General features: G+C 37.2%; 32 protein-coding genes (1 of these 32 only partly in view). 26 read left to right on the top strand and 6 right to left on the bottom strand.

Going from position 1 to position 57,671, the window contains the following annotated elements:
- Positions 1-61: 61 nt before the first annotated feature.
- Both EM308_RS15820 and EM308_RS15815 read left to right on the top strand, forming a co-directional pair.
- Positions 62-1,414 (top strand): glycoside hydrolase family 88/105 protein, encoded by a 1,353-nt coding sequence (locus tag EM308_RS15820; protein ID WP_035635853.1) that lies wholly within the window; start codon positions 62-64, stop codon positions 1,412-1,414.
- Positions 1,415-1,417: 3 nt separating this feature from the next.
- Entirely contained in the window at positions 1,418-2,752 is a 1,335-nt protein-coding gene (locus EM308_RS15815) for a hypothetical protein (protein ID WP_035635851.1), read from the top strand.
- A gap of 237 nt (positions 2,753-2,989) precedes the next feature.
- Here EM308_RS15815 and EM308_RS15810 read toward each other — a convergent pair whose 3' ends face one another.
- Positions 2,990-4,621, bottom strand: a complete 1,632-nt coding sequence (locus EM308_RS15810) for a family 43 glycosylhydrolase (protein ID WP_231559998.1) — start codon at positions 4,619-4,621, stop codon at positions 2,990-2,992.
- A 347-nt stretch (positions 4,622-4,968) separates the two neighbouring features.
- Between EM308_RS15810 and EM308_RS15805 the strand changes: the two genes are divergently transcribed.
- From EM308_RS15805 to EM308_RS15785, 5 genes are all read left to right on the top strand, one after another.
- Complete coding sequence (locus EM308_RS15805; RefSeq protein WP_231559997.1) at positions 4,969-6,423, top strand: family 43 glycosylhydrolase; 1,455 nt, start codon at positions 4,969-4,971, stop codon at positions 6,421-6,423.
- An 89-nt stretch (positions 6,424-6,512) separates the two neighbouring features.
- Complete coding sequence (locus tag EM308_RS15800; protein WP_035635848.1) at positions 6,513-7,841, top strand: rhamnogalacturonidase; 1,329 nt, start codon at positions 6,513-6,515, stop codon at positions 7,839-7,841.
- Positions 7,842-8,275: 434 nt separating this feature from the next.
- On the top strand, positions 8,276-10,705 hold the full coding sequence (locus tag EM308_RS15795) for a glycosyl hydrolase 115 family protein (RefSeq protein WP_051877713.1): 2,430 nt from the start codon (positions 8,276-8,278) through the stop codon (positions 10,703-10,705).
- A 189-nt stretch (positions 10,706-10,894) separates the two neighbouring features.
- A complete protein-coding gene (locus EM308_RS15790) occupies positions 10,895-12,268 on the top strand; it encodes a sulfatase-like hydrolase/transferase (protein ID WP_035635846.1) in 1,374 nt (457 codons plus the stop codon).
- 21 nt (positions 12,269-12,289) lie between these two features.
- Positions 12,290-14,626: a glycoside hydrolase family 2 TIM barrel-domain containing protein gene (locus EM308_RS15785; RefSeq protein WP_035635844.1), complete on the top strand. Its 2,337-nt coding sequence runs from the start codon at positions 12,290-12,292 to the stop codon at positions 14,624-14,626.
- Between the two features lie 163 nt (positions 14,627-14,789).
- On the opposite strand, the gene EM308_RS15780 is transcribed toward EM308_RS15785, so the two are convergent.
- The 3 genes from EM308_RS15780 to EM308_RS15770 form a co-directional block, all read right to left on the bottom strand.
- On the bottom strand, positions 14,790-16,298 hold the full coding sequence (locus tag EM308_RS15780) for a rhamnogalacturonan acetylesterase (RefSeq protein ID WP_035635842.1): 1,509 nt from the start codon (positions 16,296-16,298) through the stop codon (positions 14,790-14,792).
- Between the two features lie 124 nt (positions 16,299-16,422).
- Positions 16,423-19,275: a glycoside hydrolase family 2 protein gene (locus EM308_RS15775; protein ID WP_051877712.1), complete on the bottom strand. Its 2,853-nt coding sequence runs from the start codon at positions 19,273-19,275 to the stop codon at positions 16,423-16,425.
- Positions 19,276-19,294: 19 nt separating this feature from the next.
- A complete protein-coding gene (locus EM308_RS15770; protein ID WP_231559996.1) occupies positions 19,295-20,665 on the bottom strand; it encodes a rhamnogalacturonan acetylesterase in 1,371 nt (456 codons plus the stop codon).
- Between the two features lie 329 nt (positions 20,666-20,994).
- Between EM308_RS15770 and EM308_RS15765 the strand changes: the two genes are divergently transcribed.
- The 3 genes from EM308_RS15765 (at position 20,995) to EM308_RS15755 (ending at position 29,089) form a co-directional block, all read left to right on the top strand.
- Positions 20,995-24,627, top strand: a complete 3,633-nt coding sequence (locus tag EM308_RS15765) for a DUF4450 domain-containing protein (RefSeq protein WP_035635840.1) — start codon at positions 20,995-20,997, stop codon at positions 24,625-24,627.
- Between the two features lie 146 nt (positions 24,628-24,773).
- On the top strand, positions 24,774-26,903 hold the full coding sequence (locus EM308_RS15760; protein WP_035635838.1) for a hypothetical protein: 2,130 nt from the start codon (positions 24,774-24,776) through the stop codon (positions 26,901-26,903).
- Positions 26,904-27,220: 317 nt separating this feature from the next.
- Complete coding sequence (locus tag EM308_RS15755) at positions 27,221-29,089, top strand: rhamnogalacturonan lyase (RefSeq protein ID WP_035635837.1); 1,869 nt, start codon at positions 27,221-27,223, stop codon at positions 29,087-29,089.
- Between the two features lie 88 nt (positions 29,090-29,177).
- On the opposite strand, the gene EM308_RS15750 is transcribed toward EM308_RS15755, so the two are convergent.
- Complete coding sequence (locus EM308_RS15750; protein WP_035635870.1) at positions 29,178-30,218, bottom strand: GntR family transcriptional regulator; 1,041 nt, start codon at positions 30,216-30,218, stop codon at positions 29,178-29,180.
- Positions 30,219-30,600: 382 nt separating this feature from the next.
- Between EM308_RS15750 and rhaT the strand changes: the two genes are divergently transcribed.
- From rhaT to EM308_RS15700, 10 genes are all read left to right on the top strand, one after another.
- Complete coding sequence (gene rhaT / locus EM308_RS15745; protein ID WP_035635835.1) at positions 30,601-31,650, top strand: L-rhamnose/proton symporter RhaT; 1,050 nt, start codon at positions 30,601-30,603, stop codon at positions 31,648-31,650.
- A gap of 30 nt (positions 31,651-31,680) precedes the next feature.
- The gene (locus EM308_RS15740; RefSeq protein WP_070261878.1) at positions 31,681-33,807 is read left to right on the top strand and encodes a bifunctional aldolase/short-chain dehydrogenase; all 2,127 of its coding nucleotides are present in this window, start codon (positions 31,681-31,683) and stop codon (positions 33,805-33,807) included.
- Between the two features lie 206 nt (positions 33,808-34,013).
- Positions 34,014-35,288: a TIM barrel protein gene (locus EM308_RS15735; RefSeq protein WP_035635794.1), complete on the top strand. Its 1,275-nt coding sequence runs from the start codon at positions 34,014-34,016 to the stop codon at positions 35,286-35,288.
- Between the two features lie 150 nt (positions 35,289-35,438).
- Positions 35,439-36,800: an FGGY-family carbohydrate kinase gene (locus EM308_RS15730; protein WP_035635791.1), complete on the top strand. Its 1,362-nt coding sequence runs from the start codon at positions 35,439-35,441 to the stop codon at positions 36,798-36,800.
- A gap of 5 nt (positions 36,801-36,805) precedes the next feature.
- Positions 36,806-37,546, top strand: coding sequence for a (Fe-S)-binding protein (locus EM308_RS15725; protein WP_035635789.1), 741 nt, complete (start codon positions 36,806-36,808; stop codon positions 37,544-37,546).
- Between the two features lie 31 nt (positions 37,547-37,577).
- Complete coding sequence (locus EM308_RS15720) at positions 37,578-38,948, top strand: glycoside hydrolase family 28 protein (protein ID WP_231559995.1); 1,371 nt, start codon at positions 37,578-37,580, stop codon at positions 38,946-38,948.
- A gap of 260 nt (positions 38,949-39,208) precedes the next feature.
- Complete coding sequence (locus EM308_RS15715; RefSeq protein WP_035635785.1) at positions 39,209-40,609, top strand: lactate utilization protein B; 1,401 nt, start codon at positions 39,209-39,211, stop codon at positions 40,607-40,609.
- Positions 40,602-41,189, top strand: a complete 588-nt coding sequence (locus EM308_RS15710; protein ID WP_035635783.1) for a LutC/YkgG family protein — start codon at positions 40,602-40,604, stop codon at positions 41,187-41,189. Before EM308_RS15715 ends, EM308_RS15710 begins: the two co-directional genes overlap by 8 nt.
- A gap of 33 nt (positions 41,190-41,222) precedes the next feature.
- Complete coding sequence (locus EM308_RS15705) at positions 41,223-42,041, top strand: SDR family oxidoreductase (protein ID WP_035635781.1); 819 nt, start codon at positions 41,223-41,225, stop codon at positions 42,039-42,041.
- 402 nt (positions 42,042-42,443) lie between these two features.
- A complete protein-coding gene (locus EM308_RS15700) occupies positions 42,444-43,076 on the top strand; it encodes a response regulator (RefSeq protein ID WP_051877709.1) in 633 nt (210 codons plus the stop codon).
- Here the strand turns inward: EM308_RS15700 and EM308_RS15695 are convergent, their stop codons facing one another.
- A complete protein-coding gene (locus EM308_RS15695; protein ID WP_197056117.1) occupies positions 43,077-44,378 on the bottom strand; it encodes a sensor histidine kinase in 1,302 nt (433 codons plus the stop codon).
- A 932-nt stretch (positions 44,379-45,310) separates the two neighbouring features.
- Here EM308_RS15695 and EM308_RS15690 point away from each other — a divergent pair.
- The 6 genes from EM308_RS15690 to EM308_RS15665 form a co-directional block, all read left to right on the top strand.
- A complete protein-coding gene (locus EM308_RS15690) occupies positions 45,311-52,027 on the top strand; it encodes a DUF7507 domain-containing protein (RefSeq protein WP_051877708.1) in 6,717 nt (2,238 codons plus the stop codon).
- Between the two features lie 54 nt (positions 52,028-52,081).
- Positions 52,082-52,990 carry a PorP/SprF family type IX secretion system membrane protein gene (locus EM308_RS15685; RefSeq protein WP_035635772.1) on the top strand — a complete coding sequence of 303 codons (909 nt, stop codon included), beginning with the start codon at positions 52,082-52,084 and terminating at the stop codon, positions 52,988-52,990.
- Between the two features lie 15 nt (positions 52,991-53,005).
- Positions 53,006-54,943 (top strand): OmpA family protein, encoded by a 1,938-nt coding sequence (locus EM308_RS15680; protein ID WP_035635769.1) that lies wholly within the window; start codon positions 53,006-53,008, stop codon positions 54,941-54,943.
- Between the two features lie 269 nt (positions 54,944-55,212).
- Complete coding sequence (locus EM308_RS15675; protein ID WP_231559994.1) at positions 55,213-56,466, top strand: sensor histidine kinase; 1,254 nt, start codon at positions 55,213-55,215, stop codon at positions 56,464-56,466.
- Entirely contained in the window at positions 56,456-56,854 is a 399-nt protein-coding gene (locus tag EM308_RS15670) for a response regulator (protein ID WP_035635764.1), read from the top strand. The genes EM308_RS15675 and EM308_RS15670 overlap by 11 nt, the downstream gene beginning before the upstream one ends.
- A gap of 621 nt (positions 56,855-57,475) precedes the next feature.
- Positions 57,476-57,671, top strand: the beginning of a protein-coding gene (locus tag EM308_RS15665) for an NPCBM/NEW2 domain-containing protein (RefSeq protein WP_035635762.1). It continues 1,649 nt past the right edge of the window; the window shows 196 of its 1,845 coding nt (coding positions 1-196); its start codon is at positions 57,476-57,478; its stop codon lies off the right edge, out of view.

The raw sequence follows: 57,671 nt of genomic DNA, 5'->3' as shown, positions 1-57,671 counted from the left end.
CATTCTGCTCCAAATTAATAATTAGAACCAGTATACAAATAATAATTTTAATTTCTAACCAATGAAAAAAACATATGCCAAAGCTTTAGTCCTGTTCTCGCTTGGAGTATTTAACGTGGCTATTGCCCAAGTTAACGATGCAACAGCACCATTGCATTTGATGAAACCCAATTATCCAACCCCGTATGTGGTTCCGCAGCAAGGAGACATAAAAGCGGTTTTGGACAGGATTTATGGTTTTTTGGACAAAAACACAGCTTCGAAAATCATAAATGCTGATACAAAAGCCGAAATCACCAATTATAAAAAGGGCAATGAAAACATTATGTTTGAACCTGGTGCTTTTAGACTGACGAGTTACGAATGGGGAGTTACCTATGCAGGAATGACTTTGGCTGCAAAAGCTACGGGTGAAAAATATTTTGCCGATTATAATACGAAGCGAATGCAGCTAATTGCAGATGTGGCCGAGAATTATAAGGAAGTGAATATCAAAGATAAAGATATGATTAAAACCCTGCATCCCGAAGCACTGGATTTTGCAGGAGCACTTTGTGCTGCTTTTATAAAAGCAAAAAAAGAAGGGCTGAAAGCAAATATTGACCCTTTGGTTAAAAATTATATTGATTTCATCAGTAATAAACAATTCAGGTTGAAGGATGGAACTTTGGCACGAAACAGACCACAGGACAACTCGCTTTGGTTGGACGATATGTTTATGAGTGTTCCTGCATTGGCACAAATGGGTGCTTATACAGGCGATGTGAAATATTTTGACGATGCTGTAAAGCAGGTAAATCAGTTTTCAGCAAGAATGTTTAATGAGCAAAAAGGGATTTACATGCACGGTTGGGTAGAGTCTATGAAAGACCACCCTGAATTTCATTGGGGCAGAGCCAATGGTTGGGCGGTGATGGCTATGGTAGAATTACTGGAAGTGCTGCCAAAAAATCATCCGGGATATCCGCAGGTATTGGCGCAGTTGCAAAAACATATCAAAGGGTTGGTTCAATATCAGGACGGAACTGGATTTTGGCATCAATTATTGGACAGAAATGATACGTATTTGGAAACATCGGCAACAGCGATTTATACCTATTCGATTGCGAGAGCCATTAATCGTGGCTATGTTGACAAAATGACTTATGGCCCTGCTGTATTATTGGGTTGGAATGCCGTGTCAACCAAAGTAAATGATAAAGGACAAGTAGAAGGAACTTGTGTGGGAACCGGTATGGGATTTGATCCGGCATTTTATTATTACCGACCTGTAAATGTTTTTGCTGCGCACGGTTATGGTCCTGTTTTGCTGGCTGGAGCAGAAGTGATGCTGTTGCTGAAAGGAAATCAATTCCACATAAACGACAGTGCCATGCAGTTGAAAGTTGAAGGGAAAGATAACACATCAAAGTAAGAAATGAAGACAGTTTTTAATACACTTTTTTTATTGGTTACCGTTGCCTCTTTTAGTCAGATTGGAACTCGTTTTCCATCAGAAAAGAAGATCATAAAAGATCCGGTAACGGGACAGGAATTAATTTTTTTGACCACCAAATCGGCAGGGGATTCCAAAACCTATCCAACGCATCCGCAATGGACTGCTGATGGGGAATGGCTTATTTTCAGAACCAAAAGAGCCAATGGCGAAGCCTTGGCGGTCAATGAAAAAACAGGCGTGATGGTTCAGGTTACCGAAGGCGGTTATACCGGAACACTGTGTATGGCGCAAAAGTCGATGAAACTGTATTTTATGCGCAATGCTGGCGAGGACAAAATGAAGGTTATGGAGGTCAATCTGGATGCAGTTTTCAAAGACAGCCAAGCGGGGAAAATGAAACCTGTTTCGGCTTATGAAAGAGTTTGCGGAATCACAAAAGCAGGAATGGGTGCTTCGGGTGATATGGCTTTGGATGCCAATGAAGATTGGGTGTATTTCAGGGAAGGAAAAGAAGAAGCGGCCAAATACCTAAAACCCGATGTTGTAATCGAAAAAAGTTTTGGCCCACGCAACATGGGTGCAGGGCCGGGAGGAATTGGCAGTATGAATATTAAAACAGGAGAGTTGAAACATGTGGTTTCGGTACCTTTTCAGGTGGGACATATTCAGTCGAATATTTGGAATCCGGGCGAGATTGTTTTTTGCTGGGAAACAGGAGGGAAGTCGCCACAACGCACTTGGACGGTGATGGCAGACGGTTCGGGTTTGCGACCGCTGTATCCCGAAGCCGATTATGAGTGGGTGACTCACGAAGCGGTAATTGGCAAAGATGAGGTGGCAATGGCGATTATGGGACACCGAAAAATTGATATAGAGAAAGAAGCTCCGGTGGAAGCTGCCAAAAACGGCGAGATACGCAACCCGGTGAATCCCGGACAGGAAAGCAATTGGGGAGCTACGGGTACTCGCGAAAAACCTACTGGTTTGGCAATTGTGAATTTGAGAACCCGAGAAATGATTATTGCAGGACAAACCAAAAGCGGTAGCGGTTTGTGGCACGTTCATGGTTCTGCAGACGGTAGATGGGCAGTTGGTGATGATTTTTCAAGAAGTCTCTACCTGATTGACCGCAAAACCAATGAAATGATGATGCTTACAACAGGCCACAAAGAAACCGCTGCTGACCACATTCACCCGACTTTTAACAGGGACGGAACCAAAATTGAAATTCAATCGGCGATGCTTTCCGAGGACAATCGCACGATGAATATTTGTATTGTTAATGTGCCGAAGGAGTGGCTGAATAGGAAATAGTTTTTGATTAGTTTAAACAAAAAATGAGGCTTGCGAGCCTCATTTTTGCTTTATATTTTATGACAATTTTTATCCTTAATTAATAACCTTACTTTTTACAAAATCAAACTGAATTCCAAAATTAACCACGGATGTCACGGATGTCACGGATGTCACGGATTTTATTGATTTCTAATAAATAATCTGTGCCAATCCGCTTTATCCGTAAAAATCCGTGGCTCAATTCGCAATCAAATTTTACCTGTTTTTCACAAGCGAAATATCATCGACATAGCAAAAAGCATTCGCAGAACCATTAGCCAAGAATCCAATTATCACTTTCTCGTTTTCCACTTTTATGTTTTCTATTTTGATAGTTTTCCATTCGGTATTTTCTTCAGTGATTTTGTATTTCAGGGTTTTTTCGTTACTGGTGGCGTACATTTCGAGTTGGGTAAATTTTCCGCCGTTTTTGACTCTGGCAGTCAGCGAGTAACTTCCTTTTTCGAGTTTTACAAAAGGAGACGATGTTATGGTTTGTGACACTTCCCGTTTAAAATTCACTTTGTCGCTTATGGACAGGCTTTTTTCGCCAATAACTATTTTTCTGTCGCTTTCACTATTTTCATGGTTGGTGTATGGTGAAGTAATTGTATCAAAACTAATTTGATTGCCTTCAATAACTTTGTTGTTCCAACCCGTCATAAATGATTGTCTTGGTTTTACTGGATTTGGAACGGTTCTGCGGTCAGCCTCAAAGCTTCCGTTTTTGACAAAATTATTGTCGGGAGCCACGTTCCATTCTCCTGTTTTGACATTAAGATTCCAAGAACCAAGCGAATTAAAATAAGGCGTATGCCCTTCAAACGAAAGCGGAAACCATTGGTTATATCCCAATCCGTTTCCGGCAAAATTTGCCCAGCGGTCACCACAATACACCACTGTTTCCTGTTTGCTTCCTTTTAGTGTAACAAAAAATCCGGTTTGGGTCACATGCGCATAATCATCGGCACAACCATTCATGACCATCATTCCCTGTTTAGCTTCATAAGGCCCTCGGATATTGTCGGAAACTAAGTAATAGGCGAGTGAAGAATCCCAACCATAAATATTAGAAGCGGCGAGGTAATATTTGTTTTTGTATTTGAACATACAGTTTCCTTCACGGTTTTCGCCCTTGAAAACTTCGGTGCAATCCAGCAGGTTTACCATACCGTTTTTCATGCCAATCTCCGAAACGTAAATTTTATTTCGGCCTTGCCCATAACTGTAAATAAGATAGGATTTTCCGTTATCGTCGGTAAAAACGGTTTGATCGCCGGTGTTGGTCGTGCCTATCATTTCTTTCATGCTTATTTGCTGATGCCACGTAAACTGCCCGGTTGGAGAGTCCGAAACGGTAATCAATACTTCACCACCGTGTTGCACAAACATCGCGTATTTTTTTATTTCTGGAATATAAGCAACACCCAAACGCCCAACCCAGGTTTTGCGGTAATCAGGTTGTTTTTTGAGTTCGTCATTGGTCAAAACATTTGCCTCAAACGTCCAGTTTACCAAGTCGGTTGAGCTGTAACAAGTAACCGATTCGAATGTGTTATTTTTTAGTGTAACAGAAGGATCGTCACGATAGGTATCGGCTTCTTTGTAATAGACTCCATACCAATAATATTTTTTTTCGCCTGTTTTCGGGTCGGGAAATGTGAAGATTCCGCCACCCTGACTATTTATCGGAAGTTTATTTTTGGTGTACCAAAACACATCATTTTTGATGTTCAATGTTTGTGATTTTGCCGAATAAAATGTGCTTCCACAAATTATTAAAGTCAACATAAATACATTGATAAAAATGGATTTGTTTCTTCTTTGTTTTGGTTTAAATGTCATCATGGTTTAAAGTGAAGTTGGTTAGTAATATTTTTGAAACATATAAGTCATATAAGTTTTTTATTCGATTAAAATAAGTAAGAGCAATAGTTCATTCGAGCAAAGTCATACCGACTTTTAAAACACACATTTTACTTATATTCTCTTTTTAATTACTGAAATGACAAACTACTTAAGTAACTAACTTATATGACTTATATGTTAAAAAACAAATAGTGCTGATTTTATTCCAAGTAAAAATAGATTTTAGCCTACAAATGGTTATCCTGTAGCATCCTGTTTTTTTGAATTGAAAAATAGCGGATAGTACAGGATACAAAAAAAAAATAAACGGAATAAATTTGAGAATTATGAATTTAATTCAAAAAATGTTCCGAAATAATTATTCTATTTTTAAATTTTTTAGCAAAGGAATGATGGGTGTCATTCTTTTGATGAACGTATTTGTTTCATTTGCACAATTCCAAGGAAAAGCTGATGCAATTTATTCTGGGACACCTTGGTTCGACCAAAACGGAAAAGTTGTAAGTGCGCATGGGGCTAATATTATCAAGGATAATGGTAAATTTTACCTTTTTGGCGAAGCCCATAGTGATGCCAGTAATGCGTTTGCGGGATTTAATTGTTATTCGTCAAAAGACCTTTACAATTGGAAATTTGAGAATGTTGCACTTCCTCTTCAAAAATCAGGAAAATTGGGGCCTAACCGCGTTGGCGAAAGAGCCAAAGTAATGAAATGTCCCAAAACCGGAGAATATTTAATGTTTATGCACGCCGACTCGATTACCTATAAAGATCAATTTGTGGGTTATGCGACTTCCAAAACAATTACTGGGCCTTATCAATTTAAGGGAGCATTGCTGTTTGACGGAAAACCCATAAAAAAATGGGATATGGGAACTTTTCAGGATACAAACGGTTCAGGTTATATTCTGATTCATGGAGGCGAAATTTATAGATTGGCAGATGATTATAAATCGGTTGTGGAGCAGGTGAATAAAAATATGACGACGGGATTTGAATCGCCTACGATGTTAAAAAAAGACGGAGTTTATTATCTCATTGGTTCAAACCTTACGAGTTGGGAACGCAACGATAATTATTACTACACTTCAGAATCTATATATGGGCCTTGGGTTTCGAGAGGACTTATTGCTCCAGAGGGTTCATTAACATGGAATTCGCAATCGACTTTTGTGTTGCCAATTCAGGGAACGCAAGGCACGACTTATATGTTTATGGGAGACAGATGGTCTTTCCCAAAGCAGGCTTCATCGGCGACTTATGTTTGGCAACCATTAACTATTTCGGGAACTTCACTTTCTATACCAAAATATCAGGAAGCATGGCAAATTAACCTATCGACGGGATTATCATCGCCAATTAATTCAACCAATAAAATAATTGAAAATACTGATAAGCAAATTAAATTTTCTGGAAATTGGCAAGAAATCGCTAGTGAAGATGGAAGTTCTGAAAGCAAATCCAATGAAAAAGACGCTTCGTTTTCAATCGAATTCAGCGGTCGCCAAATTGCATTATATAGTTTTGTCAGTACCGAAAACGGTTATGCAAAAGTTGTATTATCTAATAAAAAAGGGAAAATTATAGTAAGCTGTTTAGTTGATATGTATAGCAAATCACTAGTATCAACAGCGGTATTCCAATCTCCGATTTTGAAAAAAGGCGATTATAAATTAACGGTTTATGTGACAGGCGAAAAATCCAATTGGTCTGATAAAAGAAAATCAGATTATGGCAGTACGGGATATTTTATTTCGTTGGATAAAATAATGATTAATTAATCCATAGCTTGTAATTTTTATAAACACACACACAATTAATAAATTACAGTAAAAAGAAAAAAATAATAATTTAATAAAAAGTGAACATAATGAAGAATATTTTTAGCCTGTTAATTTGCCTTATCGGATTTTCGCAAATGACATTTTCGCAAAAAAGCAAAGCCGAAACTTTCCCCGATGGAACGGCAATTTCAAAGTGGTTTAAGGATTACAGCAAAATAAAATTAGAAAAATTAGGTAAACAGTATGTTGTTACTAATTATGGTGTAAACAATGACAGCACCAAAATTCAGACTGCAGCAATTCAGGCTGTAATTGACAAAGCTTCCGCAAATGGAGGAGGAGTAATCATAATTCCAAAAGGCGTGTTCTTGAGCGGAGCCTTGTTTTTTAAACCCAAAACAAGTCTGCATGTTTCCGAAGGAGCAACTTTAAAAGGTTCAGACGATATTTCCAATTTCCCGATTATGCCTTCGCGAATGGAGGGACAAAACCTTGATTATTTCCCGGCTTTGGTAAATGCCTACGGAGTTGATGATTTTTCTATCACGGGAAAAGGAACCATCAACGGAAATGGATATAAATATTACGAAGCATTTTGGGCAAGACGTAAAGAGAATCCAAAATGCACCAATCTCGAAGTTTCAAGACCGCGTTTGGTTTTTGTGTGGAATTCCAATAATGTTCAATTTCAAGATGTTAAGTTGATTAATTCCGGTTTTTGGACGAATCATTTTTACAAATGCAATAATGTAAAATTGATCGATTTGTACATTTTTTCGCCAGGTAAGGAAATAAAAGCTCCAAGTACAGACGCGATTGATGTTGATATTTGCACCAATGTTTTGATAAAAGGTTGTTATATGTCCGTTAACGATGATGCTATTGCACTAAAGGGCGGAAAAGGCCCTTACGCCGATAAGGATCCGAATAATGGAGCAAATAATAATATCATAATCGAAGACTGTCATTTTGGATTTTGCCACTCGGCATTGACAAACGGAAGCGAATCCATTCATAACCGAAACGTGATTATGCGTAATTGTAAAATCGAAGAAGCTTCGAGATTGTTGTGGCTAAAAATGAGACCCGATACGCCACAACTTTACGAATATATTCGAGTAGAAAACATAAAAGGAGATGCCAAAACCGGACTTGCCATTTTTGCCTGGAAACAGTTTTTTGACCTAAAAGGGCGTCCTGATATCCCGTTGTCCTATGGAGACCACGTTACTTTAAAGAACATCGATTTGAAATGCGATACATTTTACGGTGTAGAGAACGACCCGAATGTTCGTTTGTCCAATTTCACTTTCGAAAATATAAAAGTCGAATCGAAAAAAGACAACATCGATAAAAGTTTGATTAAAGGAGTTACTTTCAAAAATGTTGTTGTAAACAATAAGAAAGTGGAGTAATTTTTTGGAACCGTTTTTTTTTTAGGAGCAGAAAGATTTGGCTTTTTCAGGAAAGATGGGTCCCGCTTTTCGTTGCAATCTTTTGTAGAGACGGGTTTAAAACCCGTATCTACAAAAGGATTTCCACTTCAATCGGGGCTAAAAGGAAAGATTTTGCTTTTTTGCAGTCATCCCAAAAATGGTGAAAATTTTAATAATCCAACTTAGATTAAAATATACAGAGACCTCGTAGAGGTCAACTGTTTGTAGAAAAATAGTTGATTAAAATTTAGCTCCATAGGAGCGACCTGTAAAATGGGTTCAAAACTTGCGGAGCTTTTTATATAAATCTTAAAAGCTACAAACAGCAAGCCTCTACGAGGCAATAAAAGGATGAAATTTTCAAGTTTTTTTTGATTTAAAGAATCGAAGGAGCTTATTAAAAACAACTAAAAATGAATAAAAATTCAGTTGCCTTTTTCTTGGTTATAGCCATTTTTTTTATCCAAATTTCATTTGGACAAAATAAGAATACAACAGATTATCAAATCGCCGATTCGAATCAGGCTACGACTATTTTTATCGCTGATAATTCCGATCCACTAATTGTTTGGGCTGTCAATGAATTGGCCAATGACATTAGAGACATTACAGGCAAGCAACCTGAAATCAAAACAACAAAATCATTTTCCCAAAAAGGGATTTACATCGGCGAAGTTGGAAGTGCTTTGTTTTCATCAAAAACAACCACAAAAGAACTCTCGGGACAATGGGAAAAATTCAGCATCAAAAAAGAAAAAGACAATCTCTTGATACAAGGAAGCGATGTCCGCGGAACGGTCTATGCTATTTTCGAAATAGCGGAACGTTTGGGCGTTTCCCCTTGGAAATGGTGGGCAGATGTTAATCCCATCAAAAAAGAAAAACTTTCATTAAAACTTCCTCAAAGCGGAATAGTTTCCTCACCATCGGTGCAATACCGAGGCATCTTTTTGAACGATGAAGATTGGGGATTGGAGCCTTGGGCAGCAAAAACTTTTGAACCCGAAGTAGGTAACATTGGCCCCAAAACCTACGAAAAAATATTTCAGTTGTTATTACGTCTGAAAGCCAATACCATCTGGCCGGCGATGCATCCTTGCACCAAGGGTTTTTTTACTATTGGCGGTAACAAGGAAATGGCACAAAAATACCATATCGTTATCGGTTCTTCCCACGCCGAACCGATGTTAAGAAATAACGTGGACGAGTGGAAACCCAAAATCTACGGCGACTATAATTATTTTACCAACAGCACGCAAGTCAATAAATATTGGCAAGACCGATTGGATGAATTGAAGTCGGCCAACAACCAAACCATTATGACGCTCGGAATGCGAGGTGTTCACGACAGCAAAATGGAAGGTGCCAAAGATGTAAAAGAGTCTAAGGAAATGGTGGATAAAATAATTGGAGTTCAGCGCGAAATGTTATCCAAAACATTTGCAAAACCCTTAAAAGATATTCCACAGGCATTTGTTCCCTACAAAGAAGTTCTGGAATTGTATGACAACGGACTCAAAGTCCCGGATGACGTAACCCTTGTCTGGCCGGATGACAATTACGGTTATATCCGTCGTTTGAGCGATGAAGAAGAGCAAAAACGCAGCGGTGGAAGTGGTGTTTATTATCATTTAAGCTATTGGGGAAGACCACACGATTACCTTTGGTTAAGCACTGTTCAACCGGGTTTATTGTGGTTTGAAATGACCAAAGCCTATGAAAACGGAGCCAAAAAGATGTGGATTGTAAATGTGGGAGATATTAAACCGGGAGAGTATGATATGGAACTTTTCCTGGATTTGGCTTGGGATGTTAACAGCATAAAATCGGATGGTCTTGATGGATACATGAAAAACTGGATTGGCAGAGAATTTTCTCCAAATATTGCCCAAGATTTGAGTACTGTATTTGAAGAGTATTACCGATTGGCATTTATCCGAAAGCCGGAATACATGGGATGGAGTCAAACTGAGCCTACAACGCCAATTAAACTTTCTGATTTTACCCAAGAAGAATCTTTGCAAAGAATAAAGGCCTACGATAATTTAATGAGTAAAGTTGATGCTTTGTCTTCACTTGTCCCCGAAGAGCGTAAAGATGCGTGGTTTCAATTGGTAGTTTACCCAATCAAAGGCGCTGGTTATATGAACCATAAATTTTTGTATTGGAATCTGTGGGCAACGACAAGCGATTTAAAACAAAAAGAAAATTATTGGAATTTATCGGCGAAAGCTTTTGAAAAAATCAAAGAACTTACTACTTATTACAACAATGAAATGAGCAAAGGAAAATGGAATCAGATGATGTCGATGCATCCAAGAAATCTTCCTGTTTTTGATTCAATAAAAGCGAATGCTGTTTCGCAAGAACCTATTGTAAAAACAGGTTCCAAATTAATTATTACAATACAGGCTAATAAATTTGTTGCTAACAAAAGCTCCAAAAACTATAAATGGCAAGACATAAAAGGATTTGGTTACAGTAATAATGCCGTTACCTTGTTTCCTTTTAAGCAGACTTATTTTAAAACGGAAAAGCCTTCGGTTACCTATGAATTTGTAGCAAACGAAACTGGCGATTACGAAATAGAAGTTCATTTGATTCCGACTCATGCCAACAAATTTGATCACGAAATTGGAATACAAATAGACCAAAACGAAGTGAAATCTTTCCTGATTAATACAAAAGACAGGGACAAAACCTGGAAAGAAAATGTTCTGAGAAATAGTGCCATTGTAAAAGTGCCGGTTTCGATCAAAACCAATGGAAAACACATAATCAAAATTGACGTCAATCAAACAGGAATTGTACTCGATTATATTGTAGTGAAAAGTAGTTTATAGGTAGAATTTGCAAAGTGTTCAAATATTTGTGAGGCTATTTAACAACAAAGAGCGCAAGGATTTTTTTGATAATAACGCAAGGTTCGCAAAGCTTTGCGAACCTTGCGAAAAAATAGGTAAAGTGATATGAAATCATTGCGCTATTTGCGGTAAAGTGGGTGTTAAGTGAAATTCGATAAAAAAAATTAAATGAAAATAAGTCTTATCGGGAACAAAATCCAAACGGTACTTATATTGTTGTTCTGTTTTTCGGTTTCTTTTGGACAAAAAATTCAAAATAGAGCAACAGAAAAACCCAATGTCATTTTGATTATTGCCGATGATTTGGGATGGAATGATGTCGGGTATCATGGTTCGGAAATAAAAACGCCCAATATTGATAATTTAGCCAAAAATGGAGTAGAACTTAACCGATTTTATGCCAATCCAACTTGTTCTCCTACTAGAGCAAGCCTGTTAACAGGAAGGCCTTCAAGTCGATTGGGAATTGTGGCTCCGATAAGCGATAAAGACCAAACAAAATTGCCGGATTCTATTCCGACTTTGCCTAAATTGTTAAAACAAAACAATTATGAAACAGCACTTGTTGGGAAGTGGCATTTGGGATTACAGCTCAGTAATGGTCCAAAAGCGTATGGATTTGATTATTCCTATGGTTTTTTGCATGGACAAATAGATCAATATACGCATCTGTACAAAAATGGAGATAAGAGTTGGTATCGTAACGGAGAATTTATAGAAGAGAAAGGCCACGCCACCGACTTAATCACCAACGAGGCCATCAAATGGCTTTCGGAAAAAAGAGATAAAAAGAAAAATTTCTTTTTGGAGGTAGCCTACAGTGCCCCGCATTTTCCTTTGCAGGAAGAACAAAAATGGAAAGCTCCTTATATAAATTCGATAAAAGACCCTTCGCGGCGTGACTATGCGGCCGCTATGAGTCATTTGGATAATAGCATCGGAATTTTGCTCGAAAATCTGAAACAGCAAAAACTTGACAAAAACACGGTGGTTATTTTTATGAGCGATAATGGAGCGATGGAGAATTGGGATTCCCGAAACGAATACAGCGGAACGATTCCCGGAAATACAACTCTTGGAGACAATACACCGCTTAGGGACTGGAAAACGTCTAATTATGAGGGAGCAGTCAGAGTTCCCTGTGTGGTTTATTGGAAAGAGCATCTGAAAAATTATAAAAACTCAAACTATATATCGGTGATTGATCTGCTGCCGAGCATTCTGTTTTTGGCGGGAGATAACAACTTACCAAAAAGTATTGAAGGAAAGAATGTTTGGCCAACCATTGCAGATAATAAAACGATTTCCGATAAAGAAATTTACATCAGAGGGCATTTACAGGAATGTTTAATCAATAAACCATGGAAAATAGTAAGAACCCGCCATTCCAAAGAAGTTTCAACAGATTATGAACTGTATGACATTGAAAAAGACCCTGAAGAAAAGCATAATGTTTGGTCGCAAAACGAAACCATCTCAACACAAATGAAAACTGCACTCGAAAATCAATTTAAAAAGGATGCCGAAAAAGTCAATAAATAACCCATTTTAACATAAAAAAGAATGAAATATTTTTACCACAAATTGCAATTCGTCATGTTGTTTCTCTTACTCGCATTGGCGACAAACGCTTTTTCCCAGGCACGCAAAATAATTAATTTTGATAATGACTGGCAATTTATAAAAGACGATGTTCCCGGTGCCGAGAAACCAGAATTTAATGATAAACAATGGAGAACGCTTGACGTTCCCCACGATTGGAGTATTGAAGGTTCGTATGACAGAGCCAATCCTTCAGGACGAGGAGGTGGTTATTTGCCTTCGGGTATCGGATGGTATCGCAAAACGTTTGAAATAAGTAAGGCCGATGCCGGTAAAATGTGTTCTGTTGAATTTGACGGAATCATGGCAAACAGCGAAGTGTGGATAAACGGAAAGTCTTTGGGTAAACGACCCTACGGTTATATCAGCATGAGTTACGACCTGACTCCTTATTTGAATTTTGACAAGCCTAATGTCATCGCAGTGCGAGCCGATAATTCGATTCAGCCTGCGTCTCGTTATTATACTGGCGCAGGGATTTACCGCCATGTTCGTTTGGTTTCGGTTAGTCCAACTCATTTTACGCATTGGGGAACTTTCATTACAACTCCAAATGCGTCTGCTAGTAAGGCGGTTGTTAATCTTAAAATCGAAGTTCAGAATAATGGAAAAGCAGGCGATTACAAACTGCAAATCGACATTGTGGATAACAAAGGAAAGGTCGTAAAAACGGTTGAAAGTACAAAAAATATTTTAGCAAAAGGAACAGGCTTATTTACTCAGGATATTGAAATTGGAAACCCAAAATTATGGAATGTTGAAGATCCTAATTTATATTCGGCTGTAGCCAAATTATATTCCAGTAAAACGCTTGTTGATAATCAAACGATACCATTTGGAATTAAAAAAGCCGAGTTCATTGCCGAAACCGGTTTTTGGCTTAATGGGAAAAATATAAAACTAAAAGGCGTTTGTTTGCATCATGACGGTGGAGCTGTTGGAGCGGCCGTGCCTTTAGGCGTTTGGAAAGAACGTTTCAAAAAACTGAAAGAAGTAGGCGTAAATGCTATCCGTACTTCCCACAATCCTGTTGCTCCAGAGTTTCTAGATTTATGCGATCAAATGGGGTTTTTAGTGATGGACGAAACTTTCGATACCTGGACTGCGGCCAAACATAATGGTGAAAAAGGCTATAATTTATATTTCAAAGAATGGTGGGAACAAGATACAAGAGACTTAATTTTAAGAGACCGTAATCATCCTTCAATCGTGATTTATAGCATCGGAAATGAAATACACGATGATTTGAGTTATCCAGAAGGTTACAAGGCTTATAAAATGCAAGAAGATGTCGTAAAGAAATACGATAACACAAGACCAGTTACGATGGCACTTTTCAGACCGGCAAATTCAAAAGTGTATCTAAGTGGTTTTGCAGAGCAAATGGATGTAGTGGGACAAAATTACCGTGAAAATGAGCTAATCGCCGCACATGAAGCGCATCCAAACTGGAAAGTGATAGGCACTGAAAATACCCATGTTATTAGTCAATGGCTTGCTTTGCGAGATAAACCATATATGGCAGGACAATTTTTGTGGACAGGTTATGATTATTTGGGCGAAGCTGATTGGCCAGAAACGACCAACAATCAAGGGTTGTTTGATAGAGCAGGGAACTGGAAGCAACAATCACTGCAAAGAGACAGTTGGTGGTCCCCGGAACCTGTTGTGCATATCGTGAGAAAGTCGGATAACGCCGGTGCAGGAAATTGGGTTGCCGATTGGACGCCAAGTGATTTTGATACGTATGATAATGCAAAAGTAAATGTGTACAGCAATTGTGATGAAGTGGAGCTTTTCCTTAACGAAAAATCATTAGGGACAATAAAAAAACCTGCCGATGATTCGCCAAGAGAATGGAATGTAACTTTTGAAAAAGGAACAATAAAAGCAGTTGGAAAAAACAATGGTAAAGTGGTTGCTCAGGAAGAATTTGCTTCTGCCGGAAAACCTACCAAAATTATAATTGAAAAAAGTAATTCAACTCTTTCTAATAATTGGGATGACGTTTCTTTTATCACCGCTACGATTGTTGACGATAAAGGGGTAAGATGCGCCAATGCAGACAACCTAATAAAATTTACAGTTTCTGGCTCCGGTAAAATTATTGGAACTGACAATGGAAGTATTATCAGTCACGAAGATTACATTTTACCTGAAAAACATGCATTCAGTGGAAAAGCGATTGCTATCATCAGAGCAACGAAAGACACTGGAAAAATCGAAATTAAAGCCACCGCCGAAGGTTTAGACGCAGGAATAATAACTGTTGAGGTTGTTCCTGAGAAAAAGAATTAAAGTAGTTGAGTTTTTTATATTTAAAAAAAATGCCTCGAGATTATTCCCGAGGCATTCTTTTTATTTTTAAAGATGACCTAACAGGTTTTTAAAATCGGTTAGGTTTAATCAGAAGGATAATACCATTTTATTTTAATCCTTGATTGACATAAATAATATTTCTTTATTTAGGAATTTCGATATAATCCCTCAGCGGACATTTTTTTAAGTTTCTAATGCTTTCGGCTGCTGTGAGAGCATTAAAATCAGCTCCTTCTGCACCAGTGTGAGTATGATCTTTAGGGAAAAAAGTTTTTACTTTTTCTTGACCCAATGTCTCATATTTTTGAGCAATAATAACATTCAGGTCGATAAAATCAGCATCTTGATTTTCTGCAGCAATTTTAGACCATTTGTTATAACTGTCGTCTCTGAGTTCCGGTTTGCCATTTGGCCATTCGTTACGCACGGTTTGGCTCATTACAATAGGAATTGCGCCTTTTTCTTTGGCTTCTTTTATATATTTTTCGATATAAAAACCAAAAGAATGTACGGTTTCAACTATGCTGTCGGCACGGTTTACCTGTAGTGTTTCAGTACCGTTTCCTTTCAAAGAACCTCTGTATTTACCTTTGTCAATATCTCCGGGATCATTATGTCCAAACTGGATAATAACAAAATTCCCAGGCTGTAATTGCTCTCGAACTTCTTTCCATAAACCTTCAAATTCATAGGTACGACTGCTTCTACCTCCTCTGGCTTTATTGATGACATCTACTCGCGTGGTGTCAACATATTTAGGAAATTCGACTCCCCAGCCCACAGCGTTTGGATTACCACCATTATTTGCCATTGTCGAATCACCAATCAAAAACAGTTTTTTCTTTACAGGGAAAGTGATTTTTGGATTGGCCAAAACATATTTTTTCAAAGAATTATCACTTTTTTTCAATTCATTGATAATAACAGAAGCCGAAAGAACAGCCCCTTTTGCAGATGTATGCGTATGATCTCTTTTGTAGAAATACGTTCCGGTAACTTTTGCTTCACCCAGCTTTTCCATTTCGGTAGCCATATTGTCGTTTAGTTCGATGAAGGTTACGTTTTCTTTTTGAGCTATCTGTTTGGCCCATAATCCGTATGATTTATTGTTTCTCGGTACTTTTCCTTCTTTCCAGTCATTTCTTGGGATAGGGGAACAAATGATTGGAATTGCACCTTTTTCCTTGGCTTCTCGCACCACTTTTGTGATGTACCAACCGTAACTGTGTACCGTTTCGTGTTTTTTGGTTAATAAATTGTCAATTTCCTGGGTTTCATTACCAATACCTTTGATGGTTCCTCTGGCTCTGACAGTATCATTTAATGGCCCATCATCATTGTGTCCAAATTGTATCAACACATAATCGCCTTTTTTTAGTTTTTTATGTACTGCTTCCCATAATCCTTTGTCTTGAAAAGTACGGCTACTCGTACCGCCCAAAGCATGGTTTTCTACTTTTATTTTATCCGAATCCAAAAACTGTCCGATAAAATCGCCCCAGCCCCAAAGTCCGCCATCTCCTTTTCCGCTACCGTTTTTTACAGTCGAATCACCAACGGTATAAACTGTAGGGATATCTTTTTGCTTTTGGGTAAAATTTAAAAATAGTATTGCCAAGCAAATTGTAGAACATAGTTTGGTTAGTTTCATATTGATAGTTGTTTTTTTATTAGTTTCAAAAGAGTTTTAGCCACAAATTACTCAAATTAGCACTAATTAATTTGTGCTAATTTGTGTAATTAGTGGCTAATTAATGATTGTTTTTTTTAGTTAATTATCTAAAATCAAACCAAAGATTCATTGAAATTCCATCGTCTCCTTTTTTGATTCTGATATTGGTTGGCTGACTTTCTGGGCCTTGTTGTTCCAATGGTTTGAAATCTCGCATTGCCGGAATTTCATACATAAATGAGATATCTCCTTCCGGAAAAGCAGGTTGCGGGTTACTTCCCGGGAAACCATTTTTGGGCAAATCCGGAGTGAATAATCGCAAAAACAAATTATCTGATTCGCTGAAAACTTTGAATGATGATGCGCCTGCTTTTAAATTGGCACCCAATAAATTGGCGTGATAACCCTTAAATTCCGGGTAAACCAGATTCTCAAAACTTTCGCCTGTTATGGTGGTGTTGTAATTTTTTTCCCAAACGCCATAAGTCGTTCCTTTGATTCTATTTTTCCAAACATGATAAGGTCCTCTTCCAAACCATTTGATTCCCGTAACCTCTTTTTCGGGGAAACTGAATGTGATTCCGAATGAATTAATTTTATCTTCAAAATAAGCGCCGTCAAAACCACCTGCGTTTTCGGCATTTTTTAAGCAAAACACTTCCATTTTAAACCTTCCGTCCGGACACATAATCCATTTGATGGAGTTTAACCCGCCGGAATACGTTACTGTACAAACAGCATTTTCACCCTCTTGCGAAACCTGAACTCCGTTTAATTTGGCTTTCATCCCGATAGGACGCGGGCCATTTGTCAACGGAATCACATTTGATGCATTTTTAACCGATAGAATTTCTCCGGTCGTGCTGTCCAAAGTTACCGTGACATTGTCTCCTGACAAAACAACCTGATTTCCGTTGCGAGTCACAGTAGCTTTTACTTTTGTGACTTTGGAAACTAAAAATTTAGAGGCGTAAAATTTTGCCTTGTGTATTGGCCAAGTCCAAGTATAAATTTCTTTACCAAAATGATCATGAGCTGTAATTGACAAAACATCACCTTCGGCAAAATTTGCGGGAACAGCGAAATTAATTTTGCGGGTTTCGCCGGGTTCAATACTTGGAATATCTATTTTGCCAGAAGCTATTTCCTTTGAAATACCATTTGTATAAAGAACATCAGCATCTGATTTCATGATTTTGTATTCCATTGTGCAGGAATTCAAATTACTGAAAAGATAATCATTGCTGATTAAAAAGGAACCGTCAAAAGTTTCAGTTACTTGTTTTGGCAGAAACTGAATAGGAGCCCAAACCTCTTTTACCGTATAATAACTGCCTTCTTTTTCTCGGTGCGGACCTAAAATTCCGTCTGCTGCCAAAGAGCCTTTGGAATCAAATTTTGCCTCACCTTTCCAATCAGAACGAAATACGGCTTCATCGAGCATCGCCCACATAAATCCTCCTGCAAATAAAGGACTTTGTTTGTAACGTGTCCAGAAATCTTCGAGAGCCGCACCGTGTCCGTTGTCATAAGTTCCGTGCATGAATTCTGTTGGGAAAAACACATTTTCACCACTGTTAAAGCGGTGCATTCCCGTTAAATAAGTAGGGTAGTGATGCGTGTCCCAACCGTCAAAATCCGACCACGGATGGATAACGATTCTTTTTTGAGGATCATTTTCGGCAAAAACTTTATCCACATCATAATTCCAGCCGCCTTCGTTACCATTGTCCCAAATAATAAGAGACGGATGGTTTACATCGCGTGTAATCATTTCGGTGGCTAATTTTGTACCTGTTTTGGTGTCGTATGAATTTTGCCAACCCGCCAATTCATTCAGAACAAAAAATCCCAAAGAGTCGCAAACTTCCATAAAATGTTCGTCTGGAGGATAATGTCCGCGCACAGCATTCATGTTCATATCCTTTAATAGTTGTCCGTCCAGAACACTGATTCGTTTGCTGGTGCTTCGTCCGCCTTCCGGCCAAAAGGAATGGCGATTGATTCCTTTCATTACGATTTTGGTCCCATTTACATAAATTCCGTCTTTCTTTTTGAATTCTAAAGTTCTGAAACCAATTTTTTTATCCAATTGATGCACAACAGCACCATTTTGTTTCAGAGTCAATTCTAAAGTGTATAAAATGGGAGTTTCTGGATTCCATGGTTTAATGCCTTTCCATTGAGCGGCGATAGTTTCTTTTGTGCTTTTTGCTTTAATGGGAAAAGAAAAAGTCTGAAAATTTTCGCCGTTAATACCTTTTAAAGCGGCCTCTACAACTGCATTTTTGGAAATGTTTTTCAGGTTCATATCGATTGTGATTGAACCGTCCATTTTTGGATTTACTGCAATATGCTGAATTTGTGTTTTTGGGGAAACTTCTAGCCAAACTGGACGATAAATCCCGCCAAACAGCCACCAATCGGCTCTGCGTTCTGCGGCATTAACGGACTTGTTGCTTGATTGTTTCCAAACATGGAACTCGAGCGTGTTTTTGGTTCCAAATTTCATCAAAGAACTTATGTCGTATTTGAATTCGTAAAAACCGCCCTGATGAATTTCTCCGGCCAATTTTCCGTTTATTTTTACTTCAGTATCAGTCATGGCTCCACCAAAAGCTATCAAAATTTCTTTGCCTTTGTAGTTGGCAGGAACTTCGAATTCATATTTATAAAGCCCTTCTTCTTTGCTTGGTTCTTTTTGGTTCAATTCTTTGTACCATCTTCCATAGGTATATTCGCCAAAACCTTCCAATTCCCATTGCGAAGGAACGTTGATTTTTGTCCAGGTTTTGCTGTTGTTGCCTTCGGTGCAGTAAAAATCCCATTGAACAGGATGTTCAAAATCTTTTCCGGAAAGGAATACTTTTTCGGTTTGTTGTGCATTACTGCTTAAAGCAAACAAGAAAGTCACTGCTGTAATGACAAAAGCTTGAAATGTGTTTTTATGTAACATAATTAGTTTTTCAAAAGGATTAATTACCCTCTGGTTTGACGATCTCAAAACGGGTACTCATTGGCAGTGTCCAGTTTGAAATGTAATTTGGGTTTTGCGGATTGTAAAGAGACGTTTCATTGGTTAGAAACTTTTTCAGAGGAATGTCCAGATCACGGATTCCTTTGGTCACGCAAAGCGCAATTTCATTGGCACCAAAACTATTGAAGTGAGTATTGTCTTCCAATGTTTTTTCCTGACCCGGAAAAGTGTTCGCAGGATATTGAACAAAAGCTTTTCTTGAAGGTTCATCACCCCATTTTTCGTACAATGTAGTTGTCATTTGAGTAATGTCAATAAGGGGCACATTCATTTTTTTTGCAACGGCACGCATGGCATCGGGAAAATCGCCATGTGTTGGTTTTAGGGTTCCGTCGCTATTGAAAGCGCGACGTTGCGTGGGCGTAACTAAAATAGGAAAAGCTCCTTTTGCTTTGGCCAACTGAATATACTCGGTAAGTAAATCAGAATAGGATTTCCAAGGGCCGTTCTCTTCGCCTTTTATTTTTTCGTCATTGTGAGCAAACTCAACCATCAAATAATCTCCGGGTTTTATGACAGACATGATTTTTTTTAATCTGTTGGAGCCTTTAAAGGAACTCAACGCCGAACCGGAAACGGCATAATTGGCAATTGATACATTTTTGTCAAAATAGTTGGTGATGAATTGTCCCCAAGACGCCCAGGGTTCAATATCCTGATCAGTAACGGTTGAATCTCCGGCGAGATAAACAACGGTCAGATTATTTACAGCAGTGATTTTGATACTTTGTACAGAAACATTTCCCAAAAACTCCAAAGTCAATTTGTCATCCCAGTTCAAATCGTCTTTTTCTCTGTCTTTAATGTTCATGCTGTTTGCATCATCTATTCTGATGGATCGAATATTTACATTAAATATTTTGGTGATTTTTTCGCCTTTTTTGAGGGCAAGTTCTTTGAGCATTAATCGTCTTGATTCTGCTTTGATAGTAACGTTTGAAGCGGTTTTATCACTGCCCAAAGTTACTTCAACCTGATAATTTCCTTCAGGAACTTTTACCGAGAAATAGGTAGGTTTTTCAGTAAGAAAAGAGTTGGTAGAAAACGATACGTTTGACGCAGAATTTAAATCAAATCCATAACCGGTGCTAGGGTTGTAAACCAGAGAAGTGCTGATTGCAGTGTCTTTATTCGATTTTTTGGCAGAGCCAAAATAAAACAGTTGCGATTTTGCCGTGTCCTGATTATTATTCTTTTGAAGAAAGCTTTTTTGTTTTTCTAAAATGCTGTCACAATGCTTAGCAAAGAATTTACAGGGCATAAGGAAACAAAAAAAAGCGATCAGTAATGATGTTCTGATTTGTGCCAATTTGTTTAGTTTTTAGGTTGTTTAGTTTTTCAAAACTAGCAGTTCCTTTTTGATATACTATCCTGTACTATGATGTTAAAATATAATATAAAATGAAAAAAAAGTGCAATAAAAATTCAGATTTAAAATTAAATCAGGGAAGAGCAGGATGCTAAAAAAATTAAAAAGACTCAAATTGCATGACCATCTTTAATCCGATTTTCCATGAGGAATTTTTTGTTGCATATTGTCTGTTCCAATTGGTCGTTGAAAAATGTATGCATAAAAAGTAATGAAGGCTCGGAAGCAAAAATCGAAAACGTCACTAATGTAATTTTTTCTGAAACAATATGGGAATCAAAAAAATAAATATTCAAGTTTTTTCTTTTATTGTTTTGTTGTTTTCAATAGGAATAACAGGACAAGAAAAGATATCCAAACAGGAGAATCGTAAAATACATTACGCTCCCGATGGCGATGCTTTTGTCCTGAAAAATGGTACCCGAAAATTCAATCGTGCATTATACGGTTCCAATACCGGATTTAGGGTAGAGGCAGGTGATTTGCCCGAATTTGCGATGTACATGCCCGGAATGGGAGGCAATTTTAAGTTGGGTTTATCCAATGGGAAAAAAAGCAAATGGGTGAGTGAGGCTTCAAAAATTGAGACTCGATACGTATTGGGAACAATGCGTTATAAAATTGAAGATCCTATTCTAGAAAAAGGAGCACTTTTTATTGAACTTGTGGCTTTAAAGGAAAAAGAAGGACTTGTCCTGAAAGTATATGGCAATAATCTTCCGAAAAATATTGAGCTGATTTGGGCTTATGGTGGCGCAACGGGTAAGAAATTCAGTAGGGAGGGTGATATTGGTGCCGACCCAGAATCGGTTTTTTATCTACAGCCGGACTATTGTATAGGGAATAAGTACGTTGTACAAAAACAATCATTCAGTTTGAATTATGGTTCTGAAAGTAACAAGGAAAAAACGGGAAATAACAAGCGTTTATTTGGTTTTTTCCCCGAATCACAAACGCATTTGGCGAATGCCAAAAAACAAAATTCACCATTAGAACTTTATAATTCTGTTCTAGAATCGTTAACGGTTATCACGGGGAAACTAAATCTCGTTTCAAACACAGGATTGTATTGGCTTTTGACAACGGATGAAACAATAGTAGAAGGCTCTCAAAAGACTTTGGAACAATTATTTGAAAAATCGATAAAAGATACGGAGGTTTTGGCCAATAGAGTTAAAATTTCGACTCCGGATCCTTACATCAATACGCTTGGGTCGGCACTTTCTCTCGCCGCCGACGGTATATGGGAAAATCCCGCTTATCTACACGGAGCGGTAGCCTGGAGAATGTTTCTGAATGCCTGGAGAGGCGCTTATGTTGCCGATCCTTTGGGATGGCATGACAGAGCCAAAACCCATTTTACGAGTTACAGCCATTCGCAGGTGACCGAGCCTTTAACTGGGTCTGTAGTTTTTGATGCCGAAAGAAATTTGGCGCGCCAAAAAGAAGAATTAGGAACTTCAATGTTCAGCAGCGGTTACATTAGCAGGAATCCAAATAAGAATACAGTTGCGCATCATTACGACATGAATTTGGTTTTTTTTGATCAAATGCTGCGTCACTTTAAATGGACGGGCGATACCGAATTTATGAAAGAAATGTGGCCGGTGATAGGAAGACATCTCAATTGGGAAAAAAGAAATTTTGACTCCGATAATGACGGACTTTATGATGCCTATGCCTCAATTTGGGCAAGCGATGCCCTGCAATACAGCGGTGGCGGCGTGATTCATTCTTCGGCTTACAATTATTATGCTAATAAATTGGTGGGTGAAGTCGCTGGGAAAATTCAGCAGGACACGCTTCCGTATTATAAAGAAGCTGATAAAATTTTGAAAGCGGTGAATCAAAAACTTTGGATTCCCAAAAAAGGAATTTTTGCCGAATTCAAAGACATGCTAGGAAATCAATTATTGCATGATTCTCCCGGAATTTGGAGTATTTACCACACTATCGATTCGGAATTGTCAAATCCTTTCGAGAGTTATCAGATGTTGCAATATGTCGACAAACAGATTCCGCATATACCGATTTCAGTCGATGGATTAGACAAAAAGGATTTATATATGATTAGCACCACCAACTGGCAACCGTACACTTGGTCCATAAATAATGTGGCATTGGCAGAACAATTGCATACGTCATTGGCTTTCTGGCAAGGCGGACAATCGGAAACGGCTTATACCATGTGGGAAAGCGCATTAATCGAGAGCATGTATTTGGGCGCTTCTCCGGGCGGATTTGAGCAATTGACCTATCAGGATGCAATGCGAGGCGAACTCTATCGCGACTTTGCCGACCCAATTGGGATGGCATCTCGCACTTTGGTCGAAGGACTTTTTGGGATTCAGCCCGATGCCATGAAAGGAGTTTTGACGATTAAGCCCGGTTTCCCTGAAAAATGGGACAATGCCGCTTTGGAGATTCCTGATGTTTCCTATTTTTTCAAAAGAGAAAATAAGAATGATGTTTATCATATCGAAAATCATTTTGCAAAAAAAATGGCTTTGAAATTCATCGTTGCTATTCCTTTTGAAAAAATAAAAAGTGTAACTGTAAATGGAAAAACTGCAACTTGGACCGCTTCGGCAGAAAGTATTGGAAGTCCTCAGTTGACGATTGAGGCTCCTTATAGTGAGAGTTATGATATTGTGATTTCCTGGGATGGTAAGGCTTTGGAAAAAATAAAAACTGCAAAGGTTTATGCTTTGGGTGATTCTTTGAATATAACTACAGATAAAGTTTCAATTTTGAAAGTTTATGATCCACAATCCTGTTTGGATGCCATTTCGAAAACGGATAAAACGCTAACCGCAAATGCGAAAGGCACTGCCAATAAATGTTTTTTTGTGCAGTTAAAACAAGGTGATTTGTCATGGTGGAGTCCGGTGGAATTTGAGGTGAGACCTAAAATGGAATCCCGAATTACGGCTCTGAAAAATGAAAATTTGGAACTGGCCGTGAAAAACAACACTTCTGATGAAATGGTAGGGAAGTTGGTTTACGCTTCCGCAAAAGAAAAGCAAGCGATTCATTTGAATAAAAAAGGAGAAAAAACCATTCAGATTCCGGTTCAGGATTTGATGCCCGGAACCAATAGTTTCTGTCTAAGAACAGCTTCCGATTCGGTTTACAAAATTTCGATTACCAATTGGGACATTCCACTATCCAAAGAAAAAAGTTTGGAAACTGTGTCGCTTTCTTCTTTTTTTAATGCTAAAGTTACCGATGTGTTCAAAACCGAATATTTGTCGCCAAGACCGAAAACAGTCACTTTGCAACTTCCAAAACAAGGAATAGGAAATTGGTGTTACCCTAATTTATCGGTTTCTGTTGATGACAAAGGATTACGTGAAAAAGCGAAACCAACGGGACAAATTACAACACCCGAAGGAATAGTGTTTCAAACGCCTTTTGATGAAAATCAAAAAAATATCGTTTTTACTTCCATGTGGGATAATTTTCCGAAAAGTGTAAGTGTTCCGCTGAAAGGGAAAGCATCGCATTTATATCTCATGGTGGCGGGAACGACAAACCCTATGCAAAGCCGAATTGTAAATGGCGAAATCAGGGTGAATTATACCGATGGAACTTCGGAGGTTTTGCTTTTGAAGAACCCCGAAAATTGGTGGCCAATCGAGCAGGATTATTTTACCAATGGTTTAGCCTTTACCACTGATGCTCCTAAACCGCTTAGAGTATATTTGAAAACAGGTGAAATTTCAAGGACTTTTAAAGATTTTATTACGATAAAAGGCTACACCAATTATGGAATAGATGGTGGAGCGGCGACGATTTTGGATTTGCCTTTGGATAATAACAAAAAACTGAAAGATGTGACTTTGAAAACAATTGCCAATGATGTGGTTATTGGATTAATGAGCGCGACGTTGGTTAGATAAAATAGGCAATATCAATATCAATATAAATGGCAATTTCAATGGCAATGAAAATGACAAAATAAACAAAGGACAAAAGGCATAAAACTAATTTAAACAACCTTAAACAATTTTAAACCCTTAAAAGATTAAACAAATAAAATCCTGGCATGAAAAAAATACTATTATTACCATTTTTGCTTTGCGTTATTGCATTGGCGGCTCAGCAAAAAATTGACAGAAAGGCATTGGTGACACGACACAATGTTCAAATTTCGGCTATAGATACTTTGGCTTCTTTGACCGTGGGAAATGGCGTTTTTGCCTTTACAGTTGATGCCACTGGACTGCAAACTTTTCCTGAAAAATACGCAAAAGGGGTTCCGTTGGGAACGCAATCGGAATGGGGATGGGACAGTTATAAAAACACAAATGGTTACAAATTTTCGGAAACCTTAAAAAAATACAAGCAATATGGGCGCGATATCACTTATAGCGTTCAGGAAAAAGGTGCGCCTCGAAATAACGAAGCGGTGAACTGGTTCCGTCAAAATCCGCACTTGCTGCAATTGGGGAATTTAGGTTTTGAAATCACCAAAAAAGATGGAACTCTCGCAAAACCAGAAGATATTAAATCCATTTCGCAAAACCTGAATTTATGGACGGGCGAAATCGAAAGCCGTTTTGAAGTCGATGGAATTCCGGTAACAGTTTTGACTGCTTCACACCAAGAAAAAGATGCGATTGGCGTGCGCGTAAAATCGGATTTGGTGAAACAAAATCGCTTAAAAGTGCGATTGAGAATTCCGTTCCCAACCGCCGAATGGGCAGATATGGGAATCAAATGGGAAGGTACTCAGGGGTACAAAAGTACGCTTGCGCAAAAAAACAAAACTACAGCGGTTATCACGCATGTAATGGACAGTATCTCGTATGATATTCACCTGAAATGGAATGGAAATGGTCAGGTTAAAAAAGTGAAAGATCATTATTTTGTTGTAGAACCATCGGGTTCGGATACTTTTGAGTTGAGTTGTCTTTTTGGGATTACTTCTAAAAAAGTGGTTGCAACACCTTCATTTGTAGAAATTCAAAACAGCAGTATTACTGGATGGAAGCGTTTTTGGGAAAGTGGTGCGGCAGTCGATTTTTCGGGAAGTACGGATGTTCGTGCCAAAGAATTGGAGCGAAGAGTCATTCTTTCGCAATATTTAACCAAGGTGCAATGCACTGGAAAAGTTCCTCCACAGGAAACAGGTTTAACCTATAACAGTTGGTTTGGTAAGCCGCATTTGGAAATGCATTGGTGGCACGGCGTTCATTTTGCGCTTTGGAACAGACCCGAATTATTGGAAAAAAGTTTGCCTTGGTATCAAAAAGTTTTTGGCAAAGCCAAAAAGCTAGCCGAAAGACAAGGTTTTGAAGGCGCAAGATGGCAAAAAATGACTGATTTTGCGGGTGACGAAAGTCCGTCTTCGGTGGGGGCATTCCTTATTTGGCAACAGCCTCATTTTATTACCTATGCTGATTTGATGTACCGTGCCAAACCAACCCAAGAGACTTTGAAGTTATACGGAGAACGAGTTTTTGAAACAGCCAATTTTATGGCGTCGTTTGCGCACTATGACAGCAAAATGGATCGATACTTGCTTGGACCTGGAGTTATTCCGGCGCAGGAACGTTTCAAGGCAATGGAAACTTTTAACCCAACTTATGAATTGGCATATTGGAATTGGGCACTGAAAACCGCTATTTCATGGAAAAAGAAAATGAATCAGGAAGTGCCTAAACAATGGGAAACCGTTTTGGCAAAATTGTCAGCGTTACCAATAAAAGACAATGTTTATCTGGCCACCGAAAGTGCTCAGGATTCGTATACCAATCCTGAATTTAAAACTGATCACCCATCGGTTTTGGGAACTTTTGGGATGCTTCCAGAAACGTCGCTTTTGGATAAAAAAATCATGAAAAACACCTTTGATTTGGTTTGGGATACTTGGTCTTGGGACAAAACATGGGGTTGGGATTTCCCGATGACTGCCATGTGTGCCGCGCGTTTGGGGATGCCGGAAAAAGCAATAGATGCTTTGTTTATGAATATAGTGACGAATACTTATTTGAAAAACGGACATAATTACCAATCGGAGAGGCTTACGTTGTACCTTCCCGGAAATGGTGGAATACTGACGGCGGTTGCAATGATGTGTGCCGGTTGGGACGGAACCTCAGAAGAAAATCCCGGTTTCCCGAAAGACGGTACCTGGAAAGTGAAAAGCGAAGGATTTAAAAAGATGTTTTGATCAGGATTGCGGGATAACCCATGGAAGCCAATGTCATTAAGTTAAGATTTGCATTTTCTCGCAAAGTCGCAAAGGCGCAAAGTTTGGAGCCGATTTCTTTGCGTCTTTGCGACTTAGCGAGAGCTATATTTGAAAAAAACTTATCAAGAAATCCTTAATTTAATGACATTGGGATGGAAGTGGAGCTCTTTTTTTTTCTTTTTTGAGGGAAAAAATGTGGGAACGTACAGCCCGACCCGAAGTCTCGTGTTTTCGGACGAGAAAAATATTTTATTACAGAATATTATTTAACTAACCATAAAAACCAAAAATTGATTATGAATGCATTTTTAAAGAGGAGAAGAGGTTTGTTTCTCTTGTTTCTTTTGTCAACAGTTTTTTCATTTGCTCAGCGGCAAATGGAAAACTTGGATCGCGGAGTTGTTGCAATGAATCAAAACGGCAAATTTTTTATCAGTTGGCGTGTCTTAGGTACAGATTCGGATAATTTGGCCTTTAATTTATATCGAAAAAATGGAACAGGAAAAGCTATTTTGCTTAATGAAAAACCCATCAGCGGAGCAACAAATTTTGTTGATGAAAAAGCCAATCCAAAAGAGGCAAATACTTGGTTTGTAAAAACAGTTTTAAATGGAAAAGAAACAGAAACGAAAGGCGATTTTACAATTAATGCCAATGCTGAGGTTAAAGATTACCTATCGATTCCGATAAAACAAATACCGGGTTATATTCCGAATGATGTTTCGACCGGGGATTTGGACGGTGACGGAAAATATGATTTAGTTGTGCACATGACCGGAAAAGGGCATGATAATTCGCAACGAGGATTAACAGATCCGGCAGTTTTGCAAGCTTATACCTTGGATGGAAAATTTTTATGGAAAATAAATTTGGGAAAAAATATTCGCGAGGGAGCGCATTACACGCAATTTATGGTGTATGATTTGGACGGTGACGGCATGGCTGAAATTGTTTGTAAAACTGCCGACGGGAGTGTTGACGGACTTGGAAAAGTGATTGGCGACGCTTCCAAAGATTGGAGAGATACTGATGAAAAGTCTGGAACTTTTGGAAAGATTTTGAAAGGGCCTGAATATCTTTCGGTTTTTGAGGGCAAAACAGGAAAAATGATAACCACCGTTGATTACATTCCAGAGAGAGGAGATATTGGCGCTTGGGGCGGAAGAGGGGGCAACGGAAAAAATGATGCGAGCGGAAACAGAGTGGATCGTTTTACAGCTTGCGTGGCTTATTTGGATGGTGTGCATCCAAGTGTGGTGATGTGTCGCGGGTATTATGGCAGAACGGTTTTGGCAGCTTGGGATTTTAAAAACAAAAAACTGACTTCACGTTGGGTTTTTGATACAAAAGATGCAGCAAATCCATTCTCGGGAATGGGAAATCACGGGCTTTCGGTTACTGATGTCGATAATGACGGCAAAGACGAAATTGTTTACGGTTCGATGTGTGTTGACGATGATGGAAAAGGTTTATATACAACGGGATTCAGACACGGAGATGCTCTGCATGTTTCGGACCTTGTTCCCGAAATACCTGGACTGGAAGTGTTTGGGGTGCATGAAATAGAAGAAGGAACCAAAGGTCCGGGAGCTGTTTTGTTTTCGGCGGCTACGGGTAAGGTTTTGTTTAGGGATTCTGAAGATAATGATGTTGGGAGAGGTGTTGCCGATAATATTGATCCCACTAGAATCGGGGCGCAATTTTGGTGGTCCGGTTCTCCGGATTTGCATGATGCAAAAGGAGAGAAAATTGGAATCGCGCCAAGAGCAGCCAATTTTTTGATTTATTGGGATGGCGATGCTTCAAGAGAATTGCTTAATTCGAATTATATTGACAAATATAACGGTGGAAGGCTTTTCACGGCCGATGGTGCTGTGTCGAATAATGGCACCAAATCGACTCCGGCTCTTTCGGCTGATATTCTCGGAGATTGGAGAGAGGAACTGATACTCAGAAGCGCCGATAATACAGAATTACGTATTTATTCGACTACAATTCCAACCGAAATCAGACAATATACCCTGATGCATGATCCTCAATATCGTTTAAGTATCGCATGGCAAAATGTGGGCTACAATCAGCCACCGCATACTGGCTTTTATATGGGGTATGGCATGAAGTCTGCTCCTAAGCCTAATATTGTATTGGTGCCGTTGAAGAAGTAGTTATTAAGTTACTAAGATTCTAAGTTGCAAAGCTGCTAAGTTGCTAAGGTTTTCTTAGAGTCTTAGTAACTTAGCATCTTAGGAACTCTTAAATAGAATTTCTGTCTATAAAATTGAAAGGAACTTTTACTTGTCCTTTTTCTTTGTTGAGAATCATTCTGGCGGCGGTTTCTCCCATTACGTTAAAATCGGTTGAAATGACGGTTATTCCCAAAAGTTCTTTTAATGGAGTGTCATTGTAAGAGATAATTCCGATATCTTGCCCTAAAATGTATTCTTTGTCTCTCACTTGTTTTACCAGATTAACCAAGTCTGATTCTTCAATCGTGATGAATAAATCCCCTTTTTTAAGAATCATATCATCATAGACTTGATCCAGGACTTCAAAGTTTATTTCGTGTTCGATACAAAATTTTTTGAATCCGTGTAAAATTCTTCTGGGATAAGGGTAAACAGCCTTTTCTGGATAAACAAGGATTAATTTTTCGTATTTGGCAATCTTGGCAAGCCCTTCTTTTAAGGCATTGTAGATGTCGTTTTCAAAATCCTGATAAATAGAGATAATTTCGTCCTGCATCCCAATTTTTATATTATCCATTATGATAAGTTTTTCTTTTGGGATTTTTCGGATTGCTTTTACAACATCATCTGTATAGCTTTGGTGTTTTAGTTCTTCGGACTTGAAATGTGTTGTTATCACGTAATAATCATAAGCACCTTCAAATTTGTCCAATAAATTTAAAAATAAGGTTTCATCACAATGATAGATATGTAAATCGGTATGTGCATTTGCTCCCAAAGTATCAATAAACGCGCTGTATGTTTTCATTTTATACGAACTCAGTTTATTGAATAAAAACAAGATGTTTACTTTTGATTCCAGTTTTGTTCGAGTGATATAGTAGCCTTTTCCTCTGATAGAAGAAATTATTTTTCGCTCTTTCAAAATACTATAGGCTTTCTCGACAGTATCCCTCGAGATATAGAATTCTTCACTGAAACTATTAATTGACGGAATTTTTTGGTTGATTTTTAAATTACCATTGCTGATGTTGTACAGGATTGAATCTACAATTTGTTTGTATTTTGGAACCCTGGAATCATCATCGATTTTAATTAACTTAATCATATTCATGTTTTCGGAATTGTACTCATTAAATTAATGAATATTTCTTTTAGTAAACCCAGTATGGCCTAACGGACAACCAATGAATTGATATATTGCCAATAACAAAAACATCAGCCGGATTATGCAGATTCTTTTGTGCTCTTTTTTCTTATTTAATAAAAAGAGAAAATTAAGAATGACAAAATCATTACTATTCGGTTGCTAAAATAAAGATTTTAAATTTATATTATCATTATTATTTGATACTTATTTTAGATATTTTTCTAACATTGTGTTAAAACTTGATTCAAAAAAGGACAGTGCAGGATAGTTTTGTTTTTTACATTATATTATTTTACAAAACAGATTAACGAATAAATTAACCAAAAATTAAATAACAAAAATGGAATCATTACTGGGAATTATTTTTCACTCTATAGGAGGTTTTTCGTCAGGGAGTTTTTATATGCCTTTCAAAAAAGTGAAGGATTGGGCATGGGAGAGCTATTGGCTTGTAGGAGGTTTTTTCTCTTGGTTGATTGTGCCACCTTTGGCAGCTTATTTGACAATACCAAATTTCCCGGAAATAATTAGTGCCGCATCACCAACAATAAAAACTGTTGTTTATTTAATGGGACTTATCTGGGGTATCGGAGGGTTAACTTATGGATTGGGAGTTCGTTATCTGGGAATGTCATTGGGGAATTCGATTGTTTTGGGTTTCTGTTCCACTTTTGGAGCTTTGGTACCTTCTATTTATTATAATTTTTATCCAGCCGAAGGCAAAATTTCCTTTACCGATATGCTTGCCTCAACTGGCGGAAGACTTGTTTTGATCGGGGTTTTGGTTTGCGTTCTTGGAATAGCCATTTCGGGAAGAGCCGGGATTTTGAAAGAAAAAGATTTTGGGATGGAAGATGGTAATAATGAGCAGGAATTCAGTTTGGTAAAAGGACTTATTATCGCTGTTATATCTGGAATTTTGAGTTCATTTTTCAATTTCGGAATCGAAGCAGGAAAACCAATGGCAGAAGCAGCTGTTGTTCAAGGATGTAATCCGTTGTTTCAAAATAACGTAACATATATAGTGGTACTTTGGGGAGGACTAACCACCAATTTTATATGGTGTATGTATCTTAATTTTAAAAATAAAACCTTCAAAGATTATACCAATACCAAAACTCCGATTGCTAAGAATGTTACATTTTCTGCGATTGCTGGAACAATGTGGTTTTTGCAGTTTTTCTTTTATGGAATGGGAGAAAGCAAATTGGGTAACGGAGCCAGTTCTTGGATTCTGCATATGTCAACAATTATTTTGACAGCCAATTTTTGGGGCTTCTATTTGAAAGAATGGACAGGAGTTTCCAAAAAGACATTCAGTACGTTCCTTTTAGGCATCGGCTTAATCATGTTGTCGATAGTCTTGGTAGGAATTGGAAACTCATTATAATAGACATAAAAAACGATTTCAAATATAGATATGGAAAAAACGACTTTTCGACATGTAAGCTACCTTTGGGATGAAGCAAAAGCCGCGTCGTTGGCTGGAGATGAAGTAGCTCTTTTTATTTACCGCTCCAATTTATTGGGAGCTGATTTAAGATTAACAAACTACGGAGGTGGAAATACTTCGGTAAAAATAACAGACAAGGATCCGTTGACTGGAGCCGATTCAGAAGTAATGTGGATCAAAGGTTCGGGAGGAGACATTGGAACATTGACCAAATCGGGTTGTGCCGCACTTTATTTGGAGCGTTTGCGCAATCTGGAAAACGTGTACAGAGGAATTGAGTTTGAGGATGAAATGGTAGAATTGTTCAACCACTGTATCTTTGATTTGGCTTCCAAAGCTCCGTCAATCGACACGCCATTGCACGGTTTTCTGCCTTTCAAACACATCGACCACCTGCATCCGGATGCGGCCATTGCCATTGCGGCGGCCAAAGACGGAAAGAAAATCACCGAAGAACTTTTTAACGGAGAAATCGGCTGGGTAGGCTGGCAGCGTCCGGGCTTTGACTTGGGACTTCAGCTAAGAGCCTGTCTGGAAGAAGCAGCGAAAAACGGAAAAAAATTAAAAGGAATCATGCTGGGCTCCCACGGATTGTTTACTTGGGGAGACACAGCCTATGAAAGCTATATTAACACGCTTGAAGTAATCGAAAAGTGTGCCGAATACTTGGAGAGCAACTACGGAAAAACACGACCTGTTTTTGGTGGGCAAAAAATACAAAGTCTAGCCGAGGCTGACAGAAAACTAAAAGCGGCCAAAGTAGCTCCTATTTTGAGAGGTTTCTGCTCATCGGAACGTCAAATGATCGGTCATTATACCGATGATGCGAGAGTTTTGGAATTCATCAATTCAAACGACCTTTCAAAACTGGCCCCATTGGGAACTTCTTGTCCAGATCACTTTTTGAGAACCAAAATCAGCCCGCTGGTATTGGAGTTGGATCCAAACGAAGATTTGTCGGATGTAGCGGCGGTAAAAGCCAAACTGGCTCCGGCCTTTGAAGCCTACCGTGCAATGTACAAAGACTATTACAACGCCTGCAAAAAATCGAACTCACCAGCCATGCGTGACCCGAATCCGGTGGTGATTTTATACCCGGGAGTGGGAATGTTCACTTTTGCAAAAGACAAAACAATGGCCAGATTGGCATCGGAATATTATGTTAATGCGGTGAATGTGATGAAAGGAGCCGAAGCGGTTTCGGAGTACACTTCATTGCCGCATCAGGAAGCTTTCGATATCGAATATTGGTTGTTGGAAGAAGCCAAACTGCAGCGTATGCCAAAACCGAAAGCCCTCTCGGGAAGAATCGCTTTGGTGACAGGCTCAGGAGGCGGAATCGGAAAAGCAATTGCCAAGAAATTTGCTGAGGAAGGTGCCTGTGTTATCCTGAATGATATCGACGCGGAGCGTTTGCAGGGAACTTTTGAAGAATTTACCAAAAAATTCGGAAAGGATGCCGTAGCCAGCACTTTGTTGAATGTTACCGATACGGATAGCACGGTAAATGCATTGGATAATGCGAGCCTTGCATTTGGAGGCGTAGATATCCTGGTGAACAACGCCGGAATCAGTATTTCCAAATCGATAGCCGAACATACTCTGGAAGAATGGGACAGACTGTATGATATTTTGGTAAAAGGACAATTTATTGTTTCCAAAGCCGGAATCGAAGTAATGCGCAAACAGGGCTTTGGTGGAGATATTGTAAACATCGTTTCGAAAAACGCGGTAGTTGCAGGACCAAACAATCCAGGTTACGGATCGGCCAAAGCTGCTCAGGCACACCTGACGCGTTTGATGGCAGCCGAATTGGGAGCGGACAAAATCCGTGTGAACACGGTAAATCCGGATGCAGTAATCTCGGATTCTAATATCTGGTCTGGAGGATGGGCCGAGGGACGTGCTAAAGCGTATGGCATCACGGTGGCAGAATTGCCGGCCTATTACGCCAAACGCACTTTATTGAATGAAATTATATTGCCGGATGACATTGCAAATGCTTGTTTTGCATTCGTAGGCGGCTTGTTGGGTAAATCAACAGGAAATGCCCTGAATGTAGACGGCGGCGTGGCCATGGGCTTTTACAGATAATAGTATAATTAGGTTTTGGTTAAACAAAGTGGTTTTTGTTATCTAACGTCCGACATTGTCGGGCGTTGGATTTTTTAGTATAACCAATAAGAATCTTTTTTTTAGACAAAAAAATAAGATTAATCATTTTTGAATAAGCAGAAAAATAAATAGTAAGTCAAACCGGAGTTCTATACTACCTTTAAACTCCATAAAGCGTAAATATTATGATAATAGGATCAAACAATATAGAGTCTCATAATGAGCAGTCATTAAAAAAACATCAAAATAAATTGGTTTTTACTGTATCAGAAATTGCAGAATCGGAAGCCATTATTAAAAAACTGATTGATTTTCAGATCGCTATTCCTTCATGGGCACTAGGGACAGGAGGAACCAGATTTGGGCGTTTTGCCGGAGGCGGGGAACCTCGTTCTTTGGAAGAAAAAATTGAAGATGTAGGCTTATTACATGCTTTGAATAATTCTTCTGGAGCAATTTCTTTGCATATTCCATGGGATATCCCAACAGATCATAATGCCATAAAAACATTGGCAGCACAACATAACTTGAAATTTGATGCAGTTAATTCCAATACTTTTCAGGATCAGAATAATCAAGAGCATACGTATAAATATGGTTCATTGCAAAATGTAAACAAAGCTGTACGTAAACAGGCTGTTGCACACAATATCGAAGTGATTCAGCAAGGTATCGCTTTGGGGTCGGAGTCATTGACTGTTTGGCTGGCTGATGGATCTTCTTTCCCAGGACAATTAAATTTCCGTAAAGCGTATCAAAACACATTAGAAAGTTTGGAAGAAATCTACGCTGCTTTGCCTTCTAACTGGAAATTATTTTTAGAATACAAATGTGCTGAACCAAATTTTTATTCGACTACAGTTGCAGATTGGGGACAATCCTATTCTTATGTGAAAAAATTAGGAGAGAAAGCACAAACTTTGGTTGACTTAGGACATCATTTGCCAAATGCAAATATTGAGCAAATTGTTTCTTTATTGCTGATGGAAGGAAAATTAGGTGGATTCCACTTTAATGATTCCAAATATGGAGATGACGATTTAACGGCTGGGGCTTTAAAACCATATCAATTATTTTTGATTTTCAATGAATTGGTTGAAGGTATGGATGCTCGTGGAATGAATCACGCCAAAGATTTGGGATGGATGATTGATGCTTCTCACAATATTAAAGATCCGTTGGAAGATTTATTGCAATCTGTTGAAGCGATTATGATTGCTTATGCACAGGCACTTTCTGTAGACAGAAAAGCGTTGGCAATTGCGCAAGAGGAAAATGATGTGGTTAGAGCACAAGAAATTCTGCAAAATGCTTTCCGTACAGATGTTCGTGCATTGGTAGCCGAAGCCCGTTTGCGTTCTGGAGCGGCATTGAATCCGGTGGAATTGTATCGCGGTCTTGACGTTAGAAGAAATCTAATTGACGAAAGAGGATTAAAAACAATGGCCACAGGCTTATAATTTAATTATGAATTATTAATTATGAATTATGAGTTGTTAGCTTGTTGATGTTAAACTATTTGGCAAAAAAAGCATAATTCTGTAAATCATAATTCATAACTCATAATTCTGTAAATCATAATTCATAATTAATAATTCACAATTAACTAAATGAATGTAGTTGCCATTTTTGATATTGGAAAAACCAATAAAAAAGTTTTTTTGTTCAACGAAAAATATGAAATCGTTTGGGAGAAATCTGTGAATTTTGAAGAGACAGTCGATGAAGACGGTTTTCCCTGCGAGAATATAGTGTTGCTCAAAAACTGGATGTTGGAACAATTATCAGAGATAAAAAGTTTGACAAACTATGTCCTGAAAGCAGTCAATTTTAGTACTTATGGAGCTAGTTTTGTTTATGTCGACAAGGATGGAAATCCGTTAACGCCTTTGTATAATTATTTGAAAGAGTATCCAGAAGCGTTAAAAGACGAATTTTATAATAAATACAAAGGAAAACAAGTATTTGCCTTGAAAACGGCTTCCCCGGTGTTAGGAAGCCTAAATTCGGGGATGCAAATTTACAGGCTCAAAGAAGAACAACCAGAGGTATTCACAAAAGTAAAATACTGTTTGCATTTGCCTCAATACCTTAGTTCGATCCTTACGGGCGAGTTTTTTACCGATATAACCAGTGTTGGGTGTCATACGAATCTTTGGAATTTTCGTAAGATGAAGTATCACAAATGGCTTAAAAAAGAAAATATAATTGATAGGATTCCGCCATTTCATTATGGGAAAGATACCATTAAAACAAAAGATGGTTTATTAGTAGGCGGAGGACTGCACGACAGTTCTTCGGCCATAATTCCTTATACAGCAAATTTTACAGAACCTTTTGTTTTGTTATCTACTGGGACCTGGAGTATTTCGCTAAATCCGTTCAATAATAAGGAACTGACTTTTGATGAATTGGAAGCAGATTGTTTGTGTTACCTTCAATACATTGAAAAACCAGTTAAGGCAGCTCGTTTATTCTCTGGGAATGTACACGAAGTTCAAACCAAAAGGCTGGCAGAGCATTTTAATGTGCCAATTGATGCCTACAAGGAGGTTTATTATGATAAAAAGATTACGGCAAGTTTACGAGCCATAAATTATTCGATAGTTTTTTCAAAAAAAACCAATTCGGGAGTACTAAGCGAATGTGTTTTTGAGAAAAGAAACCTTTCCGATTTTAAAAGCTATGATATTGCGTATCACCAATTAATGTTGGATTTGGTAGAGCAACAGGTCAATTCTACAAATTTGATTATTCATAATAGTCCCGTGAAAAAGATTTTTGTAGACGGAGGTTTTAGCAAAAATTCCCTTTTTATGAATTTACTTGCAGAGGCTTATCCTGAAATGGAAGTGTATGCCGCATCAATGGCGCAGGCAAGTGCTTTGGGTGCAGCTTTGGCAATTCATGATAGTTGGAATACAAAACCTATTCAGAATGATTTAATTGATTTGAAATTTTTCAAACATTAAGAACTATGTCAGTAGGACTATTTATACCTTGTTATGTAAACCAATTTTACCCAAAAGTAGGAATTGCTACTTATGAATTATTGAAAAAATTGGGATGTACTGTTGAGTTTCCGCTTGATCAAACTTGTTGCGGACAGCCTATGGCCAATAGTGGCTATGAGCATTTAACCAAAGGCTGCGATAAAAATTTTATAGATAATTTTTCTAAATACGATTATATCGTTTGTCCTTCGGGAAGTTGTGTGTTGCATGTAAAAGAGCATTTGCATGACGAAAACAGAGAAGAATTGGCTTCAAAAATGCGAAAAGGAGTTTACGAATTAACAGAGTTTATTACCGATGTTTTGAAAGTCGAAAGCATTGAAGGGAATTTTCCGCATAGAGTTGGAATTCACCAAAGTTGCCATGGACAACGCGGTTTAAAGCTTTCGCAAATGACGGAATTAAATGCACCTTTTTTCTCTAAGCCGGCTCAACTATTAAGCAAAATAAAATCTATTGATTTGGTTTCTTTATCAAGAAAAGATGAATGTTGTGGTTTTGGAGGAACTTTTTGTGTAACCGAAGAAGCAGTTTCTGTAAAAATGGGACAAGACCGTATAAAAGACCACGAAAATAAAGGAGTTGATTATATAACCGGAGTAGATATGTCGTGTTTGATGCATTTGGACGGTATTTTGAAAAGGCAAAAAAGTCCAATAAAAACGATACATATCGCCGAAATTTTAAATTCGGGAACTGTATAATTGAAACCCTTTTTTTAAACTAAAAAAAATAATGATGAAAAAGATAAGCCTGTTTCTACTAGTATTCCTGTCCATTTTTTTTTGGTCATTTGATAAAAATCAACCCTCAGTACCTTTTACGGAAGTAGTAGTTAAAGCACCTTTTGAGATGCCTGTTATCAAAATTCCTGATTTTAGCAAATGCAGGAAATTTTCAATAGTTGAATTTGGTGCAGTTCCCGGAGATAAAGTTAAGATTTCGAATGCCATAAATAAGGCAATTGACAAAGCCAATAAAATAGGGGGAGGCATTGTGGTTATTCCTAAAGGAGAATGGCTAACGGGGAAAATTCATTTTAAAAGTAATGTGAATTTACATTTGGAGAAAGGCGCTGTTTTACTTTTTTCCGAAAACCCAAATGATTATCTGCCTGCTGTTAACAGTACTTGGGAAGGCTATGAATGTCTTAATTATTCGCCATTGGTTTATGCGTATCAGTGCAAGAACATAGCCATAACGGGAGAAGGCGAGCTGAAAGCAAAAATGGATGTTTGGACAGAATGGTTTAAACGCCCCAAAGCCCACATGGAAAGTCTTAAACGCCTGTACTATCTTGCCTCTTATAATAAACCGATGAAAGAGCGGATGATGGTTAATGATTCCGCTCACATGCGCCCACAATTTATTCAGTTTAACCGTTGTTCTAATATTTTGATGGATGGGATTTCGATTACCAATAGCCCATTTTGGACCATTCATCCTTTCTTATCCAAAGATGTTGTGCTTAGAAATCTGAAAGTGTATGCGCATGGTCATAACAACGACGGGGTAGATCCGGAGATGAGCCAGAACGTGTTAATCGAAAATTGTGTTTTTGACCAAGGAGACGACGCGATTGCAATAAAATCGGGATGCGGAAAAAATGCATGGCTATTAAATACACCATCAAAAAATATTGTTATCCGAAATTGTACCGTCAAAAACGGACATCAATTGGTCGCCATTGGGAGTGAATTATCAGGTGGGGTAGAAAATGTTTTTATTGATAACTGTAATGTTGTTGATGGGGCAAAACTGAATCATTTGTTATATATAAAAACCAATGAGCGCAGAGGAGGATTTGTAAACAATATTTACATGACCAATGTTACTTCGGGTAAAATTGACCAGGGAATACTTGGAATCGAAACCGATGTTTTGTACCAATGGAGAGATTTGGTTCCAACAATTGAACGAAAACTTACTCCAATAAAAAATATACATCTAGAAAATGTAAGTGCTACCAATGTGAAATTTATTTCGAGAGTTTTGGGACAAAAAGAACTTCCGGTAGAAAATGTTTTTCTGAAAAATGTTAAAGCTTCCGAAATTCGTGAGAAAAATTATATTGACGAAAACCTTTTGAATTTTGTAAATAATTAAAGAACAACGTAAAAAAGAATAGTAAAGGTAGCCATTCTTTTTAACTAAAATTACGCAATAGGCCACGGATGTGCTTCGCCAATTCGCTATCGCTCGGGTCACAGATTAAACGGATAATCACAGATTTTTTTTAGACTGTCATTATGAATTTTAAAATCTGCGAAAATCTGCGAAAATCTGCAAAATCTGCAAAATCTGCGTGAAAAAATCTATAAAACTCTAATGCGGATTCTAGGTATAATTTGTAAATAACAAAAAAGATGTCTTCAAAAAAAATAATAGAACACAGTGAAGCAGCCACTCGTTTTAATAAAGACGGAAATCGTGTGGATTGGCATGATGAAACACTTTGGTTTGTTCGGGAGAAGCGGGATAAGGCCGCCCACCAAATTCCGGAATGGGAATTGTTGAGGGAAACGGCGTCCAAAATAAAGAACAATGTTCTTTCGAATATTCATGATTATCTAATAGAATTTGAAGCGAATGCCCTAAAAAACGGCATCATTGTACATTGGGCAGCCGATGGAAAAGAACACAATGAAATAGTGCATTCTATAATGGAAAAGCACGGTGTAAAGCAGATGGTTAAATCCAAATCAATGCTTACCGAAGAATGTCACCTGAATGAATATTTAATCGAAAAAGGGATTGATATAATCGATACCGATTTGGGTGAACGAATTGTCCAGCTTCGACAAGAGCCACCAAGTCATATTGTTTTGCCGGCGATTCATCTTAAAAAAGAAGATGTAAGTGCTACTTTTCACGAACACCTTGGAACCGAAGCAGGAAATAACGATCCGCAGTATTTAACCGAAGCCGCGAGATTACATCTCAGGGATACCTTCTTGACGAGAAAAGTAGCTTTGACAGGAGTAAATTTTGCCGTTGCCGAAACAGGTGAATTTGTAGTGTGCACCAATGAAGGAAATGCCGACATGGGAGCGCATCTTGCCGATGTTCACATTGCCTGCATGGGATTTGAAAAATTGATTCCGCAACGCAAACACCTCGGTGTTTTTCTGAGATTATTAGCCAGAAGCGCCACAGGACAGCCCATTACGACTTTCTCCAGTCATTTTAAAAAACCTAGAGTAGGACAGGAAATGCACATTGTTATTGTCGATAATGGCAGAACGACTCAATTGGGCAGAGAAGATTTCAGGAATTCGTTGAAATGCATCCGTTGTGGAGCATGTATGAATACTTGTCCGGTTTATAGACGCAGTGGAGGACACAGTTATCATAATGCGGTTGCGGGACCTATCGGTTCTATTTTGGCTCCGAATTTGGATATGAGTAAAAATGCCGATTTGCCTTTTGCAAGTACACTCTGCGGTTCGTGTACCAATGTGTGCCCTGTAAAGATTGATATTCATGACCAATTGTACAAATGGCGTCAGGTATTGGTAAAAGAAGGACATACACCAATGGCAAAAACCGTTGCAATGAACACAATGGCTACCGTTTTGGCAAGTCCTACCGTATTTAATTTAGCCGGAAAAATGGGCAAATTTGTTATGAAAAATGTACCTGGGATGGTTAATAATGGTTTGAACAAATGGTACGATAACAGAGAAATGCCAGAAGTTCCAGAGGAATCATTCAGAGATTGGTACAAGAAAAATTCAAGGGAATCAAAAGAGAAAAACAATGAGTAGTAAAGCTGCAATATTACAAAAAGTAAGACAAAATCAGCCAGCAGTCGTTAGCGAATTGCCCGATTTGAACGTTTTGGGGCAAGAGACTTTTGAGATAATCGAAAAGTACAAGACCGTTTTGAAAGGTATTGGAGGAGATTTTGTTGAAGTTTCAGATTATCAGGAGATAATCGACTTTGTAAAGAAAAATTATGCTGTAGATAAAAGAATAATCACGACTATTCCGGAATTGGAAGAAATTGCAAAAACAGATTGGTTTACTGTTGATCCACATTCGTTGGAAGATGTAGAATTGACTTTGCTTAAAGCTCATTTTGGCGTTGCCGAAAACTCAGCACTTTGGGTTACCGATGCTATTTTGGGGCAAAGGGTTTCGGCTTTTATACCACAATATTTAGCCATTGTTGTAAATAAAAAAGATATTGTGCCCACAATGCACCAGGCTTATGAACGTATCGGAAATCAGGAATACGGTTTCGGAACTTTTATCGCAGGACCATCAAAAACTGCCGATATAGAGCAATCTCTTGTGTTGGGAGCGCATGGCGCAAGAGGATTGGTTGTTTTTTTATTGGATTAGAATCCGAATATTTAATTATAGAAAGAGAAAAATTTGAAAGCAGATTTTAGACTAGATAAACGCGTAATTGTTGTTACAGGTGGAACCGGAATATTAGGAGGAGCATTTGTAGAAGGAATTGCTGAGGCAGGTGGAGTTGTTTGTATTTTGGGTCGAAATGAAAAAGTTGCCAACGAAAAGGTAAATCAAATCAAAGAGCAGGGAGGGGAAGCACTTGCTTTAATTGCCGATGTGACCAATGAAAGCGATTTAATCAAAGCTCGAGATTTGGTGCTTTCAAAATTTGGAAAAATTGATGGATTGGTGAATGCAGCCGGAGGTAATATTCCCGACGCAATTGTTCAGCCGGATCAGGATATTTTTCAGCTGAATATGGAAGCTTTTCATCAAGTTTTGAATCTGAATTTATTTGGTACAGTTTTGCCAACACAAGTTTTTGGGGCTGTAATGAAAAACAATCCAGAAGGAGGTAGTATTGTAAATATTTCATCGGTGGCTACGGAACAGGCGATGACCAAAGTTTTGGGTTATAGTTTGGCAAAATCTGCGATTGATTCGTACACGAAAAATTTTGCTGTTGAACTTTGCAGGCGCCATGGTGATAAGATAAGAATGAATTCAATTTCGCCCGGCGTTTTTTTAACGGAACAAAATCGTACTCTTGTGACAAATCCAGATGGTAGCTTGACTGACAGAGGAAATTCAATTATTCAAAATGTCCCTTTCGCCCGTTTTGGTAAGCCCCAAGAATTGATAGGTGCGCTGATTTGGCTATTGAGTGATGCCTCAAAATTTGTTACAGGTTCAAAAGTAACTATTGATGGAGGGTTTACTATTTATAGTGGAGTTTAAAATTTTTATAGAGAATGATAGTGTAGGTTGTTCTTTTTGAATAACTTAAAAAATATTGTAATCGGTCTGAATTGAAATTTTTCAATTCAGACCGATTTTTTTGTTTGAAGAGCCATTGTATTTTTATATTTGTAAAAAGCACACTAAATAAAAAGAAAGTTTTGTTTTGTTAATTTAAGTACCTTTGTAACTGTTTTTTTTGTAGAGATTTTATATTGAGGAGTTTATGTTTTTTTAATGTATTATTTGTTATTTTATATTAAACTTTTTAATAAATCTCAAGTCTTAAAACGGCTATTTGTTTACGAACACATTTTGTTTTTTGGAAAAATGTGACGGATGATGATGGTTTTTTTTTATTTGTTTTTGCCCCCCAAATTTACATTAAATTAAATTTTATCTATGATTAAAAAAATACTTATTGTTGATGACCATTTTATTGTCAGGTCAGGAATGTCCCTTTTATTGGAAAACGAAATAGATGGAATTCAGGTTTTTGGAGTTAATGATTTTCCGGAAGCAATCACTGAATTGGAAAAAAGTTTTTTTGATTTGGTAATATTGGATATCAATTTACCAGGTGGAAAAAAATACTACATGATTGACGATTTGAGAGCATTGCAAAAAGATGTTAAGATATTGATTTTTTCGGCCCATGAAGAAGACATTTATGCTTTTCGTTATATTCAGGCCGGTGCCAATGGGTATCTGAATAAACTTAGTCAAAGTGATACTATCGTAAAAGCTGTAAAGGCTGTTCTGGAAGTAGGAAAATATATTTCTGCCGATATTCTGGATAAGTTTATATCTTTTTCACAAAATAAAAAAGAAAATAGAAATCCGTTGGAAGAACTTACCCAACGTGAATTTGAAATTGCTGAACTTCTTGTAAAAGGGTATGGAAATCTGGAAATTGCAAATGAGCTTGATATTAAAATGACAACAGTAAGTACCCACAAATTGAATATTTTTAAAAAAGCGCAAATAACCAACATTATAGAATTATCAGAATTATTTAAAAAATTTACGCTCTGATTAATTCAAATCTGTAATAATTTCAATTCTTGCTCCTTGGCGGTTTTCGTTGTAAAATTTTAAATCGCCATTGAGTATTTGAATTAATTCTATAATCATAAGTAATCCCATGCCACCATTTTTTAGCATTAATTTTTCGGTAGATTGTTGATTACTTAATTGATTGTAGTAGATTAAATCTTCCTCTTTAAACCCTTTTCCGGTATCTTCCACGGCGAGATATAATTTTTTATTTTCGATATAACTGTATATCCTTACTGTTCCTTTTTCGGTGTTTTTGATTGCGTTGTCCAGAATATTGTGGAGGATAACAGATAGTATTTCTTTGTTTATATTTGTAGTATAATATTCGTCAATTTCGTTAATCAAAATAGTGCTAGAAGCTTCTGCAATTTCATTAAATAAGTTGCATTTTTGTTCTACCAATTCTTTTAGTTTATAGCCTGTATTTTCAGAGGTTTTGTCCCCAAAGAATATTTTGGAATAGGTAAGCAGACTATCAATATAATTGAATAATTGAAGGGTTGAAGAATATACAGACTTTGTATTTTTTTTTAATTTTTCGTTATCACATTTTTTTGATTCTTCATATATATATTTATTGGTAATAGCCAGATACTTCAACGGACTTTTAATATCGTGGCTGATCGTTCCAATTAGTTTTTTGTGTTGTACAATTTCTGTAGATAATTCGTTTTTAGTTTTCTCAAGGTCTTCAATAATCTCCCTTAATTCTTCTTTTTTACTTATTAGATCTTTTTCTGAGAGAATCATTTTTTTTAATGTAATAACGTAATAGATGCTTGTACTGCTGATAATTAATAGTATAAAAAATATATTTATAACAATCAGATTGTCTTTTATCTCGCGGGTGCCATCGCCGACAATATTAGAAAATCGATTTGCGGCTACGCTCAGACTTTCACATATTTGACTGATTTTTGTAGAAAGTTCATGTTTCTTTTTCTCATCTAATTTTTTGGACTTAATTTTTTCATTTATTTCAATACCTATTTTATGGAGTTGATTTACAGATTTATCTGCTACTTCCCACTCGGAAATTGCTTTCTTAAGAAATGGAACCGAGCTAAAATTTTTAAACACCCAAATTAAATCATCCAAATCTCTTTCCCGGTTTTGACCAGCTCTAAATCCTTTTTTTGCTATGCTGTCATTTAGGTTTTTTGTTAAGGCAGTGCGTGCCAATTGATCCCCCAAAGGAATATTTAAGGCTTTGTTAAACGATTCCCAGTTTTTATTGTTTTCAGTGTATAAATAAGTTATTAAATAGCGGGATGCCATGTTTTGTCCCTTTGAGTAATGTGATTCTCCATTAACATATGCCCTAGAGGCCGACAAAATTCTAATTGTTATATAGTTTATGATGATTAATGAACTGCATGAAAAAAATAAGATAGCATAAAGAAGTATGATATTGTGATTTTTGGAATTTATTGCTTTTGTGATTGGGGCCATATTTTATTTTGTTTGGAATGTAATTTAATAAAATTTATATGCTTCTTCTTAAAAAAATATTATTTTATTACGAAAGTTTGTGTTTTTAATGGTAAAAATGGAATAATCAATTTTTATATGTGAAAATTAAAATAACCAGTTGGGTGTAATTACTTCGTCAGTTCGCCCTTCGGTCTCGGGTCACATAGATTACTATGTGAGAAGCGAAACGGTTATCTAGCTGTTTAAAAAAACTCTAAATTCTATGCCGCGGTATTGTAAAAAACAATTATATCCAATGCATTAAAATAGTTTTTGTTTTCTAATAAAGCACATTATAATTCATACAAAAATCCCTTTTGATTTTGATATAGACAAAATGCTTGTTTTGGAATTGAAATCAAATTTTTTATTTATTCAGCTTTAATTTTTTTCTGAATAATGATCTCTCCTTTGATCATTTTGATAATTTGGAAAAATGTTTAATTGTAAGGATTATCCCTGTGTATTTACTTCGTTATTGGTTTTTTTCTTTTTTTTCTTCTAGAATTAATTCTATGTTCTTGTCGGTTTTTGTCTACATGAATTTTGTTGAAATCGTTTTTTAAAACTTTAATTTTACTAAAGTGATAAATTTTAAGCTTATATTTTAAATATTGCTTATAAAGTTTGTTAATATTTTGAGACTTAAACAAGCCTAATAAGTGGTTTTTTTTCGCCTCAAAAATGTAATAGAGTTCTGTATCTGTTTCATTTAAAAAAATTTAACCCCCACGTTTATGGAAAAAAAATACCCAAATCTTCCTTTTAATCTAACTGTTTTTTCAATTGTTTCATCACAAGCTTTATTCAAAAGAATATTGCTTTTAATGACTTTTTATTTGTGTTCGACAACAATTATTTCGGCACAATGCAATTCAGATGTACCTATTCCTTTTATTGAAAGTACTTTTGGTGGTCTGACTGCAACGAGCAGTATTAGTGGAGTGTGTGTTTGTACAGCTCTTAATGAACCCAGGTTGATAGATGCCAATTTGAATAATTTTGCAACAGCGGTGGTAGCTGTTGGCGCAATAGGGACAGAAAATTTGAGGGTAACAGATACAAACACAGATTATCTGGCGGGTACTTATGCAGGTTTTAAAATCAATACGGGAGGATTGCTGAATGTAAATTTGCTGGGATCAATAACAATCACTACTTATTTGAATGGAGTTGAAAAGGAATCGGTAACTGGGGCTTCGCTTTTGGGAGTGGGGCTACTTAACGGTTCAAGCAATGATTATGTTGTGGGATTTAATACGAAACAAAGTTTTGATGCTATTGAAATTTCTGTTGGAGGCTTGGTTAGTTTATTGAATACTGTAAATGTGTATTACCCTGTAATTCGAAATTATTGTGCGGGACCGGCTTTGATTTGCAATACGGCTACTGCAATGAATTTGCCAGTATATCCAGTTAGTTTGGAACCTTCACATACAGGTGTTTCAGGAGTGAGTATTGGAAATATTTATGATGGCGAAAATGTCATTAGTTCCAATACAAACGATTTTGCAACAATATCTTTGACGGCAGGAGTTTTAGCCACTGGAAATATTTCGGTAAAAGACCAACTTACCGATTATCCGGTGGGTACTTATGCCGGTTTTGAAATTGAAAACACAAGTTTACTAAATGTTTCGGCTTTGGGTAATGTAACCGTTACCACTTATCTTGATGGAGTTGCAAAACAAATAATTTCAGGAAATAATTTAGTAGCGACCGGAACTTTGTTAAATTCATCAGGACGATACAAAGTTGGTTTTGTGTCAACGACTTCTTTTGACGAAGTTCAGATTTCGATAAATCAAACTTTAGGAGTGAATTTAGGATCAACCAAAGTTTACGGTGCAGTTTTTGAGAATTTTTGTGCAGGTCCTGATTTAGTTTGTAACACGCAAACCGGAATGGTGGCACCAACTTATCCAGTTTATATCAATGCCGCAAATACTGGTATTGAAGGGGTAGCCTGTCTGCTTTGTTCAGTAAAAAATGCTGAAAATTTAATCGATCAAACACCTTCAAATTATGCCGAAATTAATTTGACTGCTGGTGTTCTGGCCTCGGGAAGCATTTCTGTAAAAGATCAGATAAAAGATTATCCGATAGGTTCTTTCGTAGGTTTTACGGTTGAAAATCCTGCATTATTAAGCGTTAATGCTCTGGATGCTATTACAATAACAACTTATCTTGATGGTGTGCCGCAGGAAATTAAAGCGGGGAATACGGCTTTGGCTACGGTTGGTACAAATCTTTTGGTGGGAACCAGTCCACAGACTATTGGTTTTATTGCCACAAAATCTTTTGACGAAGCCCGAATTACGATTGCCAATACAGCATCTGTAAATTTGGGAATCGTAAGAGTGTATCAGGCTGTTTTTGAAAAGTTGTGTCCCGTAACTTTAGAATGTAACAAGACTTATTCGTTAACAAATCCAACTTTTCCGGTAATTATTGATAGTAATAAAACAGGTGTTCAAGGAGTAGCTTGTGTGTCTTGTGCTGTCAATGATACCAATAATGTATTGACAGCAAGCACTACCGATTTTGCCAGAATTATGGTTACGGCAGGAGTAATTGCCCCGGCTTCAATCGCGGTTCTGGATCAATTATCAACTTATCCAGCGGGTACTATTGCAGGATTTACAATACGAGACAGGAATAGTTTACTTCAGTTGGATTTATTTAATTCTTTGACTATTTCTACTTATTTAGATGGAGTCCTTCAGGAATCAAGAAGCGCTTCAAATATAATAAACCTTAATTTATTGACATCTTTTGGCACCGGTGCTGGAATGTATAATGTAGGTTTCAGGGCAACAAAATCTTTTGATGAAATTAGGATTACCGTTGGATCACTTGCAAGTGTTATAAATGATATTAATGTTTATGGTGCATTTGTTAATACATCGGGCACAAGCGGTGGAACATTATTTTGCGCTGTTATCGATGCTATAGATGATAATTTTCCTCCAATTGCAGGGGCTTCTGGTGATTCGAATATCGGGAATGTGTTGACAAATGATACATTAAGCGGAAATCCAGCAACAATCAGTGATGTAAATTTAGCAGTATTGACTCCAGCTGTACCATTGACTGTTGGAGCATCGGTGCCTTCAATAGATATTGCTACTGGAGTAGTAAGTGTTCCTGCGGGAACTCCAGCTGGGAATTACTCAATTACATATCAAATTTGTTACAAGCTGAATTCATTGACTTGTGATACAGCCACAGTAAACATAGTGGTAACGGCGGCTACAATTAATGCAGAAGATGACACTAATACAACAACAATTTACGGAAATGTTGGAGGGAATCCGGGAATCAATGTGTATGCCAATGATACTACTGTAGGAGGAGTTTTGATAAATCCATCAGATGTAACATTGAGTTCAACTCCAAACGGGCCATTAACGGTAAATGCAGACGGAAGCGTTACGGTTGCGCCAAATACCCCTGCCGGAACTTATACTGTAACTTATACTATTTGTGAAAACTTAAACGGATCCAATTGTGATTCGGCTACGGTTACGGTATTGGTATCGGCAGTTCCAATTGATGCAGTAAATGATAATAACAACACTGCTCCCATAATTTACGGTAATGTTGGAGGAAATGCAGGAATCAATGTTTATGCCAATGATACGTTGAACGGAGTATTGGTAAATCCATCAGATGTGATTTTTGGTTCATCTCCAAACGGTCCTTTAACGGTAAATGCAGACGGAAGCGTAACGGTTGCACCAAATACACCTGCAGGAACTTATACAGTAGATTATACTATTTGCGAAAAATTAAATTCGGCCAACAATTGCGATACGGCTACAGTGACCGTAGTTGTATCGGCGGCAGTTGTTGATGCGGTTGTAGATACCAATACATTGCCGGTTTATGGAAATGTTGGCGGCAACACAGATATTAATGTTTATGCTAATGATACGCTGAACGGAGTATTGATAAATCCATCAGATTTTACGCTGATTTCAACACCAACTAGTATATTAACAATAAACCCAGACGGAAGCGTAACGGTTGCACCAAAAACGCCTGCAGGAACTTATTCTGTAGATTATACCATTTGCGAAAAATTAAATTCGACCAACAATTGCGATACGGCTACAGTGACCGTAGTTGTATCGAAGGCAGTTGTTGATGCGGTTGTAGATACCAATACATTGCCAGTTTATGGAAATGTTGGTGGCAACACAGATATTAATGTTCTTGCCAATGATACACAAAACGGAGTTCCAGTTAATCGATTAGATGTGACATTGACTTCAACACCAACTAGTATATTGACAATAAACCCAGACGGAAGCGTAACGGTTGCACCAAATACACCTGCGGGAAGCTACACGATAGATTATACTATTTGCGAAAAATTAAACCTAACAACAAACTGCGATACGGCTACAGTGACCGTAGTTGTATCGGCGGCAGTTGTTGATGCAGTGGTGGATACCAATACATTGCCAGTTTATGGAAATGTTGGTGGCAACACAGATATTAATGTTTATGCTAATGATACGCTGAACGGAGTATTGATAAATCCATCAGATTTTACGCTGACTTCAACACCAACTAGCCAATTAAAGGTAAACACAGACGGAAGCGTTACGGTTGCACCAAATACACCTGTTGGAACTTATTCTGTAGATTATACCATTTGCGAAAAATTAAACCTAACAACAAACTGCGATACAGCTACAGTGACCGTTGTTGTATCGGCGGCAGTTGTTGATGCAGTGGTAGATACCAATACATTGCCAGTTTACGGAAACGTTGGTGGCAACACTGGAATCAATGTTCTTGCCAACGATACACAAAACGGAGTTCCGGTTAATCCATTAGATGTGACATTGATTTCAACACCAACTAGTATATTGACAATAAACCCAGACGGAAGCGTAACGGTTGCATCAAATACACCTGTTGGAACTTATTCTGTAGATTATACCATTTGCGAAAAATTAAACTCTACAACAAACTGCGACACAGCTACAGTGACAGTAGTTGTATCGGCGGCAGTTGTTGATGCGGTGGTGGATACCAATACATTGCCAGTTTATGGAAACGTTGGTGGCAACACTGGAATCAATGTTCTTGCCAACGATACACAAAACGGGGTTCCGGTTAATCCATTAGATGTGACATTGACTTCAACACCAAATGGTCCATTAACAATAAACCCAGACGGAAGCGTAACGGTTGCACCAAATACGCCTGCAGGAACTTATTCTGTAGATTATACTATTTGCGAAAAATTAAACTCTACAACAAACTGTGACACAGCTACTGTGACAGTGGCGGTATCTTTTCCAAGTATTGCTGTTGTAAAGACATCAGTTGTGGGCGGAACCGGAAAAGTGGGCGATTTGGTTACTTACACTTTCACAGTGACCAATACAGGCGACACAACTTTGAACGGTATTGTTATCAATGATGCTTTGACTAATAGTGTGAATTTGTCTGTAACTCCAAGTACTTTGGTACCAAATGGCATTGGAACTGCAACATCGACCTATATAATTAAACAATCAGATATTGATGCAGGGAAAATAACTAATAGTGCTACCGTAACAGGAACTATTCCAACAGGCGGAACAGTTACAGATATATCAGGGACAACGATAACAGACAATACTCCAACAGTAACCACTTTGACAACAAGTCCAAGCATTGCCGTTGTAAAAACATCGGTAGTCGGCGGAACCGGAAAGGTGGGCGATGTAGTGACTTATACTTTTACGGTGACCAATACAGGAAATACTACTTTAAGTAATATTGTCATAAATGATGTATTGACTAATACAGTCAATAAAGTGGTAACTGTAGGGAACTTAGCTCCAAATGCTACAGCGACAACTACAGTAACTTATATTATTAAGCAATCAGATATTGATGCAGGGAAAATAACCAATAGCGCTACCGTAACAGGAACCACGCCAGCGGGCGGAACAGTTACTGATATTTCTGGAACAGCAATAACAAACGATACGCCAACGGTAACCACTTTGACAACAAGTCCAAGCATTGCCGTTGTAAAAACATCGGTCGTGGGCACAACCATTAAAGTGGGAGACAAAGTGACTTATACATTCACGGTGACCAACACAGGAAATACAACTTTAAACAATATTGTAATTAATGATGCTTTAACGAATACCGTGAATCTGGCGGTAACTCCAAGTACTTTGGCACCAAACTCCATTGGAACTGCAACATCGACTTATATTATTAAGCAATCAGATATTGATGCCGGACAAATAACCAATAGTGCTACTGTAATAGGAACTATTCCAACTGGCGGGACGGTTACAGATATATCGGGAACTGCCGTTAACAATGACAACCCAACTATAACTACATTGAATACAAATTCGGCGATTTCAATTATGAAAGAAGGCACTTATGAGGACAAAAATAAAGATGGAATTGCCAATGTTGGTGATGTTATTAATTACTCTTTCACGGTAACAAATACAGGGAATGTTTCTTTGCATAATATTACGATACAGGACAATAATGTTACTACAGTAAAAGGTACTTTGAGTTCGCTTTCAGTCGGTGCTTCCGATAGTGTTGCGTTCTCGGCGGTGTATTCTATTACCGATGCCGATATTGTATCGGGCTATGTTTATAATTCGGCCATAATTTCGGCTCTATCTTCTGCAAATGCAAAAGTTACAGCTGTATCTACAGATCCAACTCCTTGTATTCAATGTCCGGTGCTCTCTAATTGTTTGACGTGTACAATAACTGCAATTCCTCAGGCTCCTTCGATTGCTATTATTAAAAAAGGTGTTTTCAGAGATGAAAATGGAGATGGTTATGCAGAGATTGGAGAGACAATCGATTATTCATTTACCATAATGAACACAGGGAATTTGCCACTTACAAATGTAACACTTACTGATGCTTTAGTGGGAATTGTAATTTCTGGTGGACCAATAAACCTAGCGGTTGGAGCAACAGATACAACAACTTTTAAAGCGACTTATCATGTAACTCAGCAAGATGTTGTAAAGGGTTCTGTAACCAATCAAGCGATAATAAAAGGGTTTACTCCGACGGGTGCACAAGTTACCGATTTGTCAGATGATGATAGCCCTTTGCAAGACGATCCTACAGTTTTGGAAATCGATGGTTGTACTCTTGAAGTATTTAATGCTGTATCTCCGGATGGTGACGGATTGAACGATATTTTCCGTATTCGAGGAATTGAATGTTATCCAAAAAACTCGGTTCAAGTATTTAACCGTTGGGGGGTTAAGGTATATGAGGCCGAAGGATATAATAATGATACTGTTGCTTTTAAAGGATATTCCGAAGGTAGGGTAACTGTTAATAAATCAGAAGGATTGCCTACTGGAACTTATTTTTATGTTATTAAGTACGAAGATTTTAGCGGTGCTGGAATTGATAAATCGGGTTATCTGAATATAAGCCGAAATTAATTTTAAAATTTTCAACCCAACATCATCATTTCTTCACAATTTAAAAAAAAACATATGAAAAACCTACTAATTATTTTATTGTTAGTGAATCTATCAATATACGCACAGCAAGACGCCCAATATACCAATTATATGTACAATACGATCAATATCAATCCGGCTTACGCAGGTTCGCGGGGAGTTACAAGTATTTTTGGATTGTACAGAACGCAATGGGTTGGGATGGATGGAGCTCCGGTAACGAGTTCGGCTTCGATCAATAGTCCTATCGTAAATTCAAATTTAGGTGTCGGACTTTCATTTGTCAATGACAGGATAGGAGCCTCAAATGAGACTACTATTTCAGCAGATGTTTCATACACCATTCGAACTTCTTTTGCATATAAATTATCTTTTGGTGTAAAAGGAACGGCTAATTTATTAGATGTTGATTATTCAAAATTAAATCGATATGATGTAAATGATCCCAAATTTCAGAATAGTATCAACAGTGAATTTTCGCCAAATATAGGTGCGGGGACTTATTTCTATTCGGATAAACTTTATTTAGGATTGTCGGTTCCAAATTTTTTACAGACAGATTATTATGATGATAATGATGTTGCCACATCTTTAGAACGCATGCATGTTTATTTGATAGGGGGATATGTTTTTGATTTAAGTCCAAACATTCAGTTCAAACCTGCCTTTATGTGCAAAACGGTGGTGGGTTCTCCATTGCAGGTAGATTTATCTGCCAATTTTTTGTTCAGCGAAAAATTTGTTCTCGGTGCTGCCTGGAGATGGGATGCCGCAGCGAGTTTTATGGCGGGATTTCAAGTTAGTCAAGGATTGTATATTGGATATGGTTATGATTTGGAAACGACCAAATTGAACAATTACAATTCAGGTTCGCACGAAGTATTCCTGCGATTTGAGTTATTCAAAAAACAAGAGAGAGTTGCATCACCTAGATTCTTCTAAAACAAAACTGCTGTCATGAAAAAAACTACCTATATCATTGTGTTTATCATTAGTATGATAAATGCATATTCACAAAAAACGAGTTTGGCTAAGGGAGATAAAAAATATGATCAATATGCCTATGTTGATGCCATAAAAACCTACGAAAGAATAGTTGAGAGAGGTTACAAATCTCCTGAACTGCTAGAAAAATTAGCCGATTCCTATTATTTTAAAGCTGATTTGCCTAATGCGGCCAAATGGTATGGTGAACTATATGCTGTCAATCCGAATTTAACAGAGGAAATTTATCATCGTTATGCACAGTCTTTAAAAGCGATTAAAGATTATGAAAAAGCCGATCAAATGATGGCAAAATTCAGTCAATTGAATAAAGAAGACAGTAGAGGTAAATTAGCTGCAGATCAAAAGGATTATTTGGCGATTATAAAGAAAAACTCGGGGAGATATATCATAGAAAATCTCGCCGTTAATACTAAATATTCTGATTTTGGAAGTTCTTTTTTTGGGGATAAAATAATTTTTGCTTCCGGTAGAACCAAAGAAAGGATTTATGAAAGAATTTGTCCTTGGACAGGCGAAGGTTTTACTAATTTATATATGGCTAACAAAAGTGACGATGGAACGCTATCAGCTGTCGAACTGCTTACCAATACTATTAATTCTAAATATAATGAATCGACTGCTGTTTTTACCAAAGACGGTGAAACGGTTTATTTTACCCGAAATAATTTTTTGGAAAAAAAAGGACAAGATAGAGACGGAAGTGTCTTATTGAAAATATACAGAGCAAAACTAAAAAAAGGAGTTTGGACAGATGTTACAGAATTGCCATTTAACAGCGATAGTTACAGTGTAGCACACCCAGCTTTGAGTCCCGATGAAAAGTATTTATATTTTGCATCAGATATGCCGGGAACATTGGGTAAATCGGATATTTTTAAAGTGGCTATTAATTTTAATGGAAGCTTTGGAACACCCGAAAATCTCGGAAATGTAATTAATACTGAGGGAAGAGAAACGTTCCCTTTTGTTACAGATGATAATGAACTTTATTTCTCATCGGATGGACATCCGGGGTTGGGAGGTTTGGATGTATTTGTGTGTAAAATTGAAAGGGGTAATAGGTTTAAAAAAGTTTTAAATGTTGGTGGAACATTAAACAGTTCCAAAGACGATTTTGGTTTCCTGATTAATTCGGCTACAAAGCTGGGCTATTTTACTTCCAACAGAGATGGAGGAGCTGGGAAAGATGATATTTATAAATTCAGAGAAGTAAAAAAAATTCAATATCCCTGCGATCAGTTATTGGCCGGAAAAGTTACCGATAAAGTTTCAGGAGTGGCACTTGCCGGATCAAAGGTTTCTTTATTTAACAGTGAGTATAAAATGCTAAAAGTGGTGATGGCAGATAAAGACGGTAAATTCGATTTTGGGGAGGTTGAGTGTAACTCGAAATATTACGTCAGAACCGAAAAAGAGGAATATATTACTATCGAAACCCCAGTTGTCATTGCAGATGAATCCGGTTCAACGTTTGTTCCATTACAGTTAGAAAAAGCAATAAAGGAATTGAAAGTAGGCGACGATTTAGCCAAAGTATTAGAATTAAAACCTATTTTATTTGATTTGAATAAGTCTTACATACGTCCGGACGCAGGTTTAGAACTTGCCAAAGTTTTTGATGTATTACAGCAAAATCCAGACATGAAAATCGATATTCGATCACATACAGATAGTAGAAACAGTGCTGATTACAACAAAAAACTTTCAGATAGAAGAGCTAAATCAACAATGGAATGGCTGATAAAAAATGGAATTAGCAAAAACCGATTGACGGCAAAAGGATATGGAGAATCACAGTTATTGAATAAATGTTTGGATGGTGTAAAATGTTCGGAAGCTGAACATCAAGTTAACAGAAGAAGTGAATTTATTATCATAAAACAATAGGTTTAAGGGGTTTTTTGTAAAACACATAAAACTTAAGTTTGCAGATTTTAAAGTGACTTTTCAAGAATTCTTTTTTTCAATTGAAAAATATGACTCAAATCGGTTTTTTAAAGAGGCTTCGGTCTTATAATATTTTCAGGCTTTTAATAATAGTGTTTGTGTCATGCGGTTTGTTGATTTTTATTAACTTTTTTACAATAAAAATTCTGTCCGCTACTAGGGCTTATGTTAATGGAGAGTCACACTATTCAAAAGCTCAGAAAGATGCAGTGAGACATCTTATCACTTATATGTACACCGAAGATCCAAAGGAATGGCAACTATTTAGTGAAGAGTTAAAAGTTCCTATGGGTGATGGAGCTGCCCGTGTTGCCCTTTTGAGTAATAATGTGAGTGATGAAACTATTAAAAAATATTTTAGGGCGGGACGAAACAGCGAGGATGATTTGGATAATCTTATTTGGTTGTTTAGAAATTTTAAGGACGTCCCCTTTTTGGCAAAAGCCATTGGCGAATGGGAAGAGGGAGATAAAATGATTAAAGAATTACTGGATTTTGGAAATGAGATTAATAGATCTGAGTCAGTCTCGAATATGGACACTGAGGTTAAGCAAAAAATACTTTTACAGCTTAGTATTATCAGTAATAAATTAACTGTAAATGAACGAAATTTTTCGAATACTATTGGTGAGGGAACCCGTACGATTAAGGATGTACTGATTATTATAAATATCCTTTTCATTTTGGTTATCATCAGTAGTGTGAGCTTTTATCATTCTATAATGGTCAAAAGGCTGGTTGCATCCAAAAAAGAGGTTCAGATTAAAAATGATAATCTGATTATGCTTAACAGTGAACTCGACAATTTTGTTTATAGTGTTTCGCATGATTTGAGATCACCCATCACATCGCTCAAAGGCTTAATCGAATTGGCAAAATTGGAGGATGATTTTGAGAAGATTAATTATTATCTGATGTTGATGAGTCAAAGTCTGAACAGACAAGACCAATTTATAAGAGATATTATTGATTATTCTAAAAATAAAAGAATAGAAACAAGGGTAAAGACAGTGAGTTTGAGTAAACTGATAGAGGAAACCATCAGTTTGCATAATTATAATAGGAATGCAGAGAAAATAGTTATCACCAAAGATATATTGGTAGATGAAATTCAGAGTGATAGTTTACGCCTGAAAATTATAATGAATAATTTACTGTCAAACGCTATAAAATACGTGGACGAAAGTAAGGATGAAATGAAAATAGCAATCAGAACCTATAATCTTGGAGTGTTCCATAAAATTGAAATCGAAGACAACGGAATTGGTATTCAGGAGGAATATAAAGACCGTATTTTTAATATGTTTTTTGTGGTCAACAGTAATAAAGGTTCCGGTTTGGGACTTTATATAGTTCAGGAAACTTTAAAAAAGCTCAATGGAAACATCTCAGTGATTTCACAAAATAATGTAGGAAGTAAATTCATAGTAACAATACCTAATCTCTATCTATATGAGAACTAAGCCTGTTTTTTTGGTAATCGATGACAATCAAATCGATCAGTTTATAATGACTCAGTTATTTAAAAAAGTACTTAACGTTACCGAAATTAATCTAGCTAATAATGGTAAAGAAGGAATCAAATGGATTTGTGACAACCGGAATAAAATTGAGAATCCACTAATTATTTTATTAGATATCCAAATGCCGATTATGAATGGATTGAAATTTTTGGAAGAATATGATACTCTGGGTGATGATTTAAAAAGAGATACTCAGATTTTTATGCTCTCCTCTTCATTGGATATTGATGAAATTCAGAATATCAGAAGCAATAAATATGTCGCTGATTTTCTGAGTAAGCCAATTTCGATTAATGAGTTTAACGATAGATTGATGTGTTGTAATTGATAGTAGTTTATTTTTTGATGTTGAAGTTAGTTTGTTATTAGTCGTAGTTTTTCAAAAGAAGTCGGGGTGGAGTTATTTCTGCTCCGATTTCTTGTTTTTGTGCCAAATCATATTGAAGCTATTTCTAGAAAAGACGCAAAGTATAGAATCAATTTTTTTGCGACTTTGCGAGAAAAAACAAAGCTTAACTTAATTACATTGTTCGCTCAGGCCCAATATCATTAAGTTAAGTATTAAATAAAAAAATGATTGCTGATTTTTGATTAACGATTTTTGATTTCAGATGTAAGAGGCTTCGTAAAATCGACAATCTATATTAAGCACCACGAGATCTGAAATCAAAAATCGTTAATCCTCAATCTAAAATCTCCTAACTTAATTACAATGTTCGCTCGTACCTTCCAGAATTTCAAACTTTACAGACAATAATTATCGAAATTGATTTTTTTTTAAAAGATATTTCAATTTTTTATTGAAAAAATTATTTTATAATTGTATTTTTCACACTTAATTTGGTTATTTGCAAATTGAGTAAAGTAACATTGAAGTTTTTCGGTTACTATCTTTTGCGAAAAAGTACAGTTTTGGAATTTTATCAAATAAAAAATAAATATCAGACTTATGAATTTACATAAATTAAAAAAAACGTTTTTCCCCGCGTTATTTTTTTCGCTCATTGGGTTCAATGGTATTTCCCAAAAAACAAAAGATTTTCATAGTTGGGCAGCCACGCCACCTATGGGTTGGAACAGCTGGGACTGTTTTGGTCCTACTGTGACAGAGGCTGAGGTTAAGGCCAACGCCGATTATATGGCAC

Source organism: Flavobacterium gilvum (assembly GCF_001761465.1).
GTDB classification, from domain to species: domain Bacteria; phylum Bacteroidota; class Bacteroidia; order Flavobacteriales; family Flavobacteriaceae; genus Flavobacterium; species Flavobacterium gilvum.
Note: the sequence above shows the minus strand (reverse complement) of the source record. Positions and strands in the feature narration are given on the sequence as shown.

Excerpts from the sequence above, each read along its gene's own strand:
- EM308_RS15695 (WP_197056117.1), bottom strand. The coding sequence starts at position 44,378 with ATGGCATCCCGCTATTTAATAACTTATTTATACACTGAAAACAATAAA.
- EM308_RS15670 (WP_035635764.1), top strand. The coding sequence starts at position 56,456 with ATGAGAACTAAGCCTGTTTTTTTGGTAATCGATGACAATCAAATCGAT.
- EM308_RS15800 (WP_035635848.1), top strand. The coding sequence starts at position 6,513 with ATGAAGAATATTTTTAGCCTGTTAATTTGCCTTATCGGATTTTCGCAA.
- EM308_RS15785 (WP_035635844.1), top strand. The coding sequence starts at position 12,290 with ATGAAATATTTTTACCACAAATTGCAATTCGTCATGTTGTTTCTCTTA.
- EM308_RS15760 (WP_035635838.1), top strand. The coding sequence starts at position 24,774 with ATGAAAAAAATACTATTATTACCATTTTTGCTTTGCGTTATTGCATTG.
- rhaT (WP_035635835.1), top strand. The coding sequence starts at position 30,601 with ATGGAATCATTACTGGGAATTATTTTTCACTCTATAGGAGGTTTTTCG.
- EM308_RS15790 (WP_035635846.1), top strand. The coding sequence starts at position 10,895 with ATGAAAATAAGTCTTATCGGGAACAAAATCCAAACGGTACTTATATTG.
- EM308_RS15720 (WP_231559995.1), top strand. The coding sequence starts at position 37,578 with ATGATGAAAAAGATAAGCCTGTTTCTACTAGTATTCCTGTCCATTTTT.
- EM308_RS15725 (WP_035635789.1), top strand. The coding sequence starts at position 36,806 with ATGTCAGTAGGACTATTTATACCTTGTTATGTAAACCAATTTTACCCA.
- EM308_RS15820 (WP_035635853.1), top strand. The coding sequence starts at position 62 with ATGAAAAAAACATATGCCAAAGCTTTAGTCCTGTTCTCGCTTGGAGTA.
- EM308_RS15685 (WP_035635772.1), top strand. The coding sequence starts at position 52,082 with ATGAAAAACCTACTAATTATTTTATTGTTAGTGAATCTATCAATATAC.
- EM308_RS15780 (WP_035635842.1), bottom strand. The coding sequence starts at position 16,298 with ATGAAACTAACCAAACTATGTTCTACAATTTGCTTGGCAATACTATTT.
- EM308_RS15775 (WP_051877712.1), bottom strand. The coding sequence starts at position 19,275 with ATGTTACATAAAAACACATTTCAAGCTTTTGTCATTACAGCAGTGACT.
- EM308_RS15710 (WP_035635783.1), top strand. The coding sequence starts at position 40,602 with ATGAGTAGTAAAGCTGCAATATTACAAAAAGTAAGACAAAATCAGCCA.
- EM308_RS15690 (WP_051877708.1), top strand. The coding sequence starts at position 45,311 with ATGGAAAAAAAATACCCAAATCTTCCTTTTAATCTAACTGTTTTTTCA.
- EM308_RS15810 (WP_231559998.1), bottom strand. The coding sequence starts at position 4,621 with ATGATGACATTTAAACCAAAACAAAGAAGAAACAAATCCATTTTTATC.
- EM308_RS15700 (WP_051877709.1), top strand. The coding sequence starts at position 42,444 with ATGATTAAAAAAATACTTATTGTTGATGACCATTTTATTGTCAGGTCA.
- EM308_RS15740 (WP_070261878.1), top strand. The coding sequence starts at position 31,681 with ATGGAAAAAACGACTTTTCGACATGTAAGCTACCTTTGGGATGAAGCA.
- EM308_RS15805 (WP_231559997.1), top strand. The coding sequence starts at position 4,969 with ATGAATTTAATTCAAAAAATGTTCCGAAATAATTATTCTATTTTTAAA.
- EM308_RS15750 (WP_035635870.1), bottom strand. The coding sequence starts at position 30,218 with ATGATTAAGTTAATTAAAATCGATGATGATTCCAGGGTTCCAAAATAC.
- EM308_RS15795 (WP_051877713.1), top strand. The coding sequence starts at position 8,276 with ATGAATAAAAATTCAGTTGCCTTTTTCTTGGTTATAGCCATTTTTTTT.
- EM308_RS15715 (WP_035635785.1), top strand. The coding sequence starts at position 39,209 with ATGTCTTCAAAAAAAATAATAGAACACAGTGAAGCAGCCACTCGTTTT.
- EM308_RS15730 (WP_035635791.1), top strand. The coding sequence starts at position 35,439 with ATGAATGTAGTTGCCATTTTTGATATTGGAAAAACCAATAAAAAAGTT.
- EM308_RS15815 (WP_035635851.1), top strand. The coding sequence starts at position 1,418 with ATGAAGACAGTTTTTAATACACTTTTTTTATTGGTTACCGTTGCCTCT.
- EM308_RS15755 (WP_035635837.1), top strand. The coding sequence starts at position 27,221 with ATGAATGCATTTTTAAAGAGGAGAAGAGGTTTGTTTCTCTTGTTTCTT.
- EM308_RS15680 (WP_035635769.1), top strand. The coding sequence starts at position 53,006 with ATGAAAAAAACTACCTATATCATTGTGTTTATCATTAGTATGATAAAT.
- EM308_RS15765 (WP_035635840.1), top strand. The coding sequence starts at position 20,995 with ATGGGAATCAAAAAAATAAATATTCAAGTTTTTTCTTTTATTGTTTTG.
- EM308_RS15735 (WP_035635794.1), top strand. The coding sequence starts at position 34,014 with ATGATAATAGGATCAAACAATATAGAGTCTCATAATGAGCAGTCATTA.